The sequence below is a fragment of the Pseudomonas sp. GD03944 genome, from assembly GCF_029839275.1.
Lineage (GTDB): Bacteria > Pseudomonadota > Gammaproteobacteria > Pseudomonadales > Pseudomonadaceae > Aquipseudomonas.
On record NZ_JAOCAH010000007.1, the window covers coordinates 171,211 to 226,185 of the forward strand.

General features: G+C 65.1%; 57 protein-coding genes (2 of these 57 cut by a window edge). 30 read left to right on the forward strand and 27 right to left on the reverse strand.

Annotated elements, in window-relative coordinates:
• The 10 genes from glcF to N5C28_RS13240 all read left to right on the forward strand — a co-directional run.
• Nucleotides 1–673, forward strand: partial view of a glycolate oxidase subunit GlcF gene (gene glcF, locus N5C28_RS13195; RefSeq protein ID WP_279822879.1) — the 3' portion only. It extends 563 nt beyond the left edge of the window; 673 of the gene's 1,236 nt are visible here — the last part of the coding sequence; the start codon falls outside the window, past its left edge; the stop codon is at nt 671–673.
• Nucleotides 670–1,068, forward strand: a complete 399-nt coding sequence (locus N5C28_RS13200) for a heme-binding protein (RefSeq protein WP_279822881.1) — start codon at nt 670–672, stop codon at nt 1,066–1,068. Before glcF ends, N5C28_RS13200 begins: the two co-directional genes overlap by 4 nt.
• A 33-nt stretch (nt 1,069–1,101) precedes the next feature.
• Entirely contained in the window at nt 1,102–3,279 is a 2,178-nt protein-coding gene (locus tag N5C28_RS13205) for a malate synthase G (protein ID WP_279822882.1), read from the forward strand.
• A gap of 273 nt (nt 3,280–3,552) precedes the next feature.
• A complete protein-coding gene (locus N5C28_RS13210) occupies nt 3,553–5,256 on the forward strand; it encodes an L-lactate permease (protein WP_279822884.1) in 1,704 nt (567 codons plus the stop codon).
• 142 nt (nt 5,257–5,398) lie between these two features.
• Complete coding sequence (locus N5C28_RS13215; RefSeq protein WP_279822885.1) at nt 5,399–5,566, forward strand: rubredoxin; 168 nt, start codon at nt 5,399–5,401, stop codon at nt 5,564–5,566.
• Nucleotides 5,567–5,718: 152 nt separating this feature from the next.
• On the forward strand, nt 5,719–5,886 hold the full coding sequence (locus N5C28_RS13220; protein WP_279822887.1) for a rubredoxin: 168 nt from the start codon (nt 5,719–5,721) through the stop codon (nt 5,884–5,886).
• 83 nt (nt 5,887–5,969) lie between these two features.
• Entirely contained in the window at nt 5,970–7,118 is a 1,149-nt protein-coding gene (locus N5C28_RS13225) for an FAD-dependent oxidoreductase (protein ID WP_279822889.1), read from the forward strand.
• Nucleotides 7,119–7,306: 188 nt separating this feature from the next.
• The gene (locus tag N5C28_RS13230; RefSeq protein WP_003242571.1) at nt 7,307–7,579 is read left to right on the forward strand and encodes an HU family DNA-binding protein; all 273 of its coding nucleotides are present in this window, start codon (nt 7,307–7,309) and stop codon (nt 7,577–7,579) included.
• A 182-nt stretch (nt 7,580–7,761) separates the two neighbouring features.
• On the forward strand, nt 7,762–8,154 hold the full coding sequence (locus tag N5C28_RS13235) for a helicase (RefSeq protein WP_279822891.1): 393 nt from the start codon (nt 7,762–7,764) through the stop codon (nt 8,152–8,154).
• Nucleotides 8,155–8,235: 81 nt separating this feature from the next.
• The gene (locus tag N5C28_RS13240) at nt 8,236–8,970 is read left to right on the forward strand and encodes a hypothetical protein (protein WP_279822893.1); all 735 of its coding nucleotides are present in this window, start codon (nt 8,236–8,238) and stop codon (nt 8,968–8,970) included.
• Nucleotides 8,971–9,028: 58 nt separating this feature from the next.
• On the opposite strand, the gene N5C28_RS13245 is transcribed toward N5C28_RS13240, so the two are convergent.
• The 6 genes from N5C28_RS13245 to exbB all read right to left on the reverse strand — a co-directional run bounded on the left by N5C28_RS13245 (nt 9,029) and on the right by exbB (nt 15,887).
• Entirely contained in the window at nt 9,029–10,435 is a 1,407-nt protein-coding gene (locus N5C28_RS13245; RefSeq protein ID WP_279822895.1) for an aminoacyl-tRNA deacylase and HDOD domain-containing protein, read from the reverse strand.
• A 91-nt stretch (nt 10,436–10,526) separates the two neighbouring features.
• Nucleotides 10,527–12,602, reverse strand: coding sequence for an ATP-dependent DNA helicase RecG (gene recG, locus N5C28_RS13250; protein WP_279822897.1), 2,076 nt, complete (start codon nt 12,600–12,602; stop codon nt 10,527–10,529).
• Nucleotides 12,603–12,610: 8 nt separating this feature from the next.
• Nucleotides 12,611–13,537: a hydrogen peroxide-inducible genes activator gene (locus N5C28_RS13255; protein WP_279822900.1), complete on the reverse strand. Its 927-nt coding sequence runs from the start codon at nt 13,535–13,537 to the stop codon at nt 12,611–12,613.
• Between the two features lie 154 nt (nt 13,538–13,691).
• The gene (locus tag N5C28_RS13260) at nt 13,692–14,420 is read right to left on the reverse strand and encodes a TonB family protein (RefSeq protein ID WP_279822902.1); all 729 of its coding nucleotides are present in this window, start codon (nt 14,418–14,420) and stop codon (nt 13,692–13,694) included.
• The gene (gene exbD, locus N5C28_RS13265; protein ID WP_279822904.1) at nt 14,417–14,842 is read right to left on the reverse strand and encodes a TonB system transport protein ExbD; all 426 of its coding nucleotides are present in this window, start codon (nt 14,840–14,842) and stop codon (nt 14,417–14,419) included. Before exbD ends, N5C28_RS13260 begins: the two co-directional genes overlap by 4 nt.
• Nucleotides 14,843–14,846: 4 nt before the next feature.
• Entirely contained in the window at nt 14,847–15,887 is a 1,041-nt protein-coding gene (exbB, locus tag N5C28_RS13270; protein ID WP_279822905.1) for a tonB-system energizer ExbB, read from the reverse strand.
• A 275-nt stretch (nt 15,888–16,162) separates the two neighbouring features.
• Here exbB and N5C28_RS13275 point away from each other — a divergent pair, with 275 nt between their 5' ends.
• Nucleotides 16,163–17,020, forward strand: coding sequence for an NAD-dependent epimerase/dehydratase family protein (locus tag N5C28_RS13275; RefSeq protein ID WP_279822906.1), 858 nt, complete (start codon nt 16,163–16,165; stop codon nt 17,018–17,020).
• Nucleotides 17,021–17,057: 37 nt separating this feature from the next.
• Here the strand turns inward: N5C28_RS13275 and N5C28_RS13280 are convergent, their stop codons facing one another.
• The 6 genes from N5C28_RS13280 to N5C28_RS13305 form a co-directional block, all read right to left on the reverse strand.
• Nucleotides 17,058–17,798 (reverse strand): hypothetical protein, encoded by a 741-nt coding sequence (locus N5C28_RS13280; protein ID WP_279822907.1) that lies wholly within the window; start codon nt 17,796–17,798, stop codon nt 17,058–17,060.
• Nucleotides 17,799–17,848: 50 nt separating this feature from the next.
• Entirely contained in the window at nt 17,849–18,229 is a 381-nt protein-coding gene (locus tag N5C28_RS13285; protein ID WP_279822910.1) for a RidA family protein, read from the reverse strand.
• A 68-nt stretch (nt 18,230–18,297) separates the two neighbouring features.
• Nucleotides 18,298–20,406, reverse strand: a complete 2,109-nt coding sequence (spoT, locus tag N5C28_RS13290; RefSeq protein ID WP_279822913.1) for a bifunctional GTP diphosphokinase/guanosine-3',5'-bis pyrophosphate 3'-pyrophosphohydrolase — start codon at nt 20,404–20,406, stop codon at nt 18,298–18,300.
• Nucleotides 20,407–20,466: 60 nt separating this feature from the next.
• Nucleotides 20,467–20,730, reverse strand: a complete 264-nt coding sequence (gene rpoZ, locus N5C28_RS13295; RefSeq protein WP_061238314.1) for a DNA-directed RNA polymerase subunit omega — start codon at nt 20,728–20,730, stop codon at nt 20,467–20,469.
• Between the two features lie 116 nt (nt 20,731–20,846).
• The gene (gene gmk, locus N5C28_RS13300) at nt 20,847–21,464 is read right to left on the reverse strand and encodes a guanylate kinase (RefSeq protein WP_279822916.1); all 618 of its coding nucleotides are present in this window, start codon (nt 21,462–21,464) and stop codon (nt 20,847–20,849) included.
• Nucleotides 21,465–21,583: 119 nt separating this feature from the next.
• On the reverse strand, nt 21,584–22,447 hold the full coding sequence (locus N5C28_RS13305) for a YicC/YloC family endoribonuclease (RefSeq protein ID WP_279822918.1): 864 nt from the start codon (nt 22,445–22,447) through the stop codon (nt 21,584–21,586).
• A 141-nt stretch (nt 22,448–22,588) separates the two neighbouring features.
• Here N5C28_RS13305 and rph point away from each other — a divergent pair, with 141 nt between their 5' ends.
• From rph to N5C28_RS13320, 3 genes are read left to right on the forward strand one after another with little or no spacing between them, the layout of a single operon-like run.
• On the forward strand, nt 22,589–23,311 hold the full coding sequence (gene rph / locus N5C28_RS13310) for a ribonuclease PH (RefSeq protein ID WP_279822920.1): 723 nt from the start codon (nt 22,589–22,591) through the stop codon (nt 23,309–23,311).
• Nucleotides 23,312–23,337: 26 nt separating this feature from the next.
• Entirely contained in the window at nt 23,338–23,709 is a 372-nt protein-coding gene (locus N5C28_RS13315; protein WP_279822922.1) for a DUF4870 domain-containing protein, read from the forward strand.
• Between the two features lie 55 nt (nt 23,710–23,764).
• Nucleotides 23,765–24,460: a hypothetical protein gene (locus N5C28_RS13320; RefSeq protein ID WP_279822923.1), complete on the forward strand. Its 696-nt coding sequence runs from the start codon at nt 23,765–23,767 to the stop codon at nt 24,458–24,460.
• A 57-nt stretch (nt 24,461–24,517) separates the two neighbouring features.
• Here N5C28_RS13320 and N5C28_RS13325 read toward each other — a convergent pair whose 3' ends face one another.
• Nucleotides 24,518–25,297, reverse strand: a complete 780-nt coding sequence (locus N5C28_RS13325; RefSeq protein ID WP_279822925.1) for an exodeoxyribonuclease III — start codon at nt 25,295–25,297, stop codon at nt 24,518–24,520.
• 93 nt (nt 25,298–25,390) lie between these two features.
• Here N5C28_RS13325 and pyrE point away from each other — a divergent pair, with 93 nt between their 5' ends.
• Nucleotides 25,391–26,032, forward strand: coding sequence for an orotate phosphoribosyltransferase (pyrE, locus tag N5C28_RS13330; RefSeq protein ID WP_279822927.1), 642 nt, complete (start codon nt 25,391–25,393; stop codon nt 26,030–26,032).
• Between the two features lie 25 nt (nt 26,033–26,057).
• Nucleotides 26,058–26,651: a DUF4124 domain-containing protein gene (locus tag N5C28_RS13335; protein WP_279822930.1), complete on the forward strand. Its 594-nt coding sequence runs from the start codon at nt 26,058–26,060 to the stop codon at nt 26,649–26,651.
• Between the two features lie 11 nt (nt 26,652–26,662).
• Here the strand turns inward: N5C28_RS13335 and N5C28_RS13340 are convergent, their stop codons facing one another.
• From N5C28_RS13340 to coaBC, 5 genes are all read right to left on the reverse strand, one after another.
• Complete coding sequence (locus N5C28_RS13340; RefSeq protein WP_279822933.1) at nt 26,663–27,109, reverse strand: thioesterase family protein; 447 nt, start codon at nt 27,107–27,109, stop codon at nt 26,663–26,665.
• Between the two features lie 125 nt (nt 27,110–27,234).
• Entirely contained in the window at nt 27,235–28,140 is a 906-nt protein-coding gene (gene argB, locus N5C28_RS13345) for an acetylglutamate kinase (RefSeq protein WP_279822935.1), read from the reverse strand.
• 28 nt (nt 28,141–28,168) lie between these two features.
• Complete coding sequence (locus N5C28_RS23875) at nt 28,169–30,745, reverse strand: phosphomannomutase/phosphoglucomutase (protein WP_347881266.1); 2,577 nt, start codon at nt 30,743–30,745, stop codon at nt 28,169–28,171.
• Between the two features lie 34 nt (nt 30,746–30,779).
• A complete protein-coding gene (gene dut, locus N5C28_RS13355) occupies nt 30,780–31,235 on the reverse strand; it encodes a dUTP diphosphatase (protein ID WP_279822938.1) in 456 nt (151 codons plus the stop codon).
• Between the two features lie 30 nt (nt 31,236–31,265).
• Complete coding sequence (coaBC, locus tag N5C28_RS13360) at nt 31,266–32,471, reverse strand: bifunctional phosphopantothenoylcysteine decarboxylase/phosphopantothenate--cysteine ligase CoaBC (protein WP_279822940.1); 1,206 nt, start codon at nt 32,469–32,471, stop codon at nt 31,266–31,268.
• Between the two features lie 183 nt (nt 32,472–32,654).
• Here coaBC and radC point away from each other — a divergent pair, with 183 nt between their 5' ends.
• Nucleotides 32,655–33,329, forward strand: a complete 675-nt coding sequence (radC, locus tag N5C28_RS13365; RefSeq protein WP_279822942.1) for a DNA repair protein RadC — start codon at nt 32,655–32,657, stop codon at nt 33,327–33,329.
• 59 nt (nt 33,330–33,388) lie between these two features.
• Here the strand turns inward: radC and N5C28_RS13370 are convergent, their stop codons facing one another.
• Complete coding sequence (locus N5C28_RS13370; protein WP_279822944.1) at nt 33,389–34,993, reverse strand: ABC transporter substrate-binding protein; 1,605 nt, start codon at nt 34,991–34,993, stop codon at nt 33,389–33,391.
• A gap of 413 nt (nt 34,994–35,406) precedes the next feature.
• On the opposite strand from N5C28_RS13370, the gene rpmB reads away from it, so the two are divergent.
• Together rpmB and rpmG are read left to right on the forward strand one after the other, a co-directional pair.
• Nucleotides 35,407–35,643 carry a 50S ribosomal protein L28 gene (gene rpmB / locus N5C28_RS13375; RefSeq protein WP_016495372.1) on the forward strand — a complete coding sequence of 79 codons (237 nt, stop codon included), beginning with the start codon at nt 35,407–35,409 and terminating at the stop codon, nt 35,641–35,643.
• A gap of 10 nt (nt 35,644–35,653) precedes the next feature.
• Nucleotides 35,654–35,809, forward strand: coding sequence for a 50S ribosomal protein L33 (gene rpmG / locus N5C28_RS13380; protein ID WP_003464575.1), 156 nt, complete (start codon nt 35,654–35,656; stop codon nt 35,807–35,809).
• 128 nt (nt 35,810–35,937) lie between these two features.
• Here rpmG and N5C28_RS13385 read toward each other — a convergent pair whose 3' ends face one another.
• The gene (locus tag N5C28_RS13385; protein WP_279822948.1) at nt 35,938–36,303 is read right to left on the reverse strand and encodes a cupin domain-containing protein; all 366 of its coding nucleotides are present in this window, start codon (nt 36,301–36,303) and stop codon (nt 35,938–35,940) included.
• Nucleotides 36,304–36,620: 317 nt separating this feature from the next.
• Between N5C28_RS13385 and N5C28_RS13390 the strand changes: the two genes are divergently transcribed.
• Both N5C28_RS13390 and N5C28_RS13395 read left to right on the forward strand, forming a co-directional pair.
• Complete coding sequence (locus tag N5C28_RS13390; protein WP_279822950.1) at nt 36,621–38,114, forward strand: aldehyde dehydrogenase; 1,494 nt, start codon at nt 36,621–36,623, stop codon at nt 38,112–38,114.
• A gap of 144 nt (nt 38,115–38,258) precedes the next feature.
• Nucleotides 38,259–39,413, forward strand: coding sequence for an MFS transporter (locus N5C28_RS13395; protein WP_279822952.1), 1,155 nt, complete (start codon nt 38,259–38,261; stop codon nt 39,411–39,413).
• Here N5C28_RS13395 and N5C28_RS13400 read toward each other — a convergent pair.
• A complete protein-coding gene (locus tag N5C28_RS13400) occupies nt 39,410–40,828 on the reverse strand; it encodes a PLP-dependent aminotransferase family protein (RefSeq protein WP_279822955.1) in 1,419 nt (472 codons plus the stop codon). The genes N5C28_RS13395 and N5C28_RS13400 overlap by 4 nt on opposite strands.
• 234 nt (nt 40,829–41,062) lie before the next feature.
• On the opposite strand from N5C28_RS13400, the gene N5C28_RS13405 reads away from it, so the two are divergent.
• Nucleotides 41,063–41,257 (forward strand): DUF1127 domain-containing protein, encoded by a 195-nt coding sequence (locus tag N5C28_RS13405; RefSeq protein ID WP_279823064.1) that lies wholly within the window; start codon nt 41,063–41,065, stop codon nt 41,255–41,257.
• A 25-nt stretch (nt 41,258–41,282) separates the two neighbouring features.
• Here N5C28_RS13405 and N5C28_RS13410 read toward each other — a convergent pair whose 3' ends face one another.
• Nucleotides 41,283–42,596, reverse strand: a complete 1,314-nt coding sequence (locus N5C28_RS13410; protein WP_279822956.1) for an FAD-binding oxidoreductase — start codon at nt 42,594–42,596, stop codon at nt 41,283–41,285.
• A gap of 163 nt (nt 42,597–42,759) precedes the next feature.
• On the opposite strand from N5C28_RS13410, the gene N5C28_RS13415 reads away from it, so the two are divergent.
• On the forward strand, nt 42,760–43,113 hold the full coding sequence (locus tag N5C28_RS13415; RefSeq protein ID WP_279822958.1) for a YkgJ family cysteine cluster protein: 354 nt from the start codon (nt 42,760–42,762) through the stop codon (nt 43,111–43,113).
• Nucleotides 43,114–43,646: 533 nt separating this feature from the next.
• Here N5C28_RS13415 and dadR read toward each other — a convergent pair.
• Nucleotides 43,647–44,135 (reverse strand): transcriptional regulator DadR, encoded by a 489-nt coding sequence (gene dadR / locus N5C28_RS13420; RefSeq protein ID WP_013789818.1) that lies wholly within the window; start codon nt 44,133–44,135, stop codon nt 43,647–43,649.
• A gap of 146 nt (nt 44,136–44,281) precedes the next feature.
• On the opposite strand from dadR, the gene dadA reads away from it, so the two are divergent.
• From dadA to N5C28_RS13445, 5 genes are all read left to right on the forward strand, one after another.
• A complete protein-coding gene (dadA, locus tag N5C28_RS13425) occupies nt 44,282–45,580 on the forward strand; it encodes a D-amino acid dehydrogenase (RefSeq protein WP_279822959.1) in 1,299 nt (432 codons plus the stop codon).
• A gap of 33 nt (nt 45,581–45,613) precedes the next feature.
• Nucleotides 45,614–45,964 (forward strand): RidA family protein, encoded by a 351-nt coding sequence (locus N5C28_RS13430; protein ID WP_279822961.1) that lies wholly within the window; start codon nt 45,614–45,616, stop codon nt 45,962–45,964.
• Between the two features lie 115 nt (nt 45,965–46,079).
• Complete coding sequence (gene alr / locus N5C28_RS13435; protein WP_279823065.1) at nt 46,080–47,153, forward strand: alanine racemase; 1,074 nt, start codon at nt 46,080–46,082, stop codon at nt 47,151–47,153.
• Between the two features lie 103 nt (nt 47,154–47,256).
• Nucleotides 47,257–47,805 carry a cupin domain-containing protein gene (locus N5C28_RS13440; protein ID WP_279822963.1) on the forward strand — a complete coding sequence of 183 codons (549 nt, stop codon included), beginning with the start codon at nt 47,257–47,259 and terminating at the stop codon, nt 47,803–47,805.
• Nucleotides 47,806–47,971: 166 nt separating this feature from the next.
• Entirely contained in the window at nt 47,972–48,394 is a 423-nt protein-coding gene (locus N5C28_RS13445; protein WP_279822965.1) for a c-type cytochrome, read from the forward strand.
• Nucleotides 48,395–48,606: 212 nt separating this feature from the next.
• Here N5C28_RS13445 and N5C28_RS13450 read toward each other — a convergent pair whose 3' ends face one another.
• Nucleotides 48,607–48,918 (reverse strand): DUF3077 domain-containing protein, encoded by a 312-nt coding sequence (locus N5C28_RS13450; RefSeq protein ID WP_279822968.1) that lies wholly within the window; start codon nt 48,916–48,918, stop codon nt 48,607–48,609.
• A 493-nt stretch (nt 48,919–49,411) separates the two neighbouring features.
• On the opposite strand from N5C28_RS13450, the gene N5C28_RS13455 reads away from it, so the two are divergent.
• Nucleotides 49,412–51,544: an acetyl-CoA hydrolase/transferase C-terminal domain-containing protein gene (locus tag N5C28_RS13455; protein WP_279822969.1), complete on the forward strand. Its 2,133-nt coding sequence runs from the start codon at nt 49,412–49,414 to the stop codon at nt 51,542–51,544.
• 18 nt (nt 51,545–51,562) lie between these two features.
• On the opposite strand, the gene N5C28_RS13460 is transcribed toward N5C28_RS13455, so the two are convergent.
• Nucleotides 51,563–52,135: a xanthine phosphoribosyltransferase gene (locus tag N5C28_RS13460; protein WP_279822970.1), complete on the reverse strand. Its 573-nt coding sequence runs from the start codon at nt 52,133–52,135 to the stop codon at nt 51,563–51,565.
• 176 nt (nt 52,136–52,311) lie between these two features.
• On the opposite strand from N5C28_RS13460, the gene N5C28_RS13465 reads away from it, so the two are divergent.
• Nucleotides 52,312–52,662 carry a thioredoxin family protein gene (locus N5C28_RS13465; RefSeq protein WP_279822971.1) on the forward strand — a complete coding sequence of 117 codons (351 nt, stop codon included), beginning with the start codon at nt 52,312–52,314 and terminating at the stop codon, nt 52,660–52,662.
• On the opposite strand, the gene N5C28_RS13470 is transcribed toward N5C28_RS13465, so the two are convergent.
• Together N5C28_RS13470 and rep are read right to left on the reverse strand one after the other, a co-directional pair.
• Nucleotides 52,646–53,128, reverse strand: coding sequence for a UPF0158 family protein (locus N5C28_RS13470; RefSeq protein WP_279822972.1), 483 nt, complete (start codon nt 53,126–53,128; stop codon nt 52,646–52,648). The two genes, N5C28_RS13465 and N5C28_RS13470, sit on opposite strands and share 17 nt — an antisense overlap.
• A 67-nt stretch (nt 53,129–53,195) precedes the next feature.
• On the reverse strand, nt 53,196–54,975 hold the 3' portion of the coding sequence (gene rep, locus N5C28_RS13475; protein ID WP_279822975.1) for a DNA helicase Rep. It continues 230 nt past the right edge of the window; the window shows 1,780 of its 2,010 coding nt (coding positions 231–2,010); its start codon lies beyond the right edge, outside the window; its stop codon occupies nt 53,196–53,198.

The following is a 54,975-nucleotide window of genomic DNA, read 5'->3' on the forward strand; positions in this document are numbered from 1 at the left end:
CACGGCCCGGGTGCTTGATCGCCTGGGAATCAGCGTGGTGCCGATCCGTGAAGCCGGCTGCTGCGGGGCCGTGGATTACCACCTCAATGCCCAGGAGCAGGGCCTGCAGCGCGCCCGGCAGAACATCGATGCCTGGTGGCCGGCGGTGCAGGCCGGGGCCGAAGCCATCGTGCAGACCGCCAGCGGTTGCGGCGCCTTCGTCAAGGAGTACGGCCACCTGCTGGCGGCCGATCCGGCCTATGCCGACAAGGCCCGGCGCATCAGCGAGCTGGCCCTGGACCTGGTCGAGGTGCTGCGTGCCGAGGCCCTGGAAACCCTGGGGATCGACAGCGGCAAACGCCTGGCCTTCCACTGCCCCTGCACCCTGCAGCACGCACAAAAGCTCGGCGGCGCGGTCGAACAGGTGCTCACGCGCCTGGGCTTCCACCTGACCCGCGTGCCCGACAGCCATCTGTGCTGTGGCTCGGCGGGCACCTATTCGCTCACCCAACCCGTGTTGTCGCGCCAATTGCGTGACAACAAGCTCAATGCCCTCGAAAGCGGCAAGCCAGAGGTCATTGTCACTGCCAATATCGGCTGCCAGACCCACCTCGACAGCGCCGGACGCACTCCCGTGCGGCACTGGATCGAGCTGGTCGAAGAAGCCCTGAATCCACCGGAGAACCGTGCATGAAAACCAAATTCATCCTGGGCCAGACCGAAGTCGCCCGCATCCTCGCCGCGGCCCGCGCTGAAGCGCAGCAGAACCAATGGGCGGTGTCGATCGCCGTGGTCGACGACGGCGGTCATCCCCTGGCCTTTGAGCGTCTCGACGGCGCGGGTGCCATCAGCGCCTACATCGCCACCGAGAAGGCCCGCACGTCGGCCCTGGGCCGCCGCGAATCGAAAGGCTACGAGGACATGGTCAACGGCGGGCGGACGGCCTTCCTCTCGGCACCGATCCTGACCTCCCTGGAAGGCGGCGTGCCGGTGGTGGTCGATGGCCAGGTCATCGGCGCCGTCGGCGTGTCCGGGGTCAAGGCCGAGCAGGACGCCCAGGTGGCCAAGGCCGGCATTGCCGCGCTCTGAGCCCCCACCGATCAGCAGACAGGAGAACGAGTGATGAGCGAACGCGTGCAATGCCAGCGCTTGCAGGTAGCCAGTGAATTGAAGCGCTTTGTCGACGAGGAGGTGCTGCCCGGCACCGGTATCCAGTCGGCGGCGTTCTGGCAGGGGTTCGATGCCCTGGTGCATGACCTGGCCCCGACCAACCGCGCGCTGCTGGCCGAGCGTGACCGGCTGCAGGCCGAACTGGACGCCTGGCACCGCGCGCACCCCGGCCCGGTGACGGACATGCCCGCGTATCGCGCCTTCCTCGGGTCGATCGGCTACCTGCAGCCGCAGCCGAACGACGTCCAGGCCACCACCGCCAACGTCGACAGCGAAATCACCCAGCAGGCCGGGCCACAACTGGTGGTGCCGGTGATGAATGCGCGCTACGCGCTGAATGCCGCCAACGCCCGCTGGGGCTCGCTGTATGACGCGCTGTACGGCACCGACGCAATCAGCGAAGCCGACGGCGCCGAAAAGGGCCCGGGCTACAACGAGGTGCGGGGTGCCAAGGTGATTGCCTTCGCCCGCGCCTTCCTCGACCAGGCCGCGCCCCTGGCCGATGGCTCCCATGCCGATGCCCAGCGTTACCAGATCGTCGACGGCCAGTTGCAGGTCAGCCTGAGCGATGGCCGCCGCAGCGGCCTGAAAGAACCGGCGAAGTTCGTCGGCTACCAGGGCCAGGTCGAAGCGCCCCAGGCCGTGCTGCTGAAGAACAATGGCCTGCACGTGGAAATCCAGATCGACCCGTCGAGCCCGGTGGGCCGTACCGATGCCGCCGGGGTCAAGGACCTGCTGCTGGAAGCGGCGCTGTCGACCATCCTCGATTGCGAAGACTCGGTGGCTGCCGTGGACGCCGCCGACAAGGTGGTGATCTACCGCAACTGGCTCGGCCTGATGAAGGGCGACCTCACCGAAGAACTGGAGAAGGGCGGCAAGCGCATCACCCGTCGCCTCAACCCGGACCGCCAGTACCGCACGCCGACGGGCGGTGAGCTGACCCTGCACGGGCGTTCGCTGCTGTTCGTGCGCAATGTCGGCCACCTGATGAGCAACCCGGCTATCCTCGATGGCCAGGGCCAGGAAATCCCCGAAGGCATCCTCGATGCGGTGCTGACCAGCGTGATCGCCCTGCATGACCTTCAGCGCCGGGGCAACTCGCGCACCGGCAGCCTGTACATCGTCAAGCCGAAGATGCACGGCCCGGCCGAGGTGGCCTTCGCCGACCAGCTGTTCGGCCGCGTCGAAGACCTGCTGGGGCTGCCGCGTCATACCCTGAAGATGGGGATCATGGACGAGGAACGCCGCACCAGCATCAACCTCAAGGCGTGCATTGCTGCCGCCAGCGCCCGGGTGGCGTTCATCAACACCGGCTTCCTCGACCGCACCGGTGATGAAATGCACACCGCCATGGAAGCCGGCGCCATGCTGCGCAAGGGCGACATGAAGACCACGCCGTGGATTCAGGCCTACGAGCGCAACAACGTGCTGGTCGGCCTGAGCTGCGGCCTGCGCGGCAAGGCGCAGATCGGCAAGGGCATGTGGGCCATGCCGGACCTGATGGCCGACATGCTGGTGCAGAAGATCGGTCACCCCAAGGCCGGTGCTAACACCGCCTGGGTGCCGTCGCCGACCGCAGCGGTCCTGCATGCCCTGCATTACCACCAGGTGGAGGTGCAGGCGGTGCAGCGCGAACTGGAAGCCATCGACCTCAATGCCCAGCGCGACAGCCTGCTCAACGACCTGCTGACGGTGCCGGTCACCGCCGAGCGGCCGTGGAGCGCGGCCGAGATCCAGCAGGAGCTGGACAACAACTGCCAGGGCATCCTCGGCTACGTGGTGCGCTGGGTCGAGCAGGGCGTGGGCTGCTCTAAGGTGCCGGATATCCACAACGTCGGCCTGATGGAGGACCGCGCCACCCTGCGTATCTCCAGCCAGCACATCGCCAACTGGCTGCACCACGGCGTGGTCACGGCCGACCAGGTGCGCGAAACCCTGCAGCGTATGGCCAAGGTGGTAGACGGGCAGAACGCCGGTGACCCGCTGTATCGCCCGATGGCGACGGACTTCGCCGGGTCGGCTGCCTTCCAGGCCGCCAGCGACCTGGTGTTCAAGGGGCGCGAACAGCCCAGTGGCTATACCGAGCCGCTGCTGCATGCCTGGCGCCTGCGTTTCAAGCAGGAGGCCTGAACGGAACGAAAACCCGCAGGGCAAGGCGGTCGAGCTGCCGCCTGATCCTGTCCATGAGATGAAACGGCATCCCTGTTGCCCAAGGCGAGCAGGGAGGAGAGATAACACTGGCCCCGACAGCTTATGGCTGTCGGGGCTTTCGAGCATGAGCGCGGTGGTGGGCGATCCCCGCCGGCGTGGCTCACGGAGTGCGGTTTCGAGCGCGCTCCAGATGCGTGGCGCCGGGTATCCCCCGGGAAATTGTGGTTCACAAAAAGAAAAAGGAACCAACCCATGAGTCAAACGCTGCTCTCCATCCTGGCATTCGTGCCACTGGTGCTGGCAGGGGTACTGCTGATCGGCTTTCGCTGGCCAGCCAAGTACGCCATGCCGGTGGTCTTCCTGCTCACGGCAATAATCGGCCTGACGGCCTGGGACATGTCCCTCAACCGAGTGATCGCGTCCAGTCTGCAGGGCCTTATCCTCACGGCCGCGATCCTCTGGATCATCTTCGGCGCCATTCTGTTGCTCAATACCCTCAAGCACTCCGGCGGTATCAGTTCCATCCGTCGAGGGTTCTCCAATGTCAGCCCGGACCGCCGTGTACAGGCGCTGATCGTGGCCTGGTTGTTCGGCTGCTTCATTGAAGGCGCGTCGGGGTTCGGTACGCCGGCTGCCGTGGCTGCGCCGTTGTTGGTCGCCCTGGGCTTCCCGGCGCTGGCAGCGGTGGTGCTGGGCATGATGGTGCAATCCACGCCGGTATCCTTCGGCGCGGTAGGCACGCCGATTCTGGTCGGGGTCGGATCGGGCCTGGACAAGACCGGCATCAGCGAGCAGCTGGTCGCGGTGGGCAGCAACTGGGACGTTCTGTTTCACCTGATCTACTCGCGCGTGGCGATTACCCACGGTCTGATCGGCATTTTCATGCCGCTGATCATGCTGATGGTGATGACCCGCTTCTTCGGCAAGAACCAGTCGTGGAAGGAAGGGCTGGTCATGGCGCCATTCGCCATTTTCACCGCGCTCTGCTTCTCGGTGCCCTACATTGCCGCCGGCGTGTTCCTGGGCCCGGAATTCCCGTCGATGATCGGCGCCCTGGTGGGCCTGGCCATCGTGGTGCCGGCCGCCAAGGCCGGTTTCCTGCTGCCCAAGGACACCTGGGACTTCGCCGATGCCAAGGATTGGCCGGTCGAGTGGATGGGATCCATCGAGATGAAACTCGATGAAATGGCGGTCGGACGCAAACCCATTCCGGTTTTCCTGGCCTGGGCGCCGTACCTGCTGCTGGCCGCTTTCCTGGTGATCTCGCGGTCGTTCCCCGATCTCAAGGCGGCGATGCTGTCGATCAGTTTCGGTTGGAAGGACATCCTGGGCGAGTCCGGCGTGTCCGGTGCCATCGAGCCCCTTTACTTGCCGGGCGGCATCCTGTGCATCGTGGTGCTGATCACGTTCTTCCTGCACCGCATGCGCTTTTCCGAGCTGAAGGCGGCCGTCGGCGAGTCGAGCCGGACACTGCTCGGCGCCGGTTTCGTGCTGATCTTCACCATCCCGATGGTGCGTATTCTGATCAACTCCGGGGTCAACGGCTCCGACCTGATGTCGATGCCGGTGGCCATGGCGCAATTGGTGGCCGATACCGTGGGAGGCATCTATCCGTTCTTCGCACCGGCGGTGGGGGCGTTGGGGGCCTTTATCGCGGGTTCCAACACGGTGTCCAACCTGATGCTGTCGCAGTTCCAGTTCAATGCGGCGGAGCTGCTCACCGTTTCGGGGGCTATGATGGTCGCGTCGCAGTCGGTCGGCGCAGCGGCCGGCAACATGATCGCGATCCACAACGTGGTAGCGGCCTCGGCCACGGTCGGTCTGCTGGGGCGCGAGGGCATCACGTTGCGCAAGACCATGCTGCCAACGCTCTACTACCTCCTGGCTGCTGGCAGCCTGACCATGTTGGCCATGTACGGCATGGGCATTACCGATCCACTGCTGGCTGCGCGCTGAAAGGGCTGCCCGCTCCCGGGCGGGCAGAACCCGACTTTGGTTGGCCCGCCGCCGGGGCGTTTCGTCACCCGGCGGCTTGGCTCACTTGCCCATTTGCGGTAGCGTGCCCCGCGCAATACCGTGAGAGTCGCCTGAGGTAACTATGAAAAAGTGGCAATGTGTGGTCTGTGGCCTGATCTATGACGAGCGCGAGGGCTGGCCCGATGACGGCATCGCCGCCGGTACCCGCTGGGAAGATGTCCCCGAAGACTGGCTCTGCCCAGACTGCGGCGTCGGCAAGATGGATTTCGAGATGATCGAAATCGCCTGATTCCAGGATTACACGACGGCGGCCCACGGGCCGCCGTTTTTCATGGGCGACCGGCAAGGCACAACCTCCGTCTGGTCGCGCCGGTGGCGCGTGGTATTGCACGCTCGATTGCGGTAGGTTCGCTGCATCGGTTCGATCTGTGGAGGCCAGGTATGCGCAAGTGGCAGTGCGTGGTATGCGGGTTCATCTACGACGAAGCCCTGGGCCTGCCGGAAGAGGGCATCGCCCCCGGAACCCGCTGGGAAGACATCCCGCCGGACTGGCTCTGCCCGGATTGCGGTGTCGGCAAGGCGGATTTCGAGATGATCGAGATCGTCTGAACCCTCCTGTTTTCCCCTGTAGCAGTATGCGTGCGGTGGCGCTGGGTCGCGGCACGCCTTCATTCATGAACGAGGAAAGGACAATGAGTGCACCTGTGGTGATCGTCGGTACCGGCCTGGCCGGTTACAACCTGGCGCGGGAGTTTCGCAAGCTCGACAGCGAGACGCCGCTGCTGCTGATCACCGCTGACGATGGTCGCTCGTACTCCAAGCCGATGCTGTCCACCGGCTTCGGCAAGAACAAGGATGCCGACGGCCTGAGCATGGCCGAGCCCGGCGCCATGGCCGAGCAGCTCAAGGCCGAGGTGCGCACCCACACGCGCATCAGCGGTATCGACCCGGGGCACAAGCGCCTGTGGATCGGCGAAGAGTCCGTGCCGTACCGGGACCTGGTCCTGGCCTGGGGCGCCGAGGTGATTCGAGTGCCGGTCGCCGGCGATGCCCAGGACAGGATCCTGCCGGTCAATGACCTGGAAGACTACGCGCGCTTCCGCCAGGCAGCTGCCGGCAAGCAGCGGGTGCTGGTGCTCGGCGCCGGCCTGATCGGCTGCGAATTCACCAACGACCTGATCCTGGGCGGCTACCAGGTGGAATTGGTGGCACCTTGCGAACAAGTGATGCCAGCGCTGCTGCACCCTGCCGCTGCGTCCGCGGTGCAGGCCGGGCTGGAAAGCCTGGGGGCGACCTTCCACCTGGGCCCGGTGCTGACCAGCCTCAACCACAAGGGTGATGCCCTGGAGGCCGTGCTCTCCGATGGCCAGGTGATCGCCTGCGACCTGGTGCTCTCGGCGATCGGCCTGCGGCCGCGCATCGACCTGGCGGCTGCCGCAGGCCTGGCCGTCAACCGCGGTGTGATGGTGGATCGCCAGTTGCGCTCGTCCCACGCCAACATCTACGCCCTGGGCGATTGCGCCGAGGTCGATGGCCTCAACCTGCTGTATGTGATGCCGCTGATGAGCTGCGCCCGCGCCTTGGCACAAACCCTTGCCGGCAACCCGGTGGCGGTGAGCTACGGGCCGATGCCGGTGACCGTGAAGACCCCGGTGTGCCCGCTGGTGGTCTCGCCGCCGCCACGCGGCATGCAAGGGGAGTGGAGCGTGGAAGGCAGCGACGGCAACATCAAGGCACTGTGCCATGATGCAGGCGGCAACCTGCTGGGTTACGCCCTGACCGGCACGGCCGTGCAGGAAAAACTGGCGCTGAATAAGACACTTCCGGCGCTTTTGGCGTGAATGCCGGTCGTTCTGTCGGATACACCACAATTTTCCACGGCTTTACTGGCGGGCAAGACTGGCGCGGGCACCAATGGCATGCCATTCTCCCTCAGTCTGCCGCAGCGCAGAGCTGTTGCGGCGCCTTGGGCGCTGTTCGGGAAGAGCAGCACGGACACAACAACAAAAAACCGTCAAAGAGGCATCTTATGCGTAAACCGGAACTCGCCGCGGCCATCGCCGAAAAGGCTGATCTGACCAAGGATCAAGCCAACCGTGTACTCAACGCCGTACTCGAAGAAATCACGGGTGCACTGAACCGCAAGGACAGTGTGACCCTGGTTGGCTTCGGTACCTTCGTGCAGCGCCACCGCGGTGCCCGCACAGGGAAAAACCCGCAAACCGGTCAACCGGTGAAGATCAAGGCCAGCAACACCGTCGCCTTCAAACCGGGCAAGTCCCTGAAAGACGCGGTCAACTGACCTGTGTGGCCCGGAGCCACCAGGCTCCGGGCTCTCACGTTGCTCCCGCCTGACCTGGGTTTGCGAAAGCACCGCCCGCCCCTCGAAAAAGCCGTCTGAAACCCGCCTTTGGATTGGCTGTAGTCCCCGCCGCAAACCGCTACAATGCGCCGCCGTTTCCATTACCCGCTGAGGCCGTGCGCATGAAATTCCGTTTTCTCCTGTGGATGCTGGGCCGCCTGATGGCCAAGGCGAGCCGTGAAAACCCCGACTTCCAGCAGCAGCTGGTCGACCGCGACATGGTATTCCAGCTGCACACCCTGGACGGCAAGATCGCCCGCCACTTCATCGTCAAGAACCAGCGCATCACCAGCAAGCGTGGCCCGGCTGCCGAGCCCGCCTTCGCTCTGGGCTTTCGCGATGGCGCCTACGGGTTCGCCACCATGAACGCGAAGAACAAGCAGCTGGCGTTCATGCAGGGGATCCAGAACAAGGACATCCAGATTCAGGGCAACCCGGCGCTGGTGCTGTGGTTCCAGGGCCTGACCAAATACCTGATGCCGAAGAAAAAAGCGGTCGAGAAAAAAGCCGCTTGAAGCGAGACGTCACATCTCGCATCTAGTCGTCACGCGACGCATTCGCTAGGCTGGGATCAGTTCCTGTGGAAGTCCCAGCCCATGCGCCTCAGCCTCTTTTCCCTGTTCTTCGTGGCCAGCCTGGCCAACGCTGCTCCCCCTGCTCCTGAAGCTTTCGCCCCGGTGTTCGAACTGGCCGGCATTCGCCTGCTCTGCGATCAGAGCGCGCCGCTGGTACAGCGCGGTATGGACGAGTCGCAGCACGCCGCGCTCGGACGCGCCTTCGCGGCCGATGCCTTGTGCCTGGACCTGGCCAAACGCCTGACCGGCAAGATCGACCAGGTGCACCTGGACAAGGCCCGCGAGCTGCTCGACAGCCCGCTGGCCCGGCGCTTCACCGAGGCCGAGCGGGCTGTCGGCGAAACAGGCGCCGACGGCCTGGCTGAATACCGTGCACAGCTGGTCGAACGGCCGCCGCGTAAGGATCGCCTGGAGCTGGTGCGCCGTCTGGACGCCGCCGCGCACACCACGGTGCTGGCGACGCTGCTGCGCTACGAGGTCGGCAAAACCCAGGCGCTGCTGGCCCTGAGGGCGCGGGGCGAGTCCCTCGATGAAGAAACGCTCGGCCGCCAGACCCAGGCCCAGGCTGACGCCTTGCGGGTGTCGAGTGCCCAGGCGGTGGAGTCGTTCATGCTGTACGCCTACCGGCAGATGCCCAGCGACCAGTTGACGGCCTATGCCGAGCTGTACGAACAGATACCCGTCGCCCGGTTGCTGGAAAGCAGCGCCGAGGCCCTGCCAGGGTTGTTCGCCGAGCGCCGGGCGGCGCTGAAATAGTCGGTAGTTGCGCATGAAAAAAGGGCCCTTATGGGCCCTTTTTCGTTGAGGCGCGGGCTCAGTGAGCGGAATGGAACTGGGCAGCCAGCTCGCGCAAGGCGACTTCGGCGGCCAGCACCTTGTTCACCGCGTCATCGGCCTTTTCCCGGGTCAGGCCCAGGCCGTCGTAGAGGCTCTGGGGAATCTCGCCTTGCGGTCCCGAGCCAATGCCGCGGTTGCGCAGCAGGCTCACCGCCAGGCACACCAGGTTCGGGTAGGCCGATTGCTCACCGGCGAAATCCGGGTCGTGCTGGAAGCGCAGGGCGCTGGCCAGCTCGTCCGGCATGTCCCAGTAGCGCATCAGCCAGGCGCCGATCTGCTCGCGGCTGATGCCCAGCAGGTGCTGCTCGATGTAGCTGTGCGGCACGTGGGGGTTGACCTCCAGGTGGCGGCAGATCAGCGAGAAGTGCGGCGGGAAGACGTGGGCCAGGACCAGGTAGCCGAAGTTGTGCAGCAGGCCGGCCAGGTAGGTCAGCCCGGCTTCGGGGCGCTGCGCGCGCGGCATGGCGCGGGTCAGGCCCTCGATGACCGCGGCGGTGTAGATCGCCTGTTGCCAGTAGGGGGTGGCGTGCTGCGGCTGGTCCTTGGGCAGGCTCAGGGTCTTGCCCAGGGCCAGGCCGAGGGCCAGGTTGATCACCAGGTCGAAGCCCAGCACGCGGACGATGGCGTCTTCCACCGAGCGGATCTTGCCCGGGGCGGCGTAGTACGGCGAGGCGGCCCAGCTGACCACCTGGGCGGCCAGCGCCGGGTCGGTTTCGACGACGCCGGTGATGTCGTCCACGGTAGCGTCCGGATCGACGCGCAGCTTGATGATCTTCTGCGCGGTTTCCGGCAGCGGCGGAATCTCGATGGTTTCTTCCAGGCGCTGCTGGATACGGCGCGCGGTGAAGGCCTGCACGGCCTGGGTGATTTCCGCGCGGTCGTCGTCGGGACGGTCCAGGTTCGGCCGGATGTTGCTCAGGGGCTCGCCGAAGCGGGCGGCGCTGGCCTTGCTCAGCAGGCTCTTGAAGGCCTCGGTGGACAGCTCCAGCAGCACGCCGGGCTGGCCCGACTCGACCAGCAGGCTCGGCATCTTCAGCAGGCGCTCGTCATACAGGCACGGCGAACTGGTGAGCGGCGGCAGGCCGGGCAGGACGCTGAGCTGGTGCTTGGCGAGCATGCGCTCCAGGCGCTCGGGCTTGACCGCCACCAGCTTGCGGCCGGTCAGTTCGGCCAGGCGGTTGAGGTCGAGCAGCTGGCTCTGCGGGTAGATGACCAGCAGGGCGCCGACCGCATCGTCGAGCAGCACGGCTTGTACACGTTGGTCAGCAGGCAGGTTGGGCTGGTCATTGCGCAACTGGTAGGCCAGGCCGAGCTTATCCAGCAGTTGCAGGATCACCGCGGGCGGGTGCGGTGTGGTGTCGGGAGCGAGGGCTACATCATTCATAAAGGATCCAGCTTTGAGGAGCACGTTCCCGGAGTATAACCAGCGGGTTTGGCGCTCGTAGGTGCCAGTGGTCGTAGCGGCGTGACTGAGGTCACACTTGGCCGTATTGCTGGCCGTGCCGCAGCCAGCGTTCGAGTAAGGGACTGACGTGCTGCGGCCAGCGTTCCATCAGGGCCTGCGACGCATCGCGCACGGCCGGCAGCAGGTCGGCGTCGCGCATCAGGTCGGCGACCTTGAATTGCAGCAGCCCGGTCTGGCGGGTGCCGAGCATCTCGCCGGGGCCACGCAATTCCAGGTCCTTTTCGGCAATGACGAAACCATCGCAGGTCTCGCGCATGATGCCAAGCCGTTCGCGTCCCAGTTGCGACAGCGGCGGGTGATAGAGCAGCACGCAGTGGCTGGCCGCGCTGCCCCGGCCGACCCGTCCGCGCAGCTGGTGCAGCTGGGCCAGGCCCAGGCGTTCGGGGTTCTCGATGATCATCAGGCTGGCGTTGGGCACGTCGACGCCGACCTCGATCACCGTGGTCGCCACCAGCAGTTGCAGGTGGCCCTGTTTGAAGCGGTCCATCACTTCGGCCTTTTCCGCCGGCTTCATGCGCCCGTGGATCAACCCGACGTTGAGCCCGGCGAGGGCGGCGACCAGGTCTTCATAGGTGGTTTCGGCCGCCTGGCAGGTCAGCTCTTCGGACTCTTCGATCAGCGTGCAGACCCAGTAGGCCTGGCGCCCTTCGTTGCAGGCCGAACGCACCCGCTCGATGACTTCCAGGCGGCGGCTGTCGGCGATCACCAGGGTGTTGACCGGGGTGCGGCCCGGCGGCAATTCGTCGAGGATCGAGGTGTCCAGGTCGGCGTAGGCGCTCATGGCCAGGGTGCGGGGAATCGGCGTGGCGGTCATGATCAGTTGATGCGGGCACAGGCGGCCGCCCACGCCCTTCTGGCGCAGGGCCAGGCGCTGCTGCACGCCGAAGCGATGCTGCTCGTCGATGATCACCAAGGCCAGGTTGCGGAATTTCACTTCATCCTGGAACAGGGCGTGGGTGCCCACCACCATCGGCACGCCGCTGGCGATCTGCTCCAGGGCCGCCGTGCGGGCCTTGCCCTTGAGCTTGCCGGCCAGCCAGGCGACGTCGAGGCCAAGGGGCGCGAGCCACTTGCTGAAGTTGAGAAAATGCTGCTCGGCGAGAATCTCCGTCGGCGCCATCAGCGCCACTTGATAGCCCGCCTCCAGCGCCTGCAAGGCAGCGAAGGCCGCCACCACGGTCTTGCCCGCGCCCACGTCGCCTTGCACCAGGCGCAGCATGGGCTCGTCCTGGCTGAGGTCGTAGGCGATCTCGGCACCGACGCGCTGCTGCGCCCCGGTGGGGTTGAACCCCAGGTTGGCCAGGAATTGCGCAGGCAGCCGCTTGGCCACCGGCAGGGCCGGCGCCTGCTGGGAGCGCACGCTTTCGCGCAGGCGCTGCAGGGAAAGCTGGTGGGTAAGCAGCTCTTCGAAGGCCAGACGGTGCTGGGCCCAGTGGCGCCCTTCAGCCAGCTCTTCGAGGTCGGCATCGGGTGGCGGCCGGTGCAGGTAGCGGATCGCCTGGTCCAGGGGGCTGAGCTGGTAGTCGCGGGCCAGTTCATCGGGCAGCCAGTCCGGCAGGCTGTGCGGGCCCAGGCGCGCCAGGGCCTGCTCGCTGAGCTGGCGCAGGCGCTGCTGGGTCAGGCCTTCGGTGGTCGGGTAGATCGGGGTCAGGGTCTGTTCTACGGCGATCGGTTCGTTGCCCGACAGCGCCCGGTATTCCGGGTGATAGATTTCCAGGCCCGAGGAGCCGGGACGCACTTCGCCGTAGCAGCGCACCTGGGTGCCGCGCTTGAGGCCCTCTTTCTGGGCCTGGCTGAAATGGTAGAAGCGCAGGCTCAGGGTGCCGCTGCCGTCCTGCAGGCGTACCAGCAGGCTGCGACGGCGGCCCATGACCACGTCGGCCCCGGCGACGATGCCTTCGACCACCGCATCCTGGCCCGGTCGCAGGGCGCCAATCGGCACGATGCGGGTGCGGTCCTGGTAGCGCAGCGGCAGGTGGAACAGCACGTCCTGCAGGTTCTCCAGGCCCACCTTGGCGAGTTTCTCGGCCAGGGCCGCGCCGACGCCTTTCAATGCGGTGACAGAAACCGCCGTCAGTTCGGTCATGGCCGGCGTTAGCCGTTTTGCGCGGGCGGACGGGCGACCGAGCACAGGCGGATCGAGTCAGCCAGGATCTCGATGGCTTTCGGCCGCGGGAAGCTGGCGCGCCAGGCGATGGCCACGGTGCGGAACGGCACCGGCGCGCTGAGCGGACGCACTTCGATCACGCCGGGGGCGTAGTGGTGGCTGTCCACGGCCGAGAACGGCAGGATCGACACGCCGAGGCCGGAGGCGACCATGTGGCGGATGGTTTCCAGGGAGCTGGATTCGACGGTGGTGTGCTTGGCGTGTTCTTCGCCGCCCTTGCGCAGGGTTGGGCAGGCTTCCAGCACCTGATCGCGGAAGCAGTGGCCTTCACCGAGCAGCAGCAGGCTCTTGTCGTTGAGCAGCTTGGTGTCGATGCTCTCCATCTCCGCCCAGGGGTGGCCGTGGGGCAACAGGGCGTAGAAGGGTTCGTCGTACAGCGGCAGGGTCAGGACGTCGGCCTCCTGGAACGGCAGGGCGATGATGATGGCGTCCAGCTCCCCGGTGCGCAGCTTGTCGCGCAGCACGTGGGTGAAGTTTTCCTCGATGTACAGCGGCATCTGCGTGGCCACGCGGTGCAGCTGCGGAATCAGGTGCGGGAACAGGTACGGGCCCACGGTGTAGATGGCGCCGATCTTCAGCGGCGCGGCGAGCTGGTTCTTGCCGGCCTGGGCCAGTTCGCGGATGCCCTGGGCCTGTTCCAGGACTTTCTGCGCCTGGGTCACGATGCCTTCGCCGACCGGGGTCAGGCGCACTGCGCTCTTGCTGCGCTCGAAAATCAGCACCCCGAGCTCGTCCTCGAGTTTCTTCACCCCGACCGACAGCGTGGGCTGGCTGACATGACAGCGTTCCGCCGCGCGGCCAAAGTGCTGTTCCTGGGCGAGGGTGACGATGTAGCGCAGTTCGGTCAGGGTCATAGTCTTAATCCATTGAGATGCGCCCAAGCATAGCGGCTGTATTCAATGTAACCAACTGCCGATCAGGGCTGACCGGCGTGCCGTGTGGGGTATTTGACGAAAAAGGCCCCGATCCACAGGTGCGGATCGGGGCCTGTTCAGCCTTCCTCAAGCCCTAGCGTCGATCCAGGGCATAGATGAAGGGGGCAACGATTTCCACGGTGCCGCCCTTGAGCATCTCGGCAGGCGGTGCCGGCAGCGGCTGGGCGCGGCGGATCATCTGCAGGGTCGCGCGATCCAGAGACGCACTGCCCGACTTGCCAGTGAGCGTGTACGACACGACCTTGCCGTTGCCGTCGATCACCATGTGCAGGCGGTTGACCCCTTCGATACCACGACGACGCGCGTCATCCGGGTAGCGCTTGTACTTGCTCAGGTGGCTGATCAGCTTGCTCTGCCACGTGACTTCCGCCTGGCTCGGTGCGCTGATGTTCGCCTGCTGAGGCGCCGCAGGCTTGCTGTCGGCAGTCGCGACCGGTGCTGGCGGCGTGTCCGCGGGTGGCGTCTCCTGCGGCTTGGCCTGTGGCGTCGGCTCGACCGGTTTCGGCGGCTTCGGCTTTGGCTTGGGTTTCGGCTTGGGCGGCGTGATGGCCAGCTTCGGCTTCGGGGCTTCGACCAGTTTGGGCTGCGGCTCGGGCTCTTCCGGCGCCACTTCGGGTGGCGGCGGAGCCGCGGGTGCCGGTGCTGCCAGCGGCTCCAGCTCGACCATCATCGCCGCGGGCGGCAGTTCGATCGGCTTGGCTTGCGGCTGCCAGTACAGGGCCCAGACGAAGAGCGCGACGTGCAGGCCGACCACCAGGATCAGGCTGCCGCTCCAGGATAGCGTGCGGCTGGATTTCTTCATTGCGCGCCGACCGTCTCCAGGCCGACCAGGCCGATCTTGAGGTAGCCGGACGAACGCAGGTTATCCATCACGCTCATCAGGTCGCTGTAGTTAACGTCCTTGTCGCCGCGCACGAAGATGGTTTTTTCCTTGTCCGCCTGGGTCAACCGATCCAGGGCTGCGCCGAGCTGGCCGGCGGCGACCTGGTCGTTGTCGAGGAACAGGGTGTTGTCGGACTTGATGCTCAGGTAGATCGGCTTGTCCGGGCGCGGCGCCGGCTTGGCGCTGGAGGCCGGGAGGTCGATCTTCACGTCCACGGTGGCGAGCGGTGCCGCCACCATGAAGATGATCAGCAGCACCAGCATCACGTCGATGAACGGCGTGACGTTGATTTCGTGGTTTTCCTGCAGATCGTCTGCGTTTTCGTTCAGGTGCAAACCCATGGCATCAGCCCGCCTTGACCATGTGCGGTTGCTGGCTGCGCTCGTTGGCCGGCAGGGTGTCGAGGTCGCGGCTGACCAGCAGCAGGACCTGGGCCGAGGCGTCGGCGACCTGCGCCTTGTAGGCAGCGATCGAACGGGCGAAGGCGTTGTAGATGATCACCGCCGGGATGGCTGCTACCAGGCCCAGTGCGGTGGCCAGCAGGGCCTCGGCGATACCGGGGGCGACGACCGCCAGGTTGGTGGTCTGGGTCTTGGCGATGCCGATGAAGCTGTTCATGATGCCCCACACGGTACCGAACAGGCCGATGAACGGCGCGGTGGAACCGATGGTGGCCAGGATGCCGGTCCCTTTGCTCATGTCGCGGCCGCAGGCGGCGACCAGACGCTCCAGGCGGAAGCTGACGCGCTCCTTGATGCCTTCTTTCTCGCGGCTGTTGGCGGAGAGTTTCAGTTCTTCGCGGGCGTCTTCGATGAGGATCTCGCTGAAGCTGTGCTTGGCGCGGGCCTGCTCGGTGGCCTGGGCCAGGTTGCGTGCACCCTTGAGGTCGACCAGTTCGCGGCGCAGGCGGCGACGGGCGCTGACCAGCTCGATGCTCTTGGCGATCCACACGGTCCAGGTCAGGATGGAGGCCAGGATCAGGCCGATCATCACGCTTTTGACCACGATGTCGGCGCTCTGGTACATGCCCCATGGCGACAGGTCGTGGAAGGCTTCTTCGGCAGCGGCTTCTTCATTCAGGGCGGCCCCGAGGTCGTTCAGCGAGCCGATCATGTTCGACAGCTCCTGTGCGGTCTCGGGCGCGATGCCGTTCTCGGTGAAGAACTGCGTGCGCACCTGGGCGAGTTGCTCAGGGGTGGCGTCCGGGCCAAGGGCTTCGATTTTCGCGTTCAGCTCTTCGACCAGGCGAGGATCGACAGCCGGTGCCACGGCACCTGCTGCGGCGGCATCCGGCGCTGCAGCGTTCGGTGTGGTGGCCGGTGCTTCCGCTGCAGGCGTCGTTGGGGCGCTTGGCGCGGCCTGTTCGGCCATTGCACTGAACGGCATGACCAGCAGGCTGAGCAGGAGGGCGGGAAGAACGCGCAGGCGTTGTGGCCGAGAGGCGACAATGAGTGGCTTAACGCTATGGGCGGTAGAGTTCATGCTGGCCGGACCTAGAGTGGGATAACGGTGACCGATGCCAAGAAGCTGGCATTGGCAAAAAAGGCTGAACATTATTGCAAGTAATTCTTGTTTATGAAAGCCGTTATGTAACTATATTACATTCAGTCTTCTATTTAGAGCGCTCGCGGACAGGTGGGCGAGCGCGTTCGAGGTGATCTATGGATGCGGTTGGAAGGGTAATGATTGCGGGCTGCGGCGATGTCGGCGGGCGCTTGGCGGTGAATCTGAGCGAGGCCGGCTGGACGGTGTTCGGCATGCGTCGCAATGTCGCAGCGTTGCCAGCGGGCGTGCTGCCGGTCGCTGGCGACCTGCAGGATGCATCGCGTCCAGCCCAGTGGCCGGAGGGCGCACTCGATTACCTGGTGTACTGCGCCGCGGCCACCCAGCACGACGAAGCGGGTTATCAGGCCGCCTATTTCGACGGCCTGCGCAACGTGTTGAGCTGGCTGAAGGAGACGGGCCAGCAGCCGCGCCGGCTGTTCTTCGTATCCAGCAGCGGGGTGTATGGGCAAAAGGACGGTGAGTGGATAGACGAGTCCTCACCCGCCGAAGCCCAGGCCTATTCCGGACGGGTGATGCTGGAGGCCGAGCGCCTGGCCTGGCAGAGCGGCATCCCGGCGACCTCGGTGCGCCTGACCGGTATTTATGGACCTGGTCGCGAATGGCTGCTCAAGCAGGTGCAGATGGGCTATCGGGTGGTCAGCGAGCCTCCGCTGTACGCCAACCGCATCCATGCCGACGACTGTGCGGGCCTGCTGGCCTTCCTGGTGCAGGCCGATGCCCGTGGCGAAGCCCTGGATGAGCTGTATATCGGGGTGGACGACGAACCGGCGCCGTTGCACGAAGTGGTGGCCTGGCTGCGCGATGCGCTGCAGGTTACCGAGTGGGCGGAAGCGTCCACGGTGCGCCGTTCCGGCAGCAAACGCTGCAGCAATGCCCGAGCCCGTGCACTGGGCTGGGCGCCGATCTATCCGAGTTACCGCGAGGGCTACGCGGCCGTTCTGGCCGGACGCTGAAGCGGGCAGCCAGGCGCAGCACGCGCCTGGCCCCGGGTCACTGGCGTTCGAGCAGCCAGGTGCGGTTGCCGGGGGTGTACTCGGGCATTTCATCGATCCGGGCGCGGTTGCGCGCTTCGAGGATTTCCAGGCGATTGCCGTCATGGACGAAAATCCATGGGCTGCCCTGGTCGCCGAGTTGCAGCCAGATGCTGTCGTTTTCGCCGCTCATGGCGGCGCAGTCACCGGCCAGGCACAGGGCGAAGCGGTTGGCGCCCGGCAGGCCTTCGAGGTTGCCGTCCGGGTGGAACAGCACCAGGCCGCCCTGGCCGGCGCCTTCGATGATCTTCCAGGTGCCGCCCAGGTAGGTCTGGTAGAGCGCGTACTCGAAACTGCTGCCTTTGGGGGCATTGGCGTCGGTGCCGGTGTTGGCGGCGCGGACGAAGCGCTGTTCCGGCAGGTTGGCGCTGGCGTTCTGCACCAGGTCCTCGTCATCCAGGCTCAGTTGCTCATGGATGTCGTCGCCATAGAAATCGATGCGCCAGCTGTTGCCGTCCTGGCCGACCAGCTTGCCCTCGACCTGCTCGAAGCCGTTGCTGTAGCTGGCCGAGCCCGCGTCGGCATCGATCTGCCATTCCAGGTTGGGACCGTAGGCGAGCAGCGACTCGCGCAGCTTGCCTTCCTGGTTCGCCTCGTCGATGGCGGTCTGGTTGATCCAGATGCCACTGGGATCGACCGCCGCACTGGAGCAGCCGCCGAGCAGGGCTGCACCGAGCAGCAGGGGGAGGGCGTGACGCATCGAGCATTCCTTTCCGGGGCGCAAGGCGGGGCGAACCTCGCCGCAACGACTTATTCGAGTACCAGGATGGCGTCCATTTCCACTTGCGAGCCGCGCGGCAGCGAGGCAACGCCGATGGCGGCGCGGGCCGGGTAGGGCTGCTCGAAGTAGCGGCCCATGACCTCGTTGACCTTGGCGAAGTGCGACAGGTCGGTGAGGAAGATGTTGAGCTTGACGATGTCCTTGAACGAGCCGCCAGCGGCTTCGGCCACAGCCTTGAGGTTTTCGAAGACCTGAACGGTCTGTGCTTCGAAGCCTTCCACCAGTTCCATGGTCTTCGGGTCCAGGGGGATCTGCCCGGACATGTACACGGTGTTGCCGGCCTTGATCGCCTGGGAGTAGGTGCCGATCGCGGCGGGGGCCTTGTCAGTGCTGATCACGCTCTTGCTCATGGGAACTCCTGTTTGTATGAGGGGGTAGTGAGGCTTGGCTGGCGCCGGCTTTGCCAGCGCCAGGCGGCTTAGGCGCGAACCCGGGTGATGCGGATGACGCCGGTGAGGGCGCGCAGCTTCTTGATCACGCGGGCGAGGTGAACACGATCATGCACGCTGACGACCAGCTGGACCACGCTGATGCGGCCGTCGCGTTCGTCCATGCTGATCTTCTCGATGTTGCCGTCGGCGGCGTTCACGCTGCTGGCCAGCAGGGCGATCAGGCCGCGCTGGTGTTCCAGCTCGACGCGCAGCTCGACATTGAATTCGCCAGCGACATCCTTGGCCCAGGACAGCTGGATGCATTTTTCCGGGTTGTGGCGGATGTCGCCGATATTGCGGCAGGTTTCCAGGTGCACGACCATGCCCTTGCCCGCGGACAGGTGGCCGACGATGGGGTCGCCCGGGATCGGCGTGCAGCACTTGGCGTAGCTCAGCACCAAGCCTTCGGTGCCGCGAATCGCCAGTGGGCCTTCGGCGCTCGGCAGCTCGTCGCCGTCACTGGCCAGCAGCCGGCGTGCAACCACGTAGGCCATGCGGTTGCCCAGGCCGATGTCTTCCAGCAGGTCTTCCTGGTACTCCAGGCGGTACTCGCCCAGGACTGCTTGCACGCGTTCGGCCGGCAGTTTTTCCAGGTGGCTGTCGAAGCCCGCCAGGACCTTGTTCAGCAAGCGCTCGCCGAGGCTGATCGACTCCGAGCGGCGTTGCAGCTTGAGCGCATGGCGGATGTGCGTGCGGGCCTTGCCGGTGACCACGAAATTCAGCCAGGCCGGGTTCGGTCGGGCGCCTGGCGCGGTGACGATTTCCACCGTCGAGCCGCTTTCCAGGGCCTGGGACAGTGGCGCCAGGCGGCGGTTGATGCGGCAGGCGATGCAGGTATTGCCGACGTCGGTGTGCACCGCGTAGGCGAAGTCGACCGCCGTGGAGCCTTTCGGCAATTCCATGATGCGGCCCTTGGGCGTGAACACGTAAACCTCGTCCGGGAACAGGTCGATCTTCACGCTCTCGATGAATTCCAGCGAGTTGCCGGCGCGTTGCTGCATTTCCAGCACGCCCTTGACCCACTGACGCGCCCGGGCATGGGTGCCCTTGGGCTGGTCATCGTCGTTGGACTTGTAGAGCCAGTGCGCGGCGATGCCGTTGTTGGCCATCTCTTCCATTTCGCGGGTGCGAATCTGGATCTCGATCGGCACGCCGTGCATGCCGAACAGCGTGGTGTGCAGCGACTGGTAGCCGTTGGCCTTGGGGATCGCGATGTAGTCCTTGAAGCGCCCGGGCAGCGGCTTGTAGAGGTTGTGCACGGCGCCGAGCACGCGGTAGCAGGTGTCGACCTTGTCGACGATGATGCGGAAGGCGTAGACGTCCATGATCTCGTTGAAGGCCCGACGCTTGCCGCGCATCTTCTGGTAGATGCCGTACAAGTGCTTCTCGCGGCCCATCACATCGCCTTCCAGGCCCTCGCGTTGCAGGCAGTGGAGCAGCGACTCTTCGATCTTGTTGACGATTTCCTTGCGGTTGCCCCGGGCGCGGCGCACGGCGGCGCGAATGCGCTCGGAGCGCATCGGGTGCATGGCCTTGAAGCCCAGGTCTTCGAACTCCACGCGCATGCTGTGCATGCCCAGCCGGTTGGCGATGGGTGCGTAGATTTCCAGGGTTTCCTTGGCGATGCGCCGGCGTTTCTCGCCGGACAGGACTTCCAGGGTGCGCATGTTGTGCAGGCGGTCGGCCAGCTTGACCAGGATCACGCGAATGTCGCGGGCCATGGCCATGGCCATCTTCTGGAAGTTTTCAGCCTGGGCTTCGGCCTTGGTCTCGAAGTTCATCTGGGTCAGCTTGCTGACCCCGTCGACCAGTTCGGCCACGGATTCGCCGAACTGCGCATGCAGGGCTTCCTTGGCGATACCGGTGTCTTCGATCACATCGTGCAGCATGGCCGCCATCAGGCTCTGATGGTCCATGTGCATGTCGGCCAGGATGTTCGCCACCGCCAGCGGGTGGGTCACATAGGCTTCGCCGCTCCGGCGGCGCTGGCCGTCGTGGGCTTGTTCGGCGTAGAAGTAGGCGCGACGGACCAGGTTGACCTGGTCGTGGCCGAGGTAGGCCGAAAGTCGATCGGCGAGGGCGTCTATGCTCGGCATGGAGCTACTCCCTGCCGATCCGGATGACCCTGCGCCGTACGACGTCGACCAGGCATAGGCTTACAGAGGCTCGTTCGCCTCTTCCTCGAATGCAGCGAACAGCGGCTCTTCTTCGACGATGTCGTCCTGGGCGATCACTTCGTAGTCAACCAGGCCGGCTGCGATTTCACGCAGGGCGACGACGGTCGGCTTGTCGTTTTCCCAGGCTACTTTCGGCTCTTTGCCGCCGGTAGCGAGTTGACGGGAACGCTTGGTGGCGAGCATGACCAGCTCGAAGCGGTTATCAACGTTGTCCAGGCAATCTTCGACGGTAACGCGGGCCATGGTGTTCCTCGTAGCAAATGCAGAATAGAGCTGGGCCCGGATGGGCGAGCGGACTGAATAGTCTAAAAAATCACCAGCATTAAGGGAAGCACTGTTTTATCGCGCTTTATAAGCGGTCAGTTCAGCAATTCCCCGAGTAAGCCGGCGTGGCGCTGTTGCTGGGGGCTCTGCAGCAACTGGTTGGCGCGGAAAATCGCCTTCAGGTCGCTCAGTGCGTGGGCGAAGTCATCGTTGATCACCAAATAGTCGTACTCGACGTAATGGCTCATTTCGCTGACCGCTTCGCGCATGCGGCGCTCGATGATCTCGCCGCTGTCCTGGCCGCGGTTGGTCAGGCGGTGGCGCAGGGCCTCGAGGGTCGGCGGCAGGATGAAGATCGATTTGGACTGCGGCATCAGGCGGCGCACTTGCTGTGCACCCTGCCAGTCGATTTCCAGGATCAGGTCGAAGCCTTCGGCGAGGGTCTTCTCCAGCGAGCGCTGGGAGGTGCCGTAGAAATTGTCGAAGACCTGGGCATGCTCCAGGAACTCGCTCTGTTCGAGCATGGCCGTGAACTGCGCATGGTCGACGAAGTGGTAGTGCACGCCGTTTTCCTCACCCGGGCGCATGGCGCGGGTGGTGTGCGACACCGACACGCGGATCTGCGGGTCGCTGTCGATCAGTGCCTTGACCAGGCTGCTTTTGCCGGCGCCGGAGGGCGCGGAAACAATGTAGAGGGTGCCGGTGGTGGTCATAAATGTTCCTGGAAAACAGTGTCGGGCGTCTGGCCTGGCGAGTGGCTGTCTGCTGAATGAACCCAGTTTACCTCTGTCGGGTCGCCTTTCTAGGCGGATTCAGCAGGGCGTGGCCGTTTTCATTCGATGTTCTGGACCTGTTCGCGCATCTGCTCGATCAGCACCTTCAGGTTCACCGCGGCATTGGTGCTGCGGGTGTCGAAGGCCTTGGAGCCCAGGGTGTTGGCCTCGCGGTTGAGTTCCTGCATGAGGAAGTCCAGGCGGCGCCCGGCTGCGCCCCCGGCCTTGAGGACCCGGCGCACTTCGCTGACGTGGGTGTTCAGGCGATCCAGTTCTTCGGCGACGTCACTCTTCTGCGCGAGCACCACCAGCTCCTGCTCCAGGCGCTGCGGGTCGAGCTCGGCCTGCATTTCAGCGCAGCGGTCGAGAATCTTCTGGCGCTGACCGGCGAGCATGTGCGGCACCAGCTCGCGCAGGGTGCTGACTTCTTCGAGGATGCTGTCGAGGCGTTCGTTGAGGATCTTCGCCAGCTCGGCGCCTTCACGCTGGCGGCCGTTCTTCAGCTCGGCCAGGGCCTGGTTGAACAGCGCCAGTGCGGCCTTGTTGAGCGCCTGCGGGTCGGTGGCATCGGCCACCAGTACGCCGGGCCAGCCGAGGACTTCCAGGGGATTGAGTGCTGCCGGCTGCTTGATCAGGCCGGCCACACTTTCGGCGGCGGCGACCAGTTGGGCCGCGCGGGCCAGGTCGACCTGCAGCGGCTTGCCGGCGCTGTCCTCGACGATGCGCAGGGTGCATTCCACCTTGCCACGCGAGAGCCCCTGGCGCAGTGCTTCGCGCACCGCTCCTTCGAGGTCGCGGAACGATTCCGGCAGGCGCAGGTGCGGTTCGAGGTAGCGGTGATTGACCGAGCGCAGCTCCCAGCTCAGGGTGCCGATGGCCACAGCCTGCTCGGTGCGGGCGAAGGCAGTCATGCTGTGGATCATGGGGCGGACCTCTCGGAAAAGTCGGAACGAAAGGCGCAGGATTGTAGCGCACCGTGCCGGCCACACCCAATTGGTCATGTCGCCGGGGTGCCATGCACCCTATAATGCCGGGCAGATTTTACTCCAGAGCAGGTATTCCCGATGAAACGTCCCAGTGGCCGCGCCGCCGATCAGTTGCGCTCGATTCGCATCACCCGCAACTACACCAAGCACGCCGAGGGCTCGGTTCTGGTGGAGTTCGGCGACACCAAAGTGATTTGCACGGTCAGCGTGGAGTCCGGCGTACCGCGCTTCCTCAAGGGCCAGGGCCAGGGCTGGCTGACCGCCGAGTACGGCATGCTGCCGCGGGCAACCGGCGACCGTAACCAGCGCGAGGCGAGCCGTGGCAAGCAGGGCGGGCGCACCCTGGAAATCCAGCGCCTGATCGGCCGCTCCCTGCGCGCGGCGCTGGACATGTCCAAGCTGGGCGAGAACACCCTGTACGTCGATTGCGACGTGATCCAGGCCGATGGCGGTACCCGTACGGCGTCGATCACCGGCGCCATGGTCGCCCTGGTCGATGCATTGAAAGTGATCAAGAAGCGTGGTGGTCTCAAGGGCGGCGATCCGCTCAAGCAGATGATCGCCGCCGTGTCGGTGGGTATGTATCAGGGTGAGCCGGTGCTCGATCTGGATTACCTGGAAGATTCCGCCGCCGAAACCGACCTGAACGTGGTGATGACCAGCACCGGTGGCTTCATCGAGGTGCAGGGCACCGCTGAAGGCGCGCCGTTCCAGCCGGCCGAGCTGAACGCCATGCTGGCGCTGGCACAGCAGGGCATGGGCGAACTGTTCGCCCTGCAGCAGGCTGCGCTGGCTGATTGACAGACCCCAACCCCAGGAGCGTGACGATGGATGAGCTCTCGCAATCCCCTGTTCCGACACCCGACCGGGAAGCGCGTCAGTGGGCGATGTTCTGCCACCTCGCGGCGTTCCTGGGGTTCGTCTTCCCCTTCGGCAACCTGATCGGGCCGCTGATTGTCTGGCAGATCAAGAAGGACCTGGACCCGTTCATCGATGAGCAGGGCAAGGAAGCGCTGAATTTTCAGATCACGGTGATGATCGCCATGGTCATCAGCGTGATGCTGATGCTGGTGGCGGTTGGCATTCTGCTGACGGGCCTGGTGTTCATCGGCGCCATCGTCCTGACCATCATTGCCGGGATCAAGGCCAATGAAGGGCGCGCGTATCGCTACCCGTTCTGCTGGCGGCTGGTGAAGTGAGTTGTTGAGTCGGGAGCACTCGCGGGCTCCCATTGCAGTCATGTTAGGAGTGGTAATGAAGGTACGGATACTGGCGCTGGTGCTGTTGTGCATGGGCGTGGTGGGCTGCAACGAGGCGCCCGGCGCCCTGGCTGCGGTCCAGGAGCGGGTGCAGATTCAAACGCTCAAGCGCGAAGCGGAGCAGCTTCACGACAGCGGGCAGACCGAGCAGGCCATCGCCCAGTTCGAACGCGTCGTGCAGAGCCCCGCAGCGACCGACCTGCAGAAGGCCGACTCGTTGCGCTACATCTCGCTGGGCTATTACGAACTGGGGGATTACCCACGTTCGGGCGAGTATGCGGCGAAGGCAGCGGCGTTCTATCCGGAAGGCAGCTACGACTACCTGGTGAATATGGCCGACGCCGACCTCATGCTGGATCGGGTGCCGGAGGCCGTTGCCAAGCTGGAGCGGGCATTCCTCCTGGCACCGCGGCAACTGGCGGTCAACAACGTGCTGGGTCTGGTCTATCTGGGCGACAACGGCGCCGAGTACATCGACTACCGCAAGGCACTGCAGTACAACAAGGCGGCCTTCGAGATCGCGCCGGGCCGTATCACCGAGATCGTGCTCGCGCGCAATTACCTGGAGCTCGAGGAGTACGAACTGGCCCGCCAGCACTTGAGCGACCTCGGCCAGCGCTATGCCGATGATGCGTATATACAGACCCTGCTCGCTCAGGCAGAGGCCGGGTTGGAGCAGGCGGCGCAGTAGCGGTGCGTGAGAGATCGATCCATGAAAAAAGCCGGCTGATGCCGGCTTTTTTCATGTTCAGACGCTGAGAATCCAGTCGTAATCGACGATCAGCGGGGCGTGCTGCGAGAAGCGCGGCTGGCGTGGCAGGCGCGCCGTGCGGACGCTGCGGCGCATGCCGGGCGTCAGCAACTGGTAGTCGAAGCGATAGCCCAGGTTGAGCATTTCCGCCTGCTCGCTGTCCGGCCACCAGCTGTACTGGTCGGCCTCGCGGTTGACTTCGCGCAGGGCGTCCACGTAGCCCATGGTGCCAATCACTTCATCCAGCCAGGCACGCTCAGGCGCCAGGAAACCCGGCAGCTGCTGGCAGTCGCGCCAGTTCTTCACGTCCAGCTTCTGATGCGCCACGTAGAACGAGCCGCAATAGATGTACTCGCGGCGCTTGCGACGCTGCTTGTCCAGATAATGGGTGAAGTCGTCCATGAACTTGAATTTCTGATTCAAGCTCTCGTCGCCGCCCTGCCCGGATGGCATGAGCATCGTGGCGATACTGACTTTGTCAAAATCAGCCTGCAGGTAGCGCCCATAGCGGTCGGCCATTTCAAAGCCGAGGCCGCTGATTACCGCCTTGGGTTGCAACCGCGAGTAGAGTGCCACGCCACCTTGGCTCGGTACTTCTGCATCGCAGGCATAGAGGAAATAGCCATCCAGTTGGAGGGCTTGGTCGTCCAGTTCAAAGGCGGAGGCGCGGGTATCCTGCAGGCAGATGACGTCGGCATTCTGTGCTTGCAGCCAACTGAGCAAACCACGCTCGACTGCAGCCTGAATACCATTCACGTTCACACTGATGATCCGCATAAATGGCCCCCAAAAACACGTGCGTGTATGATACCCGAGCTCACGTCCAATTAGCTAAATTCCTAGCCAAATCCGTGCCGTCCGGGATTTTCCATGCAAGCGTACCAGCGCGAATTCATTCGTTTTGCCATCGAGCGCGGGGTTCTGCGCTTCGGTCAGTTCACCCTCAAGTCGGGGCGTACCAGCCCGTATTTCTTCAACGCCGGCCTGTTCAGCAGCGGCCTGGCGCTGGCCCAGCTGGGGCGTTTCTACGCCGCGGCGATCGTTGAAAGCGGTATCCCGTTCGACGTGCTGTTCGGCCCGGCCTACAAGGGCATTCCCCTGGCCGCGACCACTGCGGTCGCCCTGGCCGAGCACCATCAGCGTGACGTGCCCTGGTGCTTCAACCGCAAGGAAGCCAAGGACCACGGCGAAGGCGGCACCCTGGTCGGTGCCCCGCTGACCGGCAACGTGCTGATCATCGATGACGTGATTACCGCCGGCACGGCGATCCGCGAAGTCATGCAGATCATCGATGCCCAGGACGCCAAAGCGGCCGGCGTGCTGATCGCCCTGAACCGTCAGGAGCGGGGCAATGGCGAGCTATCGGCCATCCAGGAAGTCGAGCGCGACTTCAATATGCCCGTAGTGAGCATCGTGTCACTCGAACAGGTACTGGAATATCTGGCGGGGGATGCTGAACTCAAGCAGTATCTGCCAGCGGTGCAAGCCTATCGCGCCGAGTATGGAATCTGACCCACGACAATAAGGTGCTGCCCCGATGCCCAATCCGGCCATGATCCGCTGTTCGCTGTTGTTCGGCTTACTGCTGCCGGTCCTGGGGCATGCTGCGGAGCTGTACCGCTACGTCGATGACAAGGGAGTGACCGTCCTCAGTCGCCAGGGCGTGCCGCCGGAATTCATCGCCAAGGGTTATGAAGTGCTCAATGACCAGGGGCGCGTGGTCAAGGTGGTGCCGCCCGCGCCGAGCGCCGAGGAAATGAAGCGCCTGGTGGCGGACAAGGCCCGTGCCCGTTCCGACGCGCAGTTGCTGCGCCTCTACACCAGCCCCGATGACGTCGATCGCGCCCGCGAGCGCAAGCTGAACGAGCTGGACGGCCTGCTCAGCGTGGCCCGCGGCAACCTGCAGTCGGTTCGTACCCAGCAGTCCAACCTGCAGAGCCAGGCTGCCGATCATGAGCGCGCGGGCCGGCCGGTGCCGGATCAGTTGCTGCGACAGATCGACAACCAAAAGGCCGAGCAGCGGCGTCTGCAAAAAGACATCGACCGCTACCAGGCCGCCCGTAAAGAGGCCGAGGCCAGTTTTCTCGCCGACCGTAACCGGCTCAGCGAGCTGCTCCTGCGTCGTCCCTGAGTCGCCCGCCGTTACTGCTCGGGCGCCTGCCGCTCGTACTCATTGATCCGGTGGCGTAGCCACTGCGGCAGCGCCTTGCTGCTGCGGCTCGCGCTGTCCGCATGGACGTAGATGATCTCGCCGGCGGTCAGCGCTTCCCCGGCCCGCCAGATACCCAGATGAAAACTCAGGCTGGAGCGCCCCAGGCGCCCTGTGCGTATGCCGATCTCCAGCAGGTCGTCGAAGCGGGCCGGCGCCAGGTATTCGAGCACCGTCTTGATGGCGAAGAAATCGCCGCCCTCCTGGCTCAGGTCGGCCGGGTACTGGATGCCCAGGGCGCGGAAGTACTCGGTGATGGCGACATCGGCGTAGGTCAGGTAATGACCGTTGAACACGATGGCCTGAGGATCGACCTCGGACCAGCGCACCCGTAGCGAGTGGAAGAAGGTGAAGGCGTCGCGGGCGGGAATGGTCGTCATGGCAGAACCCTGTTGGTCGATCACTGGAGCGTCGACGAGGGCCGGCCGGAGGGCAAGGGGGAGGTGGGTCTATTCAGGAGGCGAATCAGCCCGATTGCCCGGGCTGATTCATTCAGGTACCTGGATCAGTGGCGCTTGCGGTTGCAGATCAGGGTGCCGACGCCGCTGTCGGTGAAGATTTCCAGCAGCACGGCGTTGGGCACGCGTCCATCGATGATGTGCGCGCTGATCACGCCGCCCTGGACCGCCTCGAGGGCGCAGCGGATCTTCGGCAGCATGCCGCCGTAGATCGTGCCGTCGGCGATCAGGCCGTCGACCTGCTCGGTGGTCAGGCCGGTCAGCACCTTGCCTTCCTTGTCCATCAGGCCGGCGATGTTGGTCAGCAGCATCAGCTTTTCGGCTTTCAGTGCTTCGGCCACCTTACCGGCCACCAGGTCGGCGTTGATGTTGTAGGACTCACCGGACGGGCCCACGCCAATCGGCGCGATGACCGGGATGAAGTCGCCCTTCACCAGCATGTTCAGCAGGTCGGTGTTGACCCCGGTGACTTCGCCGACGTGACCGATATCGATGATCTCGGGCTGGGTCATTTCCGGGGTCTGGCGGGTGACGGTCAGCTTCTTCGCGCGAATCAGCTCGGCGTCCTTGCCGGTCAGCCCGATCGCGCTGCCGCCATGGCGGTTGATCAGGTTGACGATGTCCTTGTTGACCTGGCCGCCGAGTACCATCTCCACCACGTCCATGGTCTGGGCGTCGGTGACGCGCATGCCATCGATGAAGTGGCTTTCGATCGACAGGCGCTTGAGCAGGTCGCCGATCTGCGGGCCGCCGCCGTGCACGACCACCGGGTTGATGCCGACCGCTTTCATCAGAACGATGTCACGGGCGAAACCGGTCTTCAGCTCGTCGCTTTCCATGGCGTTGCCGCCGTACTTGATCACCAGGGTCTTGCCTACGAAACGGCGAATGTACGGAAGCGCCTCGGAAAGTACTTTGGCGACGTTGCTGGCGGCATCACGTTCAAGGGTCATGCAGGGGCTCCAAGGCTGAATCGGCGGATCAGAACGGTAGGGTGATATCAGGTGCGACGCTGTACAGCTGGGCACGGAACACATCTTTTATGCGTTCGAGCTCCTGCTCGCTGTCCGCCTCGAAGCGCAGGACCAGCACCGGCGTGGTGTTGGAGGCGCGAACCAGGCCCCAGCCTTTCGGGTAATCGACCCGCACGCCGTCGAGAGTGGTGATGTTGCCTTCACCCCAGACACCGTCGCGCTGCAGGCTGTCGATGATGCGGAACTTGGTCTGCTCGGTGACCTGGATGTTGATCTCCGGCGTGGAAATGTCGCTCGGGAAGGCGCTGAACACCAACTCGGCGTCGCGCTTGTCCTGGCTGAGGATTTCCAGCAGGCGGGCGGCAGCGTAGATGCCGTCGTCGAAGCCGAACCAGCGCTCCTTGAAGAAGATGTGGCCGCTCATTTCGCCCGCAAGCAGGGCGCCGGTTTCCTTCATCTTCTTCTTGATCAGCGAGTGACCGGTCTTCCACATCACCGGGCGACCACCGTAGCCACTGATCAGCGGGGTCAGGCGACGGGTGCATTTGACGTCGAAGATGATGTCGGCGCCCGGGTTGCGCGAGACCACGTCCTTGGCGAACAGCATCAGCAGGCGGTCCGGGTAGACGATGGTGCCGGTGTTGGTCACCACACCGACGCGGTCACCGTCGCCGTCGAAGGCCAGGCCGAGGTCGGCCTTTTCCGATTTCACCCGGGCGATCAGGTCGACCAGGTTCTCCGGCTTGCCCGGGTCCGGGTGGTGGTTGGGGAAGTTGCCGTCGACTTCGCAGTACAGCGGAATCACGGTGCAACCCAGCGCTTCGATCAGTTGCGGGGCGATGACACCAGCGGCGCCGTTGCCGCAGTCGACCACCACGCGCATGGGCTTGGCCATGGCGATGTCGTCGCGGATCTGCTTGAAGTAGCGCTCGAGCACATCGACCTGCTCGACGGTGCCAACACCGCTGGCCAGGTCGTTGTTGTCGATGCGGGTCTTGAGCGCCTGGATCTGTTCGTTGGCGAGGGTGTCGCCGGCGATGACGATCTTGAAACCGTTGTAGTCCGGCGGGTTGTGGCTGCCGGTCAGCATCACCGCGGACTTGCCGCTGAGGATGTTGGCCGCGTAGTAGACCACCGGGGTCGGGACCATGCCGACGTCGCTGACATGGCAGCCACAGTCGAGCAGGCCCTGGATCAGTTGCTGGGTCAGTTCCGGCCCGGACAGGCGGCCGTCACGGCCCACGGCGACATTCGGCTCGCCCTGGGCGAGGCTCTGCGAACCAATGGCACGACCGATCCAGTAAGCGGTTTCCGCTGTCAGGCTGCTGCCCACCACGCCACGGATGTCGTAGGCACGGAAAATATCGGCAGGAAGTTTGGGTGCGGCTTGCGGGGTAGTCATTGCGAGGGTCTGCTCCAATCCCAGGAGGTCCTGGTCTTCGTCGAGAATGTCGATATCGAGGATATCGGTGTCTTGGAACAGCGGGTCGACCAGTTCTGCCGGCTTGGTCGGGGCGACGGGCTTGGCAGGACTGCGTTCTGGGGCCGCTGCGCTTTCATTGGCCCGACGGGGTAGCCGGGCCAGCGTCTGTGCCAGTACATCGAGAGCCGGCACGCTCAAGCTGAAGGGTTTGACGGTCTTGCCCGCGGATAGTTCTTTGATCATTTGCACCAGCTGGCTGACGTCGCCGAGCAGGCGCCGTTGCAGGCTGCTGTTGAGCAGCACCAGGCCGGCCAGGGCGCCGGCCAGCGCCAGCAGGGCGGCGACGGCCAGCAGCACCGGGGAGAACGTCGAGGCGGTCAGGGCCGGGCCGGCGGTGAACGCCAGGGTCCAGTTCGGGTTGCCGGTGCCGAAGTTCTGCGCCGAGCCTTCGCCCTGGCCGCGCTGGGTCAGGACCTGGGGCGCGGTGTTGCCGAATTTCTGCAGCAGCTGGACCTGGCCCACGCCGTCGGGCAGTGCCGGCAGGCTGGCCAGCAGGCGCTCAAGGTCGACCACCAGCAGCAGGGTGCCCTGCATCGGCTGGTCATCGTTCAGGCGCACGGGCGCGGCGCTATACACCAGCCAGCGCTGGCCGACCTTGTAGGCTTCCGCGGCCGGAGGCTGGCCGTTTTCGAGGCGGCGCAGCAGGTCCAGGGCGGCGAAGTTCATCGGCGCGGTACGGCCCATGTCCTGAACTGCCTGGCCGCGTACGTTGAGGTGCGCGTCGACCACCCCGTCCCAATAGCCGAGGCTGCGTTCGGCCGCACGAACCTGGTTGATGTCCTGGCTTTGCAGGGCCTGCAGCAGCTGCGGGTTGCGCGCGGCGGCACGGGTATCGGCCGTCAGCTGCTTGAGTGCCTGCTGCAAGGCGGCTGCCTGGCCGCCGCCCCAGGCCTGGTTGAGCTGCTGCAGACGTTGCTGGTTGGCGCTTTCGAACACGCCAATCCACAGCAACCCGGCAGCCAGCACCAGGCCCGCCACGGCGGCGATGGCGCCCGGCAGCAGGTTGTTGGCGGTCTGGCCATTGCCGGCGCCACCTTTCTTGGCCTTGCTGGGCTCGGCAATCAGTGCGGCATCCTTGGCGGCGCGCTTGAAGAGTTTCATCGAACGTCTCCCTGGCAAATTGTCCTGTGGCGAATCAGTGGCTGCCTGAATGTCCGAAGCCGCCGGCACCGCGCTGGCTTTCGTCGAATGCTTCGACCAGTTCGAAGTGGGCCTGCACCACAGGCACCAGGATCAGTTGGGCGATACGCTCGCCGATGGCGATGGTGAACGCGCTCTGGCCGCGGTTCCAGCACGACACCATCAGCTCGCCCTGGTAGTCCGAGTCGATCAGGCCGACCAGGTTGCCGAGCACGATGCCGTGTTTGTGGCCCAGGCCGGAGCGCGGCAGGATCATGGCCGCCAGGCCCGGGTCGCCGATGTAGATCGACAGGCCGGTCGGGATCAGTACGGTCTGGCCGGGTTCGAGGGTCAGGTCCTGCTTGAGCATGGCGCGCAGGTCGAGGCCGGCGGAACCGGGCGTGGCGTACTGCGGCAGGGGGAATTCACTGCCGAGGCGAGGGTCGAGGATCTTGGCTTGTAGCGCGTGCATGTCAGGCTCTGTGGTCGGTGAGTGGGGGCGTCAGGCGGGCAGGCGGGTGGCGATGAAGTCCACCAGTTGCCGGGCGATCTTGCCCTTGCTGGTCTGTGCGAAGCTGCTCTGGTGCAAGGCGCGGTCGATGATGGTGATCGCGTTCTCTTCGCTGTTGAAGCCGATGGTGGGGTTGGCCACATCGTTGGCGACGATCAGGTCGAGGTTCTTGTCCTTGAGCTTGCGCGAGGCGTACTCCAGCAGGTTTTCGGTTTCGGCGGCGAAACCGACGCTGAACGGACGATCGGCGCGGCTGGCCAGGGTGGCGAGAATATCCGGGTTGCGCACCATTTGCAGGAGCAAACCATCACCGCTGGTAGGGTCTTTCTTCAATTTGTGCTGGGCTACCACTTCCGGGCGGTAATCGGCGACGGCGGCGGCAGCGATCAGGATGTCGCAGGGCATCGCTGCCTCGCAGGCGGCGAGCATGTCGCGGGCGCTGACCACGTCGATGCGGGTGACCCGGTCCGGCGTCGGCAGGTGCACCGGGCCGCTGATCAGCGTGACCTTGGCGCCGGCTTCGGCGGCGGCCTCGGCCAGGGCGAAGCCCATTTTCCCCGAGCTGTGGTTGGTGATGTAGCGCACCGGGTCGATGTTTTCCTGGGTCGGGCCGGCGGTAATCAGTACGTGCTTGCCGTTGAGCGCCTTGCGCTGGAAACAGTCGGCAGCCAGCTGGGCGAGGGTCTCGGCCTCCAGCATGCGGCCGGGGCCCACGTCGCCGCAGGCCTGTTCGCCGGCAGCCGGGCCGAACAGACGCAGGCCGCGTTCCTTGAGCAGCTCGGCGTTGGCCTGGGTGGCCGGGTCGCGCCACATGGCCTGGTTCATTGCGGGCGCCAGGGCCACGGGGGCATCGGTGGCCAGCACCAGGGTGGTCAGCAGGTCGTTGGCCAGGCCCTGGGCCAGGCGCGCCATGAGGTCGGCGGTGGCCGGGGCGACCAGCACCAGGTCGGCCCAGCGCGCCAGCTCGATATGACCCATGGCGGCTTCGGCAGTCGGGTCGAGCAGGTCCATGTGAACGGGGTGGCCGGAGAGGGCTTGCAGCGTCAGCGGGGTGATGAACTCGCGGCCGCCCTGGGTCATGACCACGCGCACTTCGGCGCCCTGGTCCTTGAGTCGGCGAATCAGCTCGGCGCTCTTGTAGGCGGCAATGCCGCCGCCCACGCCGAGAATGATGCGTTTCCGATACAGCCGCTGCATAGGCCTGCCTTTTATAAGGGTGGATGTGCGGCGTGGCGATGACACCTCCCCAGGCCGATCACCACGCAAAAAACTGGGCTACGATAGCACAGCGGCCGCAGCGGAACAGCGGCCCAGGGAGCCCGGCGAGTCGCGTCGGGCAGCGATTCCGGCCCTCGTGGCCGGGTCAGACATGGAGGTTGTATGAGTATTCGCAATTGGCCCGCGGCGGAACGCCCGCGGGAGAAGCTCCTGGCCCAGGGAGCGGAGAACCTGACCGACGCCGAACTGCTGGCGATTTTTCTGCGCACCGGGGTGTCCGGGCAAAGCGCGGTGGACCTGGCGCGTCACCTGCTCAGCGATTTTGGCGGCTTGCGCCACCTGCTCCAGGCCGATCAGCGGGCGTTCAGCAGCCGCCTCGGCCTGGGCCCGGCGAAATTCGCGCAGCTGCAGGCGGTGTTGGAAATGGGCCGTCGGCACCTGGCCGAACGCCTGCGCCGCGACTCCGCCCTGGAGAACCCGCAGGCGGTGCGCGATTACCTGAAGGCGCTGTTGCGGCACGAGCCCCATGAAGTGTTCGGCTGCCTGTTTCTCGATGCCAAGCACCGGGTGCTGACGTTCGAGGCACTGTTCCATGGCTCCATCGACAGTGCCAGCGTATACCCGCGCCAGGTGGTCAAGCGGGCGCTGGCGCACAACGCCGCCGCCCTGATCCTGACCCACAACCACCCTTCGGGCGTGGCCGAGCCGAGCCAGGCGGACCGCATGCTGACCCGGCGGCTGAAGGATGCGCTGGAGCTGGTGGATGTGCGGGTGCTCGACCACTTCATCGTCGGCGACGGCGAGCCTGTGTCGATGGCCGAGATCGGCTGGTTGTAACCCAATAGCCGCTGCGCCGGCGCTCTGCGTGCCGGTGCAGCGGGTGCCATGGGCGAGGGTCAGTTGCTCAGGCGAACCTTGGAGAAATCCTGGCGGCCGAACGGGCTGACGGCATAGCCCTCCACCGATTTCTGAGTCAGGGCGAACGCCGTGGGGTGCGCCAGCGGCAGCCACAGGGCCTGCTGCTGGATCAGCGCCTGGGCTTCCTTGTACAGGGTGGTGCGCTGGGTCTGATCGCTGGTGGCCTTGCCCTTGGCGATCAGTTCGTCGAGCTTCGGGTTGCAGTAGCGGGCGAAGTTCAGGCCGGACTCCACCGACGCGCAGGAAAACTGCGGCGTGAGGAAGTTGTCCGGGTCCCCGTTGTCCCCCGCCCAGCCCATGAACAGCAGGTCGTGCTCGCCGGCCTTGGCGCGGCGAATCAGCTCGCCCCATTCGATGACGCGGATTTCTGCCCGGATACCCACTTCAGCCAGGTCCGCCTGCAGCAGCTGCGCGCCCAGGCTGGGGTTGGGGTTGAGCAGGCTGCCCGCCGGACGGGTCCAGATGGTGGTCTTGAAGCCGTCCGCCAGTCCGGCCTCCTTCAGCAGGGCCCGTGCCTTTTCCGGGTCATGGGCGTAGCCGGGCAGTTCGCTGGCGTAGCCCCAGGTGTTAGGCGGGTAAGGGCCATTGGCAGCCTCGGCGCTGTCTTCGAAGACGGCCTTGAGGTAGCTGGTCTTGTCGAATGCCAGGTTGATCGCCTGGCGCACCGCCGGCTGGTCGAGGGGCGGATGCTGGCTGTTGATCCCGACGAAAGCCGTCATGAACGCCGAGGTGTGCACTTGCCTGATCTTCGGATCGCTGGCGCTGGCCTTCACGTCGAGCGGCTTGGGCGACAGGGCGATGTGGCATTCGCCGCGGCGCAGCTTCTGCAGCCGGACGTTGGCGTCCGGGGTGATGGCGAACACCAGCCGGTCCACGGCCGGGGCGCCGGCGAAGTACTCGGCGTTGGCCGTGTAACGCACCACGGCGTCCTTCTGGTAGCGCGAGAACACGAAGGGGCCGGTGCCCACGGGCTGGCTGTTGAGTTTTTCCGGCGTGCCCGCTTCCATTAACTGGGCGGCGTACTCGGCGGAGTAGATCGATGCGAACCCCATGCTCAGGGTGGCGAGGAAGGTCGCGTCGGGACGGTTGAGCGTCACGCGCACGGTATGGGCGTCGACCTTGTCGAGCTGCTTGATCAGGTCGGGCAGCTGCATCGACTGGGCATGGGGGTAACCGCTGGCCGCCACCTTGTGCCAGGGTTGATTGGGGTCGAGCATGCGCTGGAAGCTGAACAGCACGTCATCGGCGTTCAGCGGCCGGCCCGGCGTGAAGTAGTCCGTGTCATGGAAGGCCACGTCTTCGCGCAGGTGGAAGGTATAGAGGAGGCCGTCGTCGCTGACCTCCCAGCGCTGGGCCAGGCTCGGCTGCAGGGTGCCGCTGGCGGCGTCGAACTCCACCAGACGGTTCATCAGGACGTCGGCCGAGGCGTTGGTGGTGGTCAGGGAGTTGTACTGCACCACGTCGAAACCTTCCGGGCTGGCCTCGGTACACACGCTGAGCGTGGCGGCCTGCGCCAGGGCGGGGCCGAGCAGGGCGGTGAGCAACAGTGGGGCGGTGAGCCGGGACCGGATAGCTGGGGGCATGACAAACTCCATGGCAGGGCGGCGCGCGTCCATGGGCGCGCCGTCAAGGGCCTACCCTAGGGGCTGCGGGTGGGTTGGTGCAAGCCTGCCGACGCGCACCCGGCAGGGTGCCGGTCGCACCTGAACCGCGGAACGCCGGATTTTTCGACGAGCGGTCCATGGGCGAGCGCAGCCCCGGCCGCTCGCGCCGACGCCCTGATCGCCCCGGTGGCGCTGCGGACAAAAGTGCGTTCGGCCTTGTTGCTCTGGGGGCTTTCTGGTATAAAGCAGCGCTCTTTTCTAGGGGCCCGGTTGTTGCGCTTTCAGGTGTGGCCGGTAAGACCCTCGAGAAACGCGGCGCAGAGCGCCAATGACATTGAGTTTAAGCGGCCAACCCATGCCGGGTTGGGCATGTGGTTTTAGAGGGCTGAGGCATGTCGAGAGTCTGTCAAGTTACCGGTAAGGGTCCGGTAACCGGGAACAACATTTCCCACGCAAACAACAAAACCCGTCGTCGTTTCCTGCCGAACCTGCAGCACCATCGCTTCTGGGTCGAGTCCGAGAAGCGCTTCGTGCGTCTGCGCGTATCTGCCAAAGGCATGCGTGTCATCGACAAGCGTGGCATTGACGTAGTGCTGTCCGAGCTGCGTGCTCGCGGCGAAAAGGTTTAAGGAGCAAATCATGCGCGAACTGATCCGTTTGGTGTCCAGCGCCGGTACCGGCCACTTCTACACCACCGACAAGAACAAACGCACCACTCCGGACAAAATCGAAATCAAAAAATTCGATCCGGTTGTGCGCAAGCACGTGATGTACAAGGAAGCCAAGATCAAGTAATTGATCGGCTGCCTTATCAAGAAGCCCGCCTATATGGCGGGCTTTTTGTTGCCTGTTTTTTTGCCGGAGGGCCGGGCAAAAAAAGCCCGCCATGGAGGCGGGCAACGGGGGTGATGGTAAAACGTCACTCAGCTCGCGGCCTGCTCGAAGATCACGTAGACCTTGCGGCAGGCTTCCAGCACTTCCCAGGTGCCGGAGAAGCCAGCCGGGATCACGAAGCGGTCGCCGGCGCGGACGGTCTTGGCATTGCCCTCCCGGTCGCGCAGTACGGAAACCCCTTGGAGAATTTCGCAGTACTCGTGTTCGGTGTAGTTGACCGTCCACTGGCCGACGGCCCCTTCCCAGATGCCCACATTGAACTGCCCGCACGGGCTGCCGTAATGGTTGCGCACGAGCTGGTCGGGCTCGCCCTTGAGAATCTTCTCGGGGGCGGGCCGGTAGCGCTCGGCGGCACTGGTGGCGTTGGCGAAGTCGACGATCTGTTCGATGTTCATCGTGGCATCCGGCTGTTCGGTGAAAGGTAAGGTCGCAGGGCTGGGGCCGGTTTTGCGGCGTGACACCCAGCCTGGCCGGCCCTATCGAGGCGTTGTCCGCCTAGGTGGGCCTGGCGCACCCGGGCAATTTCGCGAGTCTATGTTTAATAAAACGAACAAGGCAAGGCGGTTTTATCCATCTTTGTCAAAAATATTGAAAATCCCCAAGCCTCTGGTTTAGTGTGTCGGGCAGTGTCCGGCCCCGATACGGGCCTTGCAGAATTATTGACAGTGCCGCCACCGCTGGGGGGCACGTTCACCGATACGAGGATGCACGCATGACTAGCCTGACTCGCGCCGATTGGGAACAGCGCGGCAAGAACCTGAAGATCGAAGGCCGTGCCTTTGTCCACGGTGCCTATCGTCCAGCGGCCTCCGGCGCGACCTTCGAGTGCATCAGTCCGGTGGACGGTCGCCTGCTGGCGCAGGTCGCCAGCTGCGACCAGGCCGACGCTGACGCGGCGGTCGAGGATGCGCGCAAAACCTTCGACTCCGGCGTCTGGTCGCGCCTGGCACCGGTGGCCCGCAAGCAGGTGATGATCCGTTTTGCCGACCTGATCGAGGCGCACGGCGAAGAGCTGGCGCTGCTGGAAACCCTGGACATGGGCAAGCCGATCAGCGACTCGCTGAACATCGACGTCTCCAGTGCCGCCCGCGCCATTCGCTGGAGCGGTGAGGCCATCGACAAGATCTACGACGAAGTGGCCGCGACCCCGCACAACGAGCTGGGCCTGGTGACCCGCGAGCCGATTGGTGTGGTGGCGGCCATCGTGCCGTGGAACTTCCCCCTGCTGATGAGCTGCTGGAAGCTCGGCCCGGCGCTGGCCACCGGCAACTCGGTGATCCTCAAGCCGTCCGAAAAATCGCCGCTGACCGCCATTCGCGTGGCCCAGCTGGCGATCGAGGCCGGCATTCCGGCGGGCGTGTTCAACGTGCTGCCCGGCTTCGGCCACACAGTGGGCAAGGCCCTGGCCCTGCACATGGACGTCGACACCCTGGTGTTCACCGGTTCGACCAAGATTGCCAAGCAGCTCATGGTCTATGCCGGTGAGTCGAACATGAAACGCGTCTGGCTGGAGGCCGGCGGCAAGAGCCCGAACATCGTCTTCGCCGACGCCCCGGACCTGCAGGCCGCTGCCGAAGCCGCTGCCGGTGCCATCGCCTTCAACCAGGGCGAAGTGTGCACCGCGGGCTCGCGCCTGCTGGTGGAAAACTCCATCAAGGACCAGTTCGTACCCCTGGTGGTCGAGGCGATCAAGACCTGGAAACCGGGCAACCCGCTGGACCCGGCGACCAACGTCGGCGCCCTGGTCGACACCACCCAGATGAACAACGTGCTGAGCTACATTCAGGCTGGCCATGACGACGGCGCCAAGCTGGTGGCCGGTGGCAAGCGGGTGATGGAAGAGACCGGCGGTACCTACGTCGAGCCGACCATCTTCGATGGCGTGAACAACGCCATGCGCATCGCCAAGGAAGAAATCTTCGGCCCGGTCCTGTCGGTGATCGGCTTCGACACCGCGGAAGAAGCGGTCGCCATCGCCAACGACACCATCTATGGCCTGGCCGCGGCCGTCTGGACCAGCAACCTGTCCAAGGCACACCTCACCGCCAAGGCACTGCGTGCCGGCAGTGTGTGGGTCAACCAGTACGACGGCGGCGACATGACCGCACCGTTCGGTGGCTTCAAGCAGTCCGGCAACGGCCGCGACAAGTCGCTGCACGCGTTCGACAAGTACACTGAACTGAAAGCCACCTGGATCAAGCTGTAACCAGGCTGCGCTGATCGAGGTCCGCCCTTCGGGGCCGGCTCAGGCAACCCGAGGTTGCCCATAGCCACACCTGCGGCCGGGTTTCCCTTGGGGAATCCGGCCGTTTCGTTTTGTCTCATGGCCACGACGTCAAGGAGTCTGGCAATGCGTTGGGGTACCTATTTCGCCGTCTGTTCGGCCGTCATCAGTATCGGTCTGGCGCTGGGGGTGACCATGCCGCTGGTGTCCCTGCGGCTGGAGGGCTGGGGCTATGACTCCTTCGCCATCGGGGTGATGGCCGCCACGCCGGCAGTGGGCGTGCTGCTGGGCGCCTCCCTAGCCGGCCGGCTGGCCGCGCGCTTCGGCACCACCGCCCTGATGCAGATGTGCCTGCTGCTGGGCGCGTTGTCCGTGGCGACCCTGGCGCTGGTGCAGAACTATGCGGTGTGGTTGGGGCTGCGCCTGTTCATCGGGGTGGCGCTGACCGTGGTGTTCATCCTCGGCGAAAGCTGGATCAACCAGTTGGCCGTGGAGAAATGGCGCGGGCGCTTGGTCGCCCTGTATGGCACCGGTTATGCGTTGAGCCAACTGTCTGGTCCGTTGCTGCTGGCGGCGCTGGGTACCGACACCGATCGTGCGTTCTGGACCGGCACCTGCCTGCTGATCGGTGGCTCGCTGATTCTGCTGGGGCGCACCGGTGCGCCAGCGGTGAATGCCCACAGCGCCTCCGGGCGGGGCCTGCCGGCGTTCTGCCGCAAGCTGCCGGCGGTGGCCTGGGCAGTCATGCTGTTCGCTGCGTTCGAAGCGATGATGTTGACGCTGCTGCCGATCTACGGGCTGCGCCAGGGTTTCACCCAGGAGGTGGCGCTGTTCATGGTCAGCGTGGTGGTGGTCGGCGATGCGGTGCTGCAACTGCCGATCGGCTGGCTGGCCGACCGCATGTCGCGGCCGACCCTGTTCCGTGGCTGCGGGGTGGTCCTGCTGGTTTCCAGCCTGGCGATCCCGCTGCTGTTGCACACGCCGCTGATCTGGCCGGTGTTCGTGCTGTTCGGCGCCAGCGCCGGCGGCCTGTTTACCTTGTCGCTGATCCTGATCGGCGAGCGCTACCGCGACGACGAGCTGGTGCGCGCCAACTCCCATGTCGCCCAGCTGTGGGGGATCGGCTGCCTGATCGGACCGCTCAGCACCGGGGCGGTCAGCCAGTGGGTCAGCGGCCATGCGCTGCCGCTGATGATGGCGGTGGGCGCGGCGGGGTTCGTGGTGCTGGCCTGGCGCGGCTCGGGCTTCGAGCCGCTGGCAGAGAGCAAGGCTGGCGGCTAGAGCTCTTCCAGCAACTCGGCGACGCATTCGCCGACCCGGCGGATCGCCTCTTCGAGCTCCGGGGTGATCTTGAAGGCGTAGTTGATGCGCAGGCAATTGCGGTACTTGCCGGCGGCGGAAAAGATGCTGCCCGGCGCGATCTGCACCTTGTGCGGCAGCAGCAGGCGGTTCAGGCGCTGGCTGTCGAAACCGGCCGGCATCTCGACCCAGAGCATGAAACCGCCGCGCGGCTGGCTGACCCGGGTCCCGGCCGGGAAGTAGCGGCTGATCCAGTCCACCACCTGCTCCAGGCTGCGGGCGTACTGGTTGCGCATGCGCCGCAGGTGGGGCTCGTAGTGGCCGCCTTCGATGAACTCGCTCAACGCCAGCTGGGGCAACTGGGTGCTCATGCCGGTGGTGATGTACTTCATGTGCAGCACCTGCTGCAGGTAGCGCCCCGGTGCGATCCAGCCGATGCGCAGGCCGGGGGCGAGGGTCTTGGAGAACGAACTGCACAGCAGCACGCGGCCATCGTCGTCATAGGACTTGATGGTACGCGGCCGGGGGTAGGTGTAGGCCAGTTCGCCGTAGACGTCGTCCTCGATGATCGCCACGTCGTAGCGTTGCGCCAGGGCGATCAGGGCGCGCTTGTTGGCCTCCGGCATGATGTAGCCGAGCGGGTTATTGCAATTGGGGGTTAGCTGTATGGCCTTGATCGGCCATTGCTCCAGCGCCAGCTCCAGGGCGTCGAGGCTGATCCCGGTCAGCGGGTCGGTGGGCAGTTCCAGCGCTTTCATGCCGAATGCCTTCAGCGCCTGCATGACCCCGTGGAAACTCGGCGAGTCCACCGCAACGATATCTCCCGGCGTGCACACCGCATGGATCGCCGAGGACAACGCCTCGTGGCAACCGGTGGTGATGACGATGTCATCGCCGGGTATCTGGCAGCCGGAATCGAGCATCAGCCGGGAAATCTGGTTACGCAGGCCCGGGTCGCCGTGCAGGCAGCCGTAGCTCCATTCCTTGACGTCCTGACGGCGGCTCAGGCGCGACAGGGTGCGCAGCAGGGGTTTGAGGGTCGGGCTGCTGATGTCCGGCATGCCTCGGCCCAGCTGCATGATGTCGCTGCCGGGGGCGATGCTGATCAGTTCCAGCACCTGGTCCCACTGGGAGATTTCCACCGGCCGTTGCGCCGCGCGGCTGACCATGGGCAGCGCCGGTTTTTCCCGGCTGACCGGTACGAAATAGCCTGACTTGGGCCTCGGCGTGGCCAGCCCCTGGTCTTCCAGGTGGCGGTAGGCCTGCTGCACCGTGCTCAGGCTGACGCCGTGTTCCACGCTGAGGGCGCGAACCGAGGGCAGGCGGTCGCCGGGGCGGTACAGGCCCTGCTCGATGCGGGCGCCGAGCTGTTCGGCGAGGTTCACGTACAGTGTCATGACAGATTCCAGAGTTCAGATACGCCAGCGATGAAACCAGTACAGATTCACGCGATATTGAGGATTCAGCCGCTCGGACGAATCATCTGTATGGAGCTAATAACTATTTTTTGAATCTGTCACGCTTTTTCGTGGAAACGCATCATGACTCCCCATCACGCACGTGAACAGGAGAAGATGATGAGCGGACTTGGCGAAGCAAGAATGCCGGCAGGGCGGCCGGAACGGATGGTCATGCCCCGGGGTGACTGCACACCCCGGCGCGCGGTGCCGCCGACCGACGCAGGTCTGTCGCGCTGGGCGTTGTTCTGGCGGCGTGTGAGCACGCGCAAGGCGTTACTGCGGCTGACCGATGAGCAACTGCGCGATATCGGCCTGACCCGTGCTGAAGCCAATCGCGAGGCGCACCGCCCGTTCTGGATGCTGTGAAGAAAACCGGCCGGAACAGCGCCGGTTACAGCAACTCTTTCAGGCGGTGCCAGGCCATGCCGAGGGCCAGCAGGGGAGAGCGCAGGTAGCGGCCGCCCGGGAACGTCATGTGCGGCACCTGGGCGAACAGGTCGAAGCCTCGGCTTTGCTGGCCGGCGATGGCCTCGCCGAGCAGCTTGCCGGCCAGGTGGGTGGCGTTCACCCCGTGGCCGGAATAGGCCTGGGCATAGAACACGTTCGTGTGCTCCTTCAGGCGGCCGATCTGCGGCAGGCGGTTGGCGCCGATACCGATCATGCCGCCCCACTGGTAGTCGATCTTCACCGACTCGAGTTCGGGGAACACCGCCAGCATCTTGGGCCGCATGTAGCCGGCGATGTCCTGCGGATCGCGACCGGAATAGTGGCAGGCACCGCCGAACAGCAGGCGTCGGTCGGCGGAAAGCCGGTAGTAATCCAGCGCCACCCGCTGGTCGCACAGCGCCATGTTCTGCGGAATGATCGCCCGGGCCTGCGCCTCGGAAAGCGGCTCGGTGGCGATGATGTAGCTGCCCGCCGGCAGCACCTTGCCGCCCAGCGTCGGGTTGAGCTCGCGGATGTAGGCGTTGCAGCCCAGCACCAGCGTATTGGCCCGCACCAGCCCCTGGGCGGTGTGCACCTTCACCTCGGGGCCGTAATCGATGCGCGTTACCGCCGAATCCTCGAACAGCTGCACGCCCAGTGATTGCGCGGCCGCTGCTTCGCCGAGAGCGAGGTTGAGCGGGTGCAGGTGGCCGGAACCCATGTCGATCAGGCCGCCGACGTAACGGTTCGAGCCGACCACTTCATGCATCTGCTCCGGTTGCAGCAGGCGCAGTTCGTGGCGATAACCCAGGCTGCGCAACTCGGCTGCGTCCTCGGCGAAGCCCGCCAGGTCGCGGGGCTTGTTGGCCAAGTCGCAGTAGCCCCAGGTCAGGTCGCAGTCGATGCCGAACTGTTCGACCCGGCGCCGCACGATTTCCACGGCTTCGAGGCCCATCAGCTTCAGCTCGCGCACGCCGTCCGCGCCGATCACGTTCTCGAACTGCTCGACGCCATGGCCCACGCCGCGGATCAGCTGTCCGCCGTTGCGGCCGCTGGCGCCCCAGCCGATCTTGTGTGCTTCGAGCACCACCACCGACAGGCCCTTCTGCGCCAGCTCGATGGCCGTGTTCAACCCGGAAAAACCACCACCGACGATGCACACGTCCGCGCGCACCTCACCGCCCAGTGGCGGGAAGGCCAGGGCGCTGTTGCGCGAGGCGACGTAGTAGGAATCGGCGTGCTGGGGGCTGTGGACCGGCTGTCGAACGCGGGCGTTCATGTGTGAAATCCTGATTTTTATGTTTGGAAAAATTGACGCAGGATAAGCGCGGTTTCCGCGCAACGCCAAGAGGTCGGGGTAAAAAACTGTTTCTCATCGGCTGGTGACCAGTCGAGCCGGCCGAGGGGGGTAAGATGCGCGGGCCCCGTTCAGGATGCCCACGATGAGCTGTACCGCCCGCCAGATAGACCACCTGCGTCGCCAGATTCCACGCTTCGAGTGCGTGCCCGGTTGCCACGACTGCTGCGGTCCGGTGACCGCCTCGTCGGAAGAAATGTCGCGCCTGCCGCGCAAGAGCGCTGCCGAACAGGACGCCGCCCTGGCCGAGCTCAACTGTGTGCACCTCGGCCCCCACGGTTGCCAGGTGTATGACCAGCGGCCGCTGATCTGCCGCCTGTTCGGCACCACGGCCAGCCTGCCGTGCCCGCGTGGCCGAGGGCCGGAGCAGCCGACCGACGCCAGGGTCGAGCGTCAGGTGCACCACCTCATCGCCACGACCCGGCAGGTGCTGGTCTAGGTATTTGCCGCACCACAGCACCGACGGACCTGAAGCTGCCGCGTAACACTTCAACGAGGATTGGAAGCTCAACAGCTCGTACACCTAATCCAACAAGGGCTCCACCACCGAGGGCATCATCCGCTACGGCTCCGTGGACGAAACCTCCGGTAAGAGGCCGTATTGGTGGGGCTGCTATGTCGCCAGCTGGAGCACGCAACAGGTATTCGACGTGAGAAAACGCTTCGCGGTTTTCCACCCTACGCCGGGTGTAGCGAGCAGGTGGCCGGAAGTAGGGTGGATAACGCGAAGCTTATCCACCACGGGGCGTATTCCGCCCGCAGCCCTGCTGGATGGCCGCCTGGTGGAAAACGCTTCGCGGTTTTCCACCCTCCGTTGGGGGGTAGCGAGCAGGTGGCTGGGAGTAGGGTGGATAACGCGCAGCTTATCCACCACAGGGTGTGTTCCGCCCGCAGTCCCTCTGGATGACCGCCTGGTGGAAAACGCTTCGCGGTTTTCCACCCTACGTGATGAACGTGGCGGTGCTGCCGGGATTATTCCGGCACGGGCAGCGCCAGGCTTTCCTTCACTTCTTCCATCACGATGTAGCTCTTCGATTCGCGTACGTGCGGCAGCTTGAGCAGGATGTCGCCGAGCAGTTTGCGGTAGCTAGCCATCTCGTTGATGCGGGCTTTCACCAGGTAGTCGAAGTCGCCGGACACCAGGTGGCACTCCAGCACATGGGGCAGCTTCAGCACGGCGCGGCGGAAGTCTTCGAAGGTGTCGCCGGACTTGTAGTCCAGGCTGATTTCGACGAACACCAGCAGGCTGGCCTTGAGGTTCTGCGGGTTGAGGCGGGCGTGGTAGCCCATGATGATGCCCTCGCGCTCCAGGCGGCGGACGCGCTCGGTGCAGGGCGTGGTCGACAGGCCCACGCGCTCGCCCAGCTCGGTGAAGCTGATGCGTCCGTCCTCCTGCAGGATGCGCAGGATGTTGCGGTCGATCTTGTCCAGTTCGCGACGGCTCTGATGCTGGGTTCGCATGGGGGATGCCCCTCCGTGAAAGCGGTTTCTGCCGAGAATTCTCTCCAAATATAGGCCTGCATATAGTGAAAAGCACTAGTGCTGGCTTCTTATACTGCGCCCATTGTCTATCGGTCGACTGGCCGGGTTGCGGCGAGGAGAAAACCATGCGGGTTCTGGTTCTGGGTAGTGGTGTGATCGGCACGGCCAGTGCGTACTATCTGGCGCGCCAGGGGTTCGAGGTGGTGGTCGTCGACCGCCAGAACGGCCCGGCCCTGGAAACCAGCTTCGCCAACGCCGGCCAGGTCTCGCCAGGCTATGCCTCACCGTGGGCTGCGCCGGGCGTTCCGCTCAAGGCCATCAAGTGGCTGCTGCAGAAGCACGCGCCCCTGGCGATTAAGGCCACCGCCGACATCGACCAGTACCTGTGGATGGCGCAGATGCTGCGCAACTGCACCGCCAGCCGCTACGCAGTGAACAAGGAGCGCATGGTTCGCCTGTCCGAGTACAGCCGCGACTGCCTCGACGAGCTGCGCGCGGAAACCGGCATCGCCTACGAAGGCCGCAGCCTGGGCACCACCCAGCTGTTCCGCACCCAGGCCCAACTGGACAACGCCGCCAAGGACATCGCCGTGCTCGAGCAGTCCGGCGTGCCCTACGAATTGCTGGACCGCGACGGTATCGCCCGGGTCGAGCCGGCCCTGGCTTCGGTCACCCACAAGTTGGCCGGTGCCCTGCGCCTGCCCAACGACCAGACCGGCGACTGCCAGCTGTTCACCACCCAGCTGGCAGACATGGCCAAGGCGCTGGGCGTGGAATTCCGCTTCGGCCAGAACATCGAGCGCCTGGATCATGCCGGCGACCGCATCAATGGCGTGTGGATCGACGGCAAGCTGGAAACGGCCGACCGCTACGTGCTGGCCCTCGGCAGCTTCAGCCCGCAGTTGCTCAAGCCGCTGGGCGTGCGTGCGCCGGTGTATCCGCTCAAGGGCTACTCGCTGACCGTACCGATCACCAACGCCGACATGGCACCGACCTCGACCATTCTCGACGAGACCTACAAGGTCGCGATCACCCGCTTCGACAACCGCATCCGTGTGGGCGGCATGGCGGAAATCGCCGGCTTCGACCTGAGCCTGAATCCGCGTCGCCGCGAAACCCTGGAAATGATCACCGCCGATCTCTACCCGCAGGGAGGCGACCTGAGCCAGGCCACGTTCTGGACCGGCCTGCGCCCGGCCACCCCGGACGGCACGCCGATCGTGGGGGCCACCAGCTTCCGCAACCTGTTCCTCAACACCGGTCACGGCACCCTGGGCTGGACCATGGCCTGTGGCTCTGGCCGCTTCCTGGCCGACCTGATGGCCAAGAAGCGCCCGCAGATCAGTGCCGAAGGCCTGGATATCTCGCGTTACTCGAGCAAGCGTGGCGACGTAGTGGGCGCCCCGCAGCCGGTGCGTACCTGATAGGCTCTGCGCCCCGTTTCGAGGAGATTTGTTATGTCGATCCAGCGCCTGCATGTGGAAAAACGCTACAGCGAAGTGGTTATCCACAACGGCACCGTGTACCTCGCCGGCCAGTTGGCCGACGATTACAGCGGCGATATCCGCCAGCAGACCCGTGAAACCCTGGCCAACATCGACCGCATGCTGGCCGAGGCCGGTACCGACAAGACCCGCATCCTGTCCGTCACCATCTACCTCAACGACATCGATGCCCATTACGAAGGGCTCAATGCCGAGTACGACGCCTGGGTGGCCGAGGGCGCCGCGGCGGCCCGTGCCTGTGTCGAGGCGAAGATGTACCGGCCCGATGTGCTGGTGGAAATGACGGTCGTCGCGGCGCTCTGATCGCGCCGCACCCCGTATCGGTTTGCGCCCGGCCGTTGCGCCGGGCTTTTTTATGCAATGCGGCCTGTCGGTGAGTGATCGACAGGTGATGTCCACGAACGAGAAGCCCACCACCATGCGTCCCGCCCGCGCCCTGATCGATCTGAACGCCCTGCGCCACAACTACCGCCTGGCCCGCGAAGTCTCGGGTGCTCGCGCCCTGGCGGTGGTCAAGGCCGACGCCTACGGGCACGGCGCGGTGCGCTGCGCCCAGGCGCTGGACGGCGAGACGGACGGGTTCGCGGTGGCCTGCATCGAGGAAGCCCTGCAACTGCGCGAGGCGGGCATCCAGGCGCCGATCCTCCTGCTCGAAGGCTTTTTCGAAGCCGACGAACTGGCGCTGATCGAACAGCACCGCCTGTGGTGCGTGGTGCATTCGGCGTGGCAGATCGACGCCATCGAACAGGCGAGCCTGCGCGCGCCCCTGACCCTCTGGCTCAAGCTGGACTCGGGCATGCACCGTGTCGGTTTCCACCCCGACGAATACCAGGCGGCCTACCAGCGTCTGCTGCGCAGCGGCAAGGTGGCCAAGATCGTGTTGATGAGCCATTTCGCCCGGGCGGACGAACTGGACTGCCCGCGCAGCGACGAGCAACTGGCGGTGTTCGAGCAGGCGCGCCAGGGCTTGCTGGCGGAAGTGAGCCTGCGCAATTCGCCAGCGCTGCTGGGCTGGCCGAACGTGCCCAGCGATTGGGTGCGGCCGGGCATCATGCTGTACGGCGCGACGCCCTTCGAACAGGCCCAGGCGCTGGCCGACCAGCTGCAACCGGTCATGACCCTGGAATCTAAGATCATCGGCGTGCGCGAGCTGCCGGCAGGCGAGCCGGTGGGCTACGGTGCCCGCTTCGTCACCGAGCGGCCGACCCGGGTGGGGGTGGTCGCCATGGGCTATGCCGATGGTTATCCGCGCCATGCGCCGACCGGCACGCCGGTGCTGATCGATGGCAAACCGAGTCGGCTGATCGGCCGCGTGTCGATGGACATGCTCACCGTCGACCTCAGCGACCTGCCCCAGGCCGGGCTGGGCAGCCATGTCGAACTGTGGGGCAAACGGGTGCTGGCCAGCGACGTGGCCACCCAGGCGCAGACCATTCCCTACCAGCTGTTCTGCAACCTGCGTCGGGTGCCGCTGCTCTATCCCGGGGACTAAGCCCGCCGCTGGCCAGAATTCTCAACCAGTGTGTTGTAAATACTGAACGCTGTTGCCATGATACGGACACTTTTTCCGTATCTTCCCGAGGGGGACTCCAGCATTGGACGTCGGCGTTCGACTGCAATCCATTCGCAAACTGAAAGGCCTTTCGCAGCGTGAACTCGCCAAGCGGGCAGGCGTCACCAATAGCACCATCTCGATGATCGAGAAGAACAGCGTCAGCCCCTCGATCAGTTCGTTGAAAAAGGTGCTGGCGGGCATCCCGATGTCCCTGGTGGAGTTCTTCTCGCTGGACGTGGCCCAGGACAGCCACACCCAGGTGGTGTACCGGGCGTCCGAACTCACCGATATCCACAGCGGTGAGATCTCCATGAAACTGGTGGGCAAGACCTACCCCAACCGCGCCATCACCTTGCTCGACGAAACCTACCCGGCGGGTTCGGACACCGGCGACGACATGTACACCCATGACGGTGAAGAATCCGGCGTGCTGGTCGAAGGCCGTCTCGAACTGACCGTGGGCGATGAAGTGTTCATCCTCGAACCCGGCGACAGCTACTACTTCGAAAGCAGCAAACCGCACCGTTTCCGCAACCCGTTCGATCAACCGGCCCGGCTGATCAGCGCGACCACGCCAGCGAACTTCTGAGCCATCCGCCGGGTGTATCCTTGCCGGATGCCGCCGAGACGGACCTTTCAAGGCAATAACCCTGCGACAATCTGGGTTGTTTCGGCGGGGCCGGCTTCCCGTTATACTGTCGCCCGCTCGCGAAACCGTGGCCGCGGGCGTGACTAGCCACGATGAGGGTGTATCCGTGAACCTAATTAAGAAAATGCTGGTAGCACCAGCTGCCGTATTGGCTCTGTGGGCAGCGACTGCGCAGGCCACGACCGATGAAGCGATCGCCGAGCGCCTGAAGCCGGTTGGCGACGTGTGCGTGATGGGCGAAGAGTGCAAGGGCGTAGAAACCGTGGCCGCTTCCGCGGGCGGGGGTGCACGCACCGCTGATGACATCATCACCAAACACTGCAGCGCCTGCCACAGCGCCGGTGTTCTGGGTGCACCGAAAATCGGTGACACCGCCGCCTGGAAAGAGCGCGCCGACCACCAGGGCGGCCTCGACGGCATCCTGGCCAAGGCCATCTCCGGCATCAACGCCATGCCGCCGAAAGGCACCTGCGCCGACTGCTCGGATGACGAGCTGCGTGAAGCCATCAAGAAAATGTCCGGCCTGTAAGCCACTCGACATTGCCTTGAAAAAAGCCGCCTTCGGGCGGCTTTTTGCTGTCTGGTGTAATCGCGGCTCATGGTGAATGCCGGCCAAGGGGCGAGGGCGCCGACTATGAAGAGCTTCGCCCCGGGGGCGGGGCTCCTACAAGGCCGTAGCCTGGGTCGAGCGCAGCGACACCCGGGAACGATCCCCCTACGGCGCCGCTCGCTCTGCCGCGCTCAACGCCGCTGCGACGACTCGCCAATCCCTTCCACGCAGGCACGCACCGTGGCCTTGGCCATTCCCACCAGGCTGGCACAGGCATGGCCGACCTGTTCGCGGCGCTGCGCATCGGCGCCATTCAGGTGAAGAGCCAGTTCCTCGGCCACATCCAGCAGGCAATAGGCGCTGTCCAGCGCATCGGCCACCGGCACGCCGGGCTGCACGGCGAACAGCGATTGCCTGTCGGCATTACATGGGTGGAACAGGGTGCTGACAGTTCTGGCGGCGCTGCCGTTGGCGGCAGGGGTGGGGCTGCATGAATCCTTCATGAGTACGACTCCTAGAGTTGAGGGCCGCCACGGCCTGCTGCAAAACAGGATTGGGTGGCGGCTGTACGCAGGTTTGCAGACCGGAACTCTAGGAATCCGGCGCGCACGAATGCGCCCTGCGCACAGCCACCATGAAGCGAAATAGCGGGCACAAAAAAAGCACCTGCTTTCGATACGGTGGCGCCTGTGCGCCTAGAGTTGGTCGGGCTGCAAAACCCGGTCGCTGAATTGGCAGCGACGGGCGAACTGTAGGGGGTTAGAGGTCGCCGTTGCAAGCCGATCGATACGGTATCGGCGTTGGCAGCCAATACCCGCAGCTTCGCCCCAGGGCGGGGCTCCTACAAGGTCGTAGCCTGGGTCGAGCGAAGCGACACCCGGGGTGGTCGCCCGGCACGGTCTCTGGGCGGTTTTGGCTTTTTGTGCGCCCGGGGGAGCAACGCGGCAGCCTTTGTAGTCCAAACCTGCATCGAGCCGATGCGGTAAGGAGAGCCAGATGCCCACGTTGTATTCCATCGAGGACGCCATCGACCACGTGCTGCAGGAAATCGAAGGCCCCATTCACCTGGGCCTTCCCCTCGGGCTGGGCAAGCCCAACCGCTGGGTCAACGCGTTGTATGCACGCATCCGGCAACTGCCCGAGCGCCAGCTCACCATCTACACCGCGTTGTGCCTGGGCCGGCCCCAGGCCACCCAGGGCTTGCAGCAGCGCTTTCTCGATCCCTTCGTGGAACGGGTCTACGGCGATTACCCGGAGCTGGATTTCCTCACCGACCTGCTGCGTAACCAGCTACCCGCCAACGTGCGCGTCGAGCAGTTCTTCCTGCAGCCGGGTAGCCTGCTGGACAACGACCAGGCCCAGCAGGACTACATCAGCAGCAACTACAGCCACGTGGCCCGTGACCTCAACGACAAGGGCATCAACCTGATCGCCCAGCTGGTGGCCCAGGACCCGGAGCAACCCGAGCATTTCAGCCTCAGCTGCAACCCGGACATCAGCCTCGACCTGCTGCCGATGCTGGAGGCACGGCGGGCGGCGGGGGAGACCATCCTCTGCGTGGCCCAGGTGCACGATGCGCTGCCGTTCATGGGTGGCCCGGCCCGGGTGCGGCGTGATCGCTTCGATATCCAGCTGGAGGACACCGAATACAGCACGCTGTTCTGCACCCCGAACATGCCGGTGACCCTACAGGATCACTGCATCGGCCTGCACGCCAGCACCCTGGTGCGCGACGGCGGCACGCTGCAGATCGGCATCGGCGCCATGGGCGACGCGCTGACGGCGGCGCTGCTGGCGCGCCAGGGCGATAACGCCGGTTACCGCGCGCTGCTGGAGGAGCTGCAGGGCGGCCACTGGGCCGCCGAGATCGAGCGCATCGGCGGGCTCGATGGTTTCAGCGAGGGGCTCTACGGCTGCAGCGAGATGTTCGTCAGCGGTCTGCTGGCGCTGGCCGAGGCGGGGGTGCTGCGGCGCCGGGTCTACCCCGAACTGCGGGTGCAGCAGCTGGCGTCCGCCGGCGCGTTCGATAGCGAGGGACGGCTGACCAGCGTTCAGTCCCTGCTCAATGCCGGAGTGCCCGATCACCTGGATGCCAGCACCCTGGCTGGCCTGCAGGCGTCCGGTCTGCTGGCTGACACGTTGCGCCTGGAGGGCGCCCAACTGGTGCTACCCGACGGCCAGCGCCTGTCGGCGGACCTGCGTGACCCTGCGACCCAGGTCGGGCTGCAGGATTTTCTCGGCCGGGCTGGTGATGGCGTGGTGCTGCACGGCGGCTTCTTCCTCGGCCCCGAGGGGTTCTATCAGCGCCTGAGCGAGTTGAGCCGCGAGCAATTGGCGCGCTTCGCCATGACTGGCATTCGCTTCATCAACGAGCTGCACCACGACGAAGCGCTCAAGCGCCTGCAGCGCCGTGACGCGCGCTTCATCAACAGCATTTTCACCGTCACCCTGCTGGGCGCGGCGGTGGCCGACCAGCTGGAAGACGGGCGGGTGCTCAGTGGCGTGGGCGGGCAGTACAACTTCGTCGCCCAGGCCCATGCGCTGGACGACGCCCGCTCGATCCTGCTGCTGCGCAGCTGGCGCGAGGTGGATGGCCACGTCAGCTCGAACATCGTTTGGGACTATGGCCACGTGACCATCCCCCGGCACCTGCGCGACATCGTGGTGACCGAGTACGGCATCGCCGACCTGCGCGGCAAGACCGACGCCCAGGTGATCGAGGCGCTGCTGTCCATCTGCGATTCGCGCTTCCAGGCGCAGCTGATCGAGCGGGCGCAGCAGGCCGGCAAGCTGCCGGGTGATTTCCAGCTCGACCCACGTTTCTGCGACAACCGCCCGGAGCGCCTGCAGGCGTTGGAGCAGAAGCACGGCGCCCTGTTTACCGAGTACCCATTGGGCAGTGATTTCAATCGTGAGGAGCGTGACCTGCTGCGGGCGCTGATCTGGCTCAAGCGCCGCTTCAAGCTCACCGAGATGCTCGAGCTGGGCAAGGCGGCCCTGGAGGCGCCGAAACCCGAGGTGTTCCCGCGGCACCTGGCGCGCATGGGGCTGGAGTCGCCGGACGGGCTGCGCGAGGAGTTGTACCAACGGCTGGTGCTGGCGGGGTTGCAGGCGACTACCCGGGAGTAGCCGCCCTGGGCCGAAGGGTCAGTCGAGGAAGCTGACCTGGCCGTCCTGCAGGGAGCGGATGCGCGCCAGGGACTCGACGCGGTAGCCCTGGGCGTCCAGCTCATTGCGGCCGTTCTGGAACGACTTCTCGATCACCACGCCGATGCCGGCGATGCTGGCACCCGCCTGGCCGATCAGGTCGATCAGGGCCTTGGCGGCATGGCCGTTGGCGAGGAAATCGTCGACCAGCAGCACGTGGTCCTTGGCGGACAGGTGCTTGGCGGAAATGGCCAGGGTGCTTTCGGTCTGCTTGGTGAAGGAATACACCTTGGAGATGTACAGGTTGTCCTTCAGCGTCAGCGACTGGTACTTGCGGGCGAAAATCACCGGCACGCCGAGTTCAAGGCCGGCCATGACCGCCGGGGCGATGCCCGAGGCTTCGATGGTGACGATCTTGGTGATGCCCTGGCCGGCGAAGCGCTGGGCGAACTCGTGGCCGATCTGCTGCATCAGCAGCGGGTCGATCTGGTGATTGAGAAAGGCATCGACCTTGAGCACCTGCTCGGACAGAACGACCCCTTCGCTCAGTATTTTCTGTTTCAACGATTCCACGGTCGCTTCCTCTGGGCTCAAGCGCAAAGCGGGGCATTTTCCCTCAAAATGCAGCGCACTTGTAGTGGAACCGTCGTTCGATCCGATGTAACGCTGCCCGGTACCGCGCTGCAACGGGCACGCTGGGGCGTTCCGGCGGTCAGAGGTGAGACACGATGCCACACAGGAGCCGCGCCATGGGCGACACACCACTGACCCGAACCGAGCTCGATGCGCTGCCCGGGGCGGTGCTGGTCGAGTTTGGGGCCGCTTACTGCGGGCACTGCCAGCGAGCTGCGCCGCTGATTGCCTCGGCGTTGCAGTCGTACGGAGACGGCATTCGTCACATTCGCGTCGAGGACGGTCCGGGCAAACGCCTGGGGCGTTCGTTCCGCGTGAAGCTGTGGCCGACCCTGATTTTCCTGCTCGATGGCTGCGAGGTGGCGCGGCTGGTCCGGCCAACCTCGGCCGGTGAAGTGGTCCAGGCCCTGGGGCTGATCGCGGCCGGCCCGGGCACTGGCAGCGAGGGTGTCACGCGTTCTTGTTGAGGCGGCGCAGGATGTCCTTGGGAATGCCCCGGGTGTCCATGGGCAACCGGTCCGGCGCGGGTTCCAGGCCCAGTTCGTAGAGCCAGTTGAGGACGAATTCGCGCAGCTTGGCGGCTTCGAAGGCCTGCCAGCGTTCACGCAGCGGGGGAAAGTGGTCGAGCTCGTAGTCGAAGGTGCGCAGCGGCTTGCGCCCCGCCAGGGCGGCGCTGAGCAGCGGGTGGGCGACCAGATCGTCGAGGGTGAACAGGAAGGCGTCGCGCAGGGCCACCCGCTCCTCGGTGTCCAGCCAGGGAATCGCCGCGTAGCGTTCGGGTTCGAGCGCCACCTGCTGGCGGATTTCGCTGTCCTGCTCGCCCGGCGGCAGGACCGTCACGCTGCCCGTTTCCAGGTCGAGCACCGCTTCCAGCGGTTCGCGGCTGTTGATCAGGTTGGCCAGCAGGTCGAGATCGAGGCTGAGCGTGCGCATGGTTCCGGACTCCTCATGCAGCCAGGGCGACTACAGCCTGTGACCGCGAAAATCGACGCGGGTGCATTCAACGTTTGAGCATGGCCCGCATGTTGGCCAGGGCGTCGTTGCCGCGGGCGGCCTTGGCCTCTACCGGGGCCTCTTCCAGGCCTTCCCACACCAAGTCCTCCTGGGGCAGCTCATCGAGGAAGCGGCTCGGCGAGCATTCGATGATCTCGCCGTACTGCTTGCGCTTGGCGGCGAAGGTCAGCGCCAGGTTGCGCTTGGCCCGGGTGATGCCCACGTAGGCCAGGCGCCGCTCTTCCTCGATGGTGTCGGCCTCGATGCTGGAGCGGTGGGGGAGGATCTCTTCCTCGAAGCCGATGATGTACACCGACGGGAATTCCAGGCCCTTGGAGGCGTGCATGGTCATCATCTGCACGCCGTCGGCCCCTTCTTCCTCTTCCTGCTGGCGTTCGAGCATGTCGCGCAACACCAGCTTGCCGATGGCGTCCTCGATGGTCATGTCGCCGTCTTCGTCACGCTCCAGGGTGTTCTTCAGCGCGTCGACCAGGAACCACACATTGCCCATGCGCGCGTCGGCCACCTTGTCGTTGGAGGCGTTCTGGCGCAGCCAGTTCTCGTAGTCGATGTCCATCACCATGCTGCGAATGGCGGCGATCGGGTCGTTCTGCGCGCACTGCTGGCGCACGCCATCCATCCAGCGGGTGAAGCGCGACAGGCGCTCGGTGAAGCGGCTGTCGAGGTGCTCGCCCAGGCCGATTTCGCCCGCGGCGGCGTACATGCTGATCTTGCGTTCGGTGGCGTAGTTGCCGAGCTTTTCCAGGGTGGTCGAGCCGATTTCCCGGCGCGGCACGTTGATCACCCGGAGGAAGGCGTTGTCGTCGTCCGGGTTCACCAGCAGGCGGAAGTAACTCATCAGGTCCTTCACCTCCTGGCGGGCGAAGAAGCTGGTGCCGCCGGAGAGGCGATAGGGAATCTGGTGGTGCTGGAGCTTGAGCTCCATCAGCTTGGCCTGGTAGTTGCCCCGGTAGAGGATCGCGAAGTCACTGTACGGGCGCTGAGTGCGCAGGTGCTCGGTGAGAATCTCCAGGGCCACGCGCTCACACTCGGCGTCTTCGTTGCGGGTGCGGATCACGCGGATCTCGTCGCCCATGCCCATCTCGCTCCACAGCTGCTTTTCGAAGGCGTGCGGGTTGTTGGCGATCAGCACGTTGGCGCATTTGAGGATGCGGCTGGTGGAGCGGTAGTTCTGCTCCAGCATCACCACCTTGAGCGAGGGGTAGTCTTCCTTGAGCAGGTTGAGGTTCTCCGGCCGCGCACCGCGCCAGGCGTAGATCGACTGGTCGTCGTCGCCGACCACGGTGATCTGGTTGCGCATGCCCACCAGCAGTTTCACCAGCAGGTACTGGCTGGAGTTGGTGTCCTGGTACTCGTCCACCAGCAGGTAGCGGATGCGGTTCTGCCACTTCTCCAGGATGTCCTTGTGCTCCTGGAAGAGTTTGACTGGCAGCAGGATCAGGTCGTTGAAGTCCACCGCGTTGTACGCCTTGAGCGTGCGCTGGTAGTGCAGGTAGACGATGGCAGCGGTCTGCTCCTTCGGCCCGCGGGCATTGGCGAGGGCTTCGTCGGGCAGGATCAGGTCGTTCTTCCAGCTGTCGATGTAGCTTTTGATCTCATCGGCACCGTCGTCGCCGGCGTACTCCTTCTGCATGATGTCGGTGAGCAGCGCCTTGATGTCGCCGTCATCGAAGATCGAGAAACCGGGCTTGTAGCCCAGGCGCGCGTACTCCTTGCGGATGATGTTCATGCCCAGGTTGTGGAAGGTCGAGACGGTCAGGCCGCGG

Coding starts and splice junctions, on each gene's coding strand:
- N5C28_RS13200 (WP_279822881.1), top strand. CDS start 670: ATGAAAACCAAATTCATCCTGGGCCAGACCGAAGTCGCCCGCATCCTC.
- N5C28_RS13205 (WP_279822882.1), top strand. CDS start 1,102: ATGAGCGAACGCGTGCAATGCCAGCGCTTGCAGGTAGCCAGTGAATTG.
- N5C28_RS13210 (WP_279822884.1), top strand. CDS start 3,553: ATGAGTCAAACGCTGCTCTCCATCCTGGCATTCGTGCCACTGGTGCTG.
- N5C28_RS13215 (WP_279822885.1), top strand. CDS start 5,399: ATGAAAAAGTGGCAATGTGTGGTCTGTGGCCTGATCTATGACGAGCGC.
- N5C28_RS13220 (WP_279822887.1), top strand. CDS start 5,719: ATGCGCAAGTGGCAGTGCGTGGTATGCGGGTTCATCTACGACGAAGCC.
- N5C28_RS13225 (WP_279822889.1), top strand. CDS start 5,970: ATGAGTGCACCTGTGGTGATCGTCGGTACCGGCCTGGCCGGTTACAAC.
- N5C28_RS13230 (WP_003242571.1), top strand. CDS start 7,307: ATGCGTAAACCGGAACTCGCCGCGGCCATCGCCGAAAAGGCTGATCTG.
- N5C28_RS13235 (WP_279822891.1), top strand. CDS start 7,762: ATGAAATTCCGTTTTCTCCTGTGGATGCTGGGCCGCCTGATGGCCAAG.
- N5C28_RS13240 (WP_279822893.1), top strand. CDS start 8,236: ATGCGCCTCAGCCTCTTTTCCCTGTTCTTCGTGGCCAGCCTGGCCAAC.
- N5C28_RS13245 (WP_279822895.1), bottom strand. CDS start 10,435: ATGAATGATGTAGCCCTCGCTCCCGACACCACACCGCACCCGCCCGCG.
- recG (WP_279822897.1), bottom strand. CDS start 12,602: ATGACCGAACTGACGGCGGTTTCTGTCACCGCATTGAAAGGCGTCGGC.
- N5C28_RS13255 (WP_279822900.1), bottom strand. CDS start 13,537: ATGACCCTGACCGAACTGCGCTACATCGTCACCCTCGCCCAGGAACAG.
- N5C28_RS13260 (WP_279822902.1), bottom strand. CDS start 14,420: ATGAAGAAATCCAGCCGCACGCTATCCTGGAGCGGCAGCCTGATCCTG.
- exbD (WP_279822904.1), bottom strand. CDS start 14,842: ATGGGTTTGCACCTGAACGAAAACGCAGACGATCTGCAGGAAAACCAC.
- exbB (WP_279822905.1), bottom strand. CDS start 15,887: ATGCCGTTCAGTGCAATGGCCGAACAGGCCGCGCCAAGCGCCCCAACG.
- N5C28_RS13275 (WP_279822906.1), top strand. CDS start 16,163: ATGGATGCGGTTGGAAGGGTAATGATTGCGGGCTGCGGCGATGTCGGC.
- N5C28_RS13280 (WP_279822907.1), bottom strand. CDS start 17,798: ATGCGTCACGCCCTCCCCCTGCTGCTCGGTGCAGCCCTGCTCGGCGGC.
- N5C28_RS13285 (WP_279822910.1), bottom strand. CDS start 18,229: ATGAGCAAGAGCGTGATCAGCACTGACAAGGCCCCCGCCGCGATCGGC.
- spoT (WP_279822913.1), bottom strand. CDS start 20,406: ATGCCGAGCATAGACGCCCTCGCCGATCGACTTTCGGCCTACCTCGGC.
- rpoZ (WP_061238314.1), bottom strand. CDS start 20,730: ATGGCCCGCGTTACCGTCGAAGATTGCCTGGACAACGTTGATAACCGC.
- gmk (WP_279822916.1), bottom strand. CDS start 21,464: ATGACCACCACCGGCACCCTCTACATTGTTTCCGCGCCCTCCGGCGCC.
- N5C28_RS13305 (WP_279822918.1), bottom strand. CDS start 22,447: ATGATCCACAGCATGACTGCCTTCGCCCGCACCGAGCAGGCTGTGGCC.
- rph (WP_279822920.1), top strand. CDS start 22,589: ATGAAACGTCCCAGTGGCCGCGCCGCCGATCAGTTGCGCTCGATTCGC.
- N5C28_RS13315 (WP_279822922.1), top strand. CDS start 23,338: ATGGATGAGCTCTCGCAATCCCCTGTTCCGACACCCGACCGGGAAGCG.
- N5C28_RS13320 (WP_279822923.1), top strand. CDS start 23,765: ATGAAGGTACGGATACTGGCGCTGGTGCTGTTGTGCATGGGCGTGGTG.
- N5C28_RS13325 (WP_279822925.1), bottom strand. CDS start 25,297: ATGCGGATCATCAGTGTGAACGTGAATGGTATTCAGGCTGCAGTCGAG.
- pyrE (WP_279822927.1), top strand. CDS start 25,391: ATGCAAGCGTACCAGCGCGAATTCATTCGTTTTGCCATCGAGCGCGGG.
- N5C28_RS13335 (WP_279822930.1), top strand. CDS start 26,058: ATGCCCAATCCGGCCATGATCCGCTGTTCGCTGTTGTTCGGCTTACTG.
- N5C28_RS13340 (WP_279822933.1), bottom strand. CDS start 27,109: ATGACGACCATTCCCGCCCGCGACGCCTTCACCTTCTTCCACTCGCTA.
- argB (WP_279822935.1), bottom strand. CDS start 28,140: ATGACCCTTGAACGTGATGCCGCCAGCAACGTCGCCAAAGTACTTTCC.
- N5C28_RS23875 (WP_347881266.1), bottom strand. CDS start 30,745: ATGAAACTCTTCAAGCGCGCCGCCAAGGATGCCGCACTGATTGCCGAG.
- dut (WP_279822938.1), bottom strand. CDS start 31,235: ATGCACGCGCTACAAGCCAAGATCCTCGACCCTCGCCTCGGCAGTGAA.
- coaBC (WP_279822940.1), bottom strand. CDS start 32,471: ATGCAGCGGCTGTATCGGAAACGCATCATTCTCGGCGTGGGCGGCGGC.
- radC (WP_279822942.1), top strand. CDS start 32,655: ATGAGTATTCGCAATTGGCCCGCGGCGGAACGCCCGCGGGAGAAGCTC.
- N5C28_RS13370 (WP_279822944.1), bottom strand. CDS start 34,993: ATGCCCCCAGCTATCCGGTCCCGGCTCACCGCCCCACTGTTGCTCACC.
- rpmB (WP_016495372.1), top strand. CDS start 35,407: ATGTCGAGAGTCTGTCAAGTTACCGGTAAGGGTCCGGTAACCGGGAAC.
- rpmG (WP_003464575.1), top strand. CDS start 35,654: ATGCGCGAACTGATCCGTTTGGTGTCCAGCGCCGGTACCGGCCACTTC.
- N5C28_RS13385 (WP_279822948.1), bottom strand. CDS start 36,303: ATGAACATCGAACAGATCGTCGACTTCGCCAACGCCACCAGTGCCGCC.
- N5C28_RS13390 (WP_279822950.1), top strand. CDS start 36,621: ATGACTAGCCTGACTCGCGCCGATTGGGAACAGCGCGGCAAGAACCTG.
- N5C28_RS13395 (WP_279822952.1), top strand. CDS start 38,259: ATGCGTTGGGGTACCTATTTCGCCGTCTGTTCGGCCGTCATCAGTATC.
- N5C28_RS13400 (WP_279822955.1), bottom strand. CDS start 40,828: ATGACACTGTACGTGAACCTCGCCGAACAGCTCGGCGCCCGCATCGAG.
- N5C28_RS13405 (WP_279823064.1), top strand. CDS start 41,063: ATGCCCCGGGGTGACTGCACACCCCGGCGCGCGGTGCCGCCGACCGAC.
- N5C28_RS13410 (WP_279822956.1), bottom strand. CDS start 42,596: ATGAACGCCCGCGTTCGACAGCCGGTCCACAGCCCCCAGCACGCCGAT.
- N5C28_RS13415 (WP_279822958.1), top strand. CDS start 42,760: ATGAGCTGTACCGCCCGCCAGATAGACCACCTGCGTCGCCAGATTCCA.
- dadR (WP_013789818.1), bottom strand. CDS start 44,135: ATGCGAACCCAGCATCAGAGCCGTCGCGAACTGGACAAGATCGACCGC.
- dadA (WP_279822959.1), top strand. CDS start 44,282: ATGCGGGTTCTGGTTCTGGGTAGTGGTGTGATCGGCACGGCCAGTGCG.
- N5C28_RS13430 (WP_279822961.1), top strand. CDS start 45,614: ATGTCGATCCAGCGCCTGCATGTGGAAAAACGCTACAGCGAAGTGGTT.
- alr (WP_279823065.1), top strand. CDS start 46,080: ATGCGTCCCGCCCGCGCCCTGATCGATCTGAACGCCCTGCGCCACAAC.
- N5C28_RS13450 (WP_279822968.1), bottom strand. CDS start 48,918: ATGAAGGATTCATGCAGCCCCACCCCTGCCGCCAACGGCAGCGCCGCC.
- N5C28_RS13455 (WP_279822969.1), top strand. CDS start 49,412: ATGCCCACGTTGTATTCCATCGAGGACGCCATCGACCACGTGCTGCAG.
- N5C28_RS13465 (WP_279822971.1), top strand. CDS start 52,312: ATGGGCGACACACCACTGACCCGAACCGAGCTCGATGCGCTGCCCGGG.
- N5C28_RS13470 (WP_279822972.1), bottom strand. CDS start 53,128: ATGCGCACGCTCAGCCTCGATCTCGACCTGCTGGCCAACCTGATCAAC.